Raw genomic sequence first — 57,142 nt, 5'->3', positions numbered from 1 at the left:
TGCGCCCGGTACGGCACCCGCACCGCCCCGACCGGCGCCGCCGCCGACCAGGGGCCGCCCGCCAGCGACACCGGGACCACCCCGGTGCGCACCACCGGACGCCGCGCGAGGTCGGCCAGCACCAGGCGGCAGTCGTCCTCGGTCAGGACGGTGTCCCGCGCCGCGGCCCCGTCGGCACCCGGGTGGACGAGCACCCCGCCGTAGCCCCACCCGTACGGGAACGACTCCTCGGCCACCCGAACCCCGGCCACCCTCCGGGCGACCAGCGGCAGCACCAGCCGGCGTCCGTCGGGCCGCACGTAGAGCCGGCTCGCGTCGACCTGTCCGGTGCGGGCGCACAGGCAGTCCAGCCACTCCGGGGTCTGGGTGGCCACGGCGTGCGGGTCGGCGGCCAGCGCCGCCCGCCAGGCGTCGCGCGGGGCGGGGCTCACGACCCGGACACCCGCGGCGGCGACGGTGGTCTCGGCGGGGCTCATGCGGGGACTCCCTCCTGCGCGGCGGACGCCGGGACGGTGATCGGGTCGGTGGCGGGGTCGGTGGCGGGGTCGGGACGTCCTGCACCGCGGCGGGCGAGCAGGCCCCGGACGCGCGCGAGGTCGGCGGCGGGCACCGCGCCCAGACGCACGGCGAGCACCACGTACACGGCCAGGCCCAGGGCGATCAGCGCGAGGTCCGGGCCGCCACCGATCACGGCCGCGACCGCGAGCAGGCCGGCCAGCGGCGCGACCGCGGCGCTCCACGCGAGCACGACACGGGCCGGGACACGGCCGACACGGTGGTGGCGGACGTAGACCGACGCGAGCACGGCGGCACCCACCCACGCACCGACCGCGAAGCCGGCGGCCGCGCCCGTCGCCCCCAGCCGCGGGACGAGGACGGCCATCGTCGCCACCTCGGCCAGCGCCGCGAGCGGCAGGCGGGCGGCGGCCCGCCCGGCGAAGCCGCGGGCGAAGAGCGCCTTGAGGAGCATGTCCCCGGCGATCAGCCCGAGCGTGCCGAGGGCGATGACGCGGGCCGGGGTGCCCGCCGCGGCGTACTCGGCGGGGAACAGCCGCCCGAGCAGCGCGTCCGGGGTGACGACGAGGACGAGCAGGGCGGGCACGAGTGCCAGCGGGACCCAGCGGAAGGCGGTGACGACCCAGCCGTGCGCCTCCTGCGCGCTGCGGGCGCGGGCGACGAAGGGGAACACGCCCTCGGAGAGCGCGCTGCCCGCGAGGTACGGGGCCTTGGCCAGCAGCGCGGCGACCTGGTAGGTGCCGACGGCGGCGAACGTGACGCCGTGGCCGTGGCCCAGCGCGCCGAGCAGCAGCACGTCGAGGGTGCTGATCAGGCCGAACGCGGTGGTGCCGGCGGCCATCGGGGCGGCGTCGGCGAACGATCGCCAGCCGGCGATCGCGCCGCGCAGCCGCGGCAGGCGGTCGCGCAGCGTCCACCAGGCCCAGGCGGCGGCGACGGCGGCGCTGAGCAGCAGCGCCCACCCGACACCGAGCGCGCCGGCCCCGACCAGCGCCACGACACCCACGGCGACGACGACCTTGGCGACGACCTCCGCGACACGGGTGACGCCGACGGCGGTGAAGCGGCGGGTGCCCTGGAGGCCGCCGACGAGCACCTGGCCGAGCGCGAGCAGCACGACGGTGCCGGCGATCAGCAGCGTCAGCCCGGGGCCGACACCGGGCAGGATCGCGCCGGTCGTGAGCTGGACCGCCGCGAACCCGCCGCCGAGGGCCGCCCCGAGCCCCACGTTGCCGGCCAGCGCGGCCCGGAACTGCGCGTCGGCGCCCGGCTCGCCGTCCGCCTCGGCCCGCGCCACCGCGCGCGCCAGCGCCCACGGGAAGCCGGCGGCGAGCACCGAGGTGGCCAGCAGGAGCACGGTGAGCACCACGCTCACGACCCCGAACTCCGACGCCGGCAGCAGCCACGCCAGGGCGAGCCCGAAGCCGTAGTTGAGCGGGGCGGTCAGGACGATGCCGATCATCAGGACGGCGGTCCCGGCGGCGGCGGACTGGTGTCCTCGCAGTGCTCGCATCGTGGCTCGCCCTCTCTCGTCGATGGCGAGACCAGCGTCGCGTCCCCGCGACGCGGTGGTGAGGGAGCGCGCCCCCGCGAGCAGGGGGGTTGTCCCTACTCCCGTCACCGCCCGGGCTCCGTGCCGGCGATGACACGCGCGTAGGCGTCGACGTCGATGCCCGAGTCGGGGTGGAAGAGGTCGTCGGCGAAGGCCAGGTAGAAGGCCTCGACGCCGCAGTCGCGGGCGTACCGGGCGGCGTGGACCATCTGGTCGGCCTCGCTGTCGGAGAACACCGATCCGCCGGTGTTCGGCGCGTCGGGCGGGCCGGGGTTCTCGGCGACCACGCCGAGCCCCGCCTCCCGGGCCAACGCGATGGTCCAGCGCTGCGCGGCCCCGCGGTCGCGGCCCTCGGCGGCCAGCGACTCCGGGGTGTCGCCCGGGCGGCAGGTCTCCTGGCCGGGTTCCGCGGCCCGCGCGCGGGTGGCGGTGTCGTCGTCCAGCCCGGTGTAGCCGACGAGGACCCGCGACGGCGGCTCGAAGGCCCGCGACCGGGCGTCGAGCTCGGCGAGGACCGCGAACTGGCGGGTGTAGTCCAGACCCCGACCCAGCGCGCCGTCGGGGTCGCCGGTGCCGTCGAGGCGGGCGGCGACGGCGTCGTCCCGGTCCCGCGGCAGCACACCCCGGCCGGCCAGCGGGACGTGCAGGTCGCCGGTGTAGCCCGCGGAGCGCAGCGTCCCGGCGAGCCAGACGACGCTGTCGATCAACGAGGCGGTGTACCAGTCGTACCAGCCGACGACCTGCTCCGGCGTGACCGGCGAGCCCTCCCACGTCGGCACGGCCGGCCGCCAGCCGGGCAGCGGGGTCGGGGAGACGCCGTCGGCGAGACCGGGGCCGCCCTGCGCGGCGACGTCGAAGGCCCAGAACGAGGGATCGTCACCGCCCGGCTCCGGGCCCGGGTAGCCCAGTTCCCCGGCGATGCGCACGGCCGCGACGTCGTCCAGGCCGACCTCGGACGCGACGGCGCGGACGTACGCGGCGGCCGCATCGCGGGCCGCGGCGCTGAAGACGAGGTTGGCGTCCCGGCGTGAGCTCGTGGCGCCGAACTGGTCGACGAACGCCGCGGCAGGCAGGTCCAGCACCCACCGCGGCGTGTTCTGCAGCCCCAGCCCGAGCACCACGCGCATCCCTGCGTCCGCGCACGTGGCGATGCGCTGGCGCACGCCGGCCAGGTAGCCGCGGTCCACGACACCGGGCGCGGGCGCCGCGTCGGCCCACTGTGCCTCGGTCATCACGGTCGTGACCCCGGCGCGGCGCAGCGCGGCGACCCGATCGGGCGCGCAGTCCGCGGCGAGCACCCCGAACGCGGGGCCGGCCGCGGCGGTCGTCGTGCCGACCACGTCCCCGGCGCGGCCGGTCGTCACGAGCACGATCGCCGTCACCACGAGGGCGACGACGGTCGCGACGGCACCAGCGGCCCACCACGCGCCCCGCCGATCAGCCACTGTCGGACACCGCCGGGACGTCCTGCCCCGACGCGACCGCGGCGTCGAGGGTGCCCGGGTCGAGCTGCCAGACCACGGTGTCGCCGTTGGTCGGGCCCTGGGTGACGAACACCGGCGTGGCGTTCTGCTCGAGCCACGTGAGGATCTCGGGGGCCGCGTCGCCGTAGCCCTGCTGCAGCGGACGCTGGGAGGTCAGGACGTACTGCGCGCCGTTGTCGCGCATCTCGGTCAGGGTGGGCCAGTCGCCCCACCCGGGACGTGGGAGGAAGGCGAGCTGGGCCACCGGGCCGGTCATCGCGACGCGGGCGTCGGCCGGCAGCGCGGTCTCCATCCACGCCCGCGCCTGCGGGAACCCGTCGTCGACGGTCAGGCGGGCGGAGACACCGAGCACCAGCGTTGCCGCGATGAAGACGCTCGCCGCGATGCCCAGCGGCCGACGCAGCGCCGGGCGACGGTCGCCCAGCTCGGCGATGGCGGTGGCCGAGACGATCACCGAGACGACGACCGTGTAGTAGCCGAACTGCTCCTCCAGCGCGCCGGCCGACGCCGCGTAGACCCCGAACAGCCCCGTCGAGACGCCGACCAGGCCCATGAGGCGACGTCCGGTGGCCTTCGCGAACACCGTGCCGAGGCCGGCGAACAGGCACAGGCCCAGCAGGACGTAGCTCGTCCCGAAACGTGAGAGCTCGGCGATCAGGCGGTCCAGGAGGCTGACGTTCGTCGCGTGGAAGCCGGAGATCTGGTCGATGCCGAGCATGCGGCGCACGCCGCTGAGCTTCTGGAACGTGAAGTCGCCCAGCCGCCCGTTCAGCGCGACCACGACGACGAACACGGCGTAGGGCAGGACCGCGCCGAGGGAGATGCGCCCGACCTGCGCGGCCGACAACGTGCGTCGCCAGAAGATCGCGAGCACCAGCGGGACCAGGATCTGGAAGACCGTCATGTCCTTGGTGACCAGGGCCAGACCGAAGACGACCCCGACGCCGACCTCGCGCAGGTGCCGGCTCTGCTCGCTGCCGGGGTTGGTGAGCACCCCGAAGAGCAGCAGCCAGGCGCCGAGCGTCCACATCGTCGCGGGGGTCTCGAGCATGACCCGGCTGTCGCTGCGCAGCACGAACGGATCGAAGGCGAGCACGGCCGCGCCGCCGAGAGCGATCGGCAGCGGGACGACCTTGCGCAGCAGCCGGAACGCGAGCATCACGGTGATCGCGCCGAGGATCGCGGTGAGCCAGCGCAGGCCGTAGACGAGATCCATGGTCGGTAGGTCGCCGAGGCCGAAGAGCGTGATGAAGCCGGCGTCGAGCAGGAACGAGCCGATCGGATGGAGGAAGAAGGGGCTGCCGTCGAAGGTCGGCAGGTTGCCCTGGGCGACCGAGTTCCCGATCTCGGCGTAGAGCAGCTCGTCGACGAACAGGTCGTTGGCCCGGTGCAGCCCGATCAGCCGCAGGAGCAGGGCGACCAGCCCGATCGCGGCCGTCAGCGGCCAGGAGCGCCCGTAGGTCAGCCAGCCGAGACGCTCGCGGGCGGCCAGCGGCACGAGCATCGTGCCGCTCTCCAGCGGCGCCGGGCCGCGGGCGACCGTGCGGGTGACGGCGTCGGGGAGGAGCTTGCGGAGCTTGCCGGCGCCCCTGGCCTTCCCGGCCTTCCCGGCCTTCTCGGGCTTCCCTCCGCGCCGCGGCCCGAGCGGCGGGGGCGGGGCGCCGGGACGGGCCGGCGGGACGGGTGGGACCCGGGACCCCGGCGGCGCGACCGGACCCTGCGAGCCGGGTGCGCCGGCGGGGCGGGTGCCGGGGTGCGCGGAGGGGCCGGCCGGCGGAGGGATGCCCGGACCACGACGTGCGGGGCCGGGGACGTCGCCCGTCGGCCGGCCGGGGCGGTACTCGGGCACGCCGCCTCCTCCCCCACCGTCGCGGGACCTGTGGCCCACCGTGATCAGGCGCAGGTCGATCTCGCGGCTCATCACCCTAGCGGCCGCACCTTGGTCACGGACAGTCCTCATGTGTTCCCGCCCCTGCTCGCCGCGTGCTGACGAGGACGACCCTCTCGTTCGCCGGGCAGTGATCCGAGGGGGTGCGCCCGCCGCCGGGGTGGGGCAGACCCCCGGGTCAGCGCACCAGGCGGTTGCGGAGGGCGACGAGCCGCTCGCGCGTGGGACCGGACAGCCGGGCGACGGCCGCCGCGCGCAGGTCGGCGACCCGCGCCGTCGCCGCGCGCTGCACGGTGCCGACGCCGGGGGTGGGATAGGCGCGCAGGCGGACCTGCTCGCGGATGCCGGTGGCGAAGTCGGCCTTGTACGACTCGTTCTCGCCCAGCAGGTCGAGCTCGGCGACCTCGGGCTCCGCGAACGCGTGCTCGACCAGGTGCTGGGTGAGCAGCACCCCGGGCCCGAGCTTGGCGTGGGCGTCGTCCATGCCGAGCTTGAGGAAGTGCAGGGTGCGGCCCTGCTGCAGGCAGTAGCCGAAGGCGATCGCCGTACCGTCGACGCGCAGGAACGCCAGCCGCAGCACGCCGACCTCGGCGGCCCACCGCGCGCCCGCGGTGTAGAACGCGACGCGCGCCGGGCTCGAGAGGATCGCCGAGCCGGCGGCGAGCTTCCACTCCCGCGCCTCGAGCGCCAGGCCCTCCCGCAGCCGTTCCTCGAGGACGCCGTCGCCGCCGTCGCACACCTCGAACGTGACCTCGCCGGCGTCGCGCAGGCGATTGCGCAGTCGCTTGAGCCCGTGGCGGCGGTTCCTCGAAAGACGCTGGAGGAAGTCGGCCGGATCGCCGACGGTCGCGACGTAGGGCGACGAGCACCGGTGGGTCTCGAGCACCGGGACGCGCCCGCGCCCGGCGGCGTCCCGGAGCGCGGCGGTGAGCGGGTCGTCGGCGAGTACGGCGTCGAGATCGACCACGGAGCGGCGCGCGAGCAGATGCTCGGCGAGCTCCCCGGCGGCGTCGGCGTCGGCGAGGACGGGCGCGATGAGCGCGGTCTCGGAGTTCACGGGCGTGTGCACGCCCAGCGGAGCGGTGACGACGGGCAGGACGCCCGCCAGCTCGCCGTCGCGGTGCACCGTCAGCGCCCGCAGCGCCGACGCCTTCCCGAACGCCCCGGCCCAGGCGCGCAACCACCCCGGCCGCGCGAACACCGGCGCTCCGGTGGCCAACGCGAGCCGATCCCACGCGGCCACCAGGCCCTCGTCCAGCGCCCGCACCTCCGCCATGCTCACGCATCGTAGCCACAATCAGCCTCAGACGGGCCAGCGATGTTGTCAGCGGTGGGCCATCGCTGACGCCCAGTGTCCGTAATGCCACACGCTCGCGCGTGGACGCGGCAACTCGTCCACAACGTGCGCACCGAGAGTCAGCGTCGGGCACGTTGTCCACAGATGCCTCGAAGAGCACCTCGCGGCTGAGCGGCACGCGCGACTCTCAAATGCATGCGACGAGGGCAGTGGGCGAAGGAACGCGAGCGGCTGTGGGCTGCGAGTCACGAAGGCGTCATCTCCATCGACGACCTCGTGGCCCTCGGCGTTCCCGAGCGGACCGCCTACCGGCGCACCCAGGAGGACGGCCCGTGGACCCTGCTCGCGCCCGCCACCTTCCTGTTGTCCAACGGCGAGCCGACACGGCGCCAGCTCGAGATCGCGGCTCTCGTCTACGCGGGCGACGGCGCCGTGCTCACCGGTTGGGGTGGCGCCCGGCACTACGGCCTGCGGCGCGGCGCGGTCCCGGAGTCCGTGCACGTCCTCATCAGCTGGGACCGGAGCGTGCTGAGCACGCCCACCATCACCGTCGAGCGCACCCGGCGCCTCCCGCGCGCGATCGTCCGCGACGGCCTGGCCGTCGCACCACTCGTGCGGTGCCTGACCGACGGCGCCCGCCGGACGAAGGACCTGACCGAGATCGCGGCGGTGTTCGCGGAGGCCGTCCAGAAGCGCCAGGTCCTCGCGGAAGCGCTGCGCACCGAACTCGACTGCGGCTCCCGCAAGGGGACCGCGGCGCCGCGACGGGTGCTCATCGCCGTCGAGGCGGGCGTGTGGTCCGCCGCGGAGTACGAGACCCGCGAGTTCTGGCTGTCTTGGGACGACCTGCCCGAGATCGAATGGAACACCACCATCTACGACGAGGACGGTCTCTTCCTCGCCGTCGCGGACGGGCTGGTCCGCGAGGTCGGCCTCGTCTTGCAGGTCGACTCCGTGGAGCACCACTTCGCGACACCCGAGCAGGTGCAGCAGACCCTCGAGTATCACCGGCGTCTCCGGGCCGCCGGTCTGCACGTGCTCGGCATACGCCCTGCCCAACGACGCGACGACCCCGGGGGCCTGCACACCGACATCCTCGACGCCCTGGACGTGGCCCGGCTCCTGCCGCCCCCGCGCGTGCGCTACGAGGCGCGCACCGCGTAGACGCGCGCACCTCGAGATCGACGCGAGCGTGTGGCGTTACGGACGCTCAGTGTCTGCGATGGCCCACCGCTGACACGACACGCCGCAGCCGACACGCCGAAGCCCCGGTCCCTCGCGGGCGAGGGGCCGGGGCTCCGGGGCGTGCGGGGTCGTGCGGACGGGGACTACTCCGCCGTGGCGACCTCGGGGGTGTCGGGCACCGGGGTCGGCTTGGCCTCACCGCGGAAGGTGAAGGTCGCCGACTCCGGGGCCGGCTTGGTGACCCCGTTGTCGTCGGTCTCGGGCGTCCAGCCCTCGACGTCCACCAGCACGATCTGGCCGGACTCGATCTCCCCGAACAGGATCTTCTCGGAGAGCTGGTCCTCGATCTCGCGCTGGATGGTGCGGCGCAGCGGCCGGGCGCCGAGCACCGGGTCGAAGCCGCGCTGGGCGAGCAGCTTCTTGGCGTTGTCGGTCAGCTCGATCGACATGTCCTTGTTCTGCAGCTGCTTCTCGGTGCGGCTGATCATCAGGTCGACCATCTGAACGATCTCGGCCTCGGTCAGCTGGTGGAACACGATGATGTCGTCGATGCGGTTGAGGAACTCGGGGCGGAAGTGCTTCTTGAGCTCGTCCGTCACCTTGTTCTTCATGCGCTCGTAGTTCGAGCCCGAGTCCTGCCCGGACTGGAACCCGAGGCCGACCGCCTTCGAGATGTCCTGCGTACCGAGGTTCGACGTGAACACGATGACCGTGTTCTTGAAGTCGACGATGCGGCCCTGGCCGTCGGTCAGGCGACCGTCCTCGAGCACCTGCAGCAGCGTGTTGTAGACCTCGGAGTGGGCCTTCTCGATCTCGTCGAAGAGGACCACCGAGAACGGCTTGCGGCGCACCTTCTCGGTGAGCTGGCCGCCCTCCTCGTAGCCGACGTACCCGGGGGGCGCGCCGAAGAGTCGCGAGGCGGTGTAGCGGTCGTGGAACTCGCCCATGTCGATCTGGACGAGCGCGTCGTCGTCGCCGAAGAGGAACTCCGCGAGCGCCTTGGTGAGCTCGGTCTTCCCGACACCCGAGGGGCCGGCGAAGATGAACGAGCCCGACGGACGCTTCGGGTCCTTGAGGCCGGCGCGGGTGCGCCGCATGGACTGCGACACGGCCTTGACCGCGTCCTCCTGCCCGATGATGCGCTTGTGGAGCTCGTCCTCCATGCGCAGCAGCCGGGTGGTCTCCTCCTCGGTGAGCTTGAACACCGGGATGCCGGTCCAGTTGGCCAGCACCTCGGCGATCTGCTCGTCGTCGACCTCCGCGACGACGTCGAGGTCGCCGGACTTCCACTGCTTCTCGCGCTCGGACTTCTGCCCGATGAGGTTCTTCTCCTCATCGCGCAGGCGCGCCGCCTTCTCGAAGTCCTGCGCGTCGATCGCGGACTCCTTCTCCCGGCGGACGTCGGCGATCTTCTCGTCGAACTCGCGCAGGTCCGGCGGCGCGGTCATGCGGCGGATGCGCATGCGGGCGCCGGCCTCGTCGATGAGGTCGATGGCCTTGTCCGGCAGGAACCGGTCGTTGATGTAGCGGTCGGCCAGGGTGGCCGCCGCGACCAGCGCTGGGTCGGTGATCGAGACGCGGTGGTGCGCCTCGTAGCGGTCGCGCAGCCCCTTGAGGATCTCGATGGAGTGGGCCACCGAGGGCTCGCCGACCTGGATCGGCTGGAAGCGGCGCTCGAGCGCGGCGTCCTTCTCGACGTGCTTGCGGTACTCGTCGAGCGTGGTCGCGCCGATGGTCTGCAGCTCGCCGCGGGCCAGCATCGGCTTGAGGATCGACGCGGCGTCGATCGCGCCCTCGGCGGCACCCGCGCCGACGAGCGTGTGGAGCTCGTCGATGAACAGGATGATGTCGCCGCGGGTGCGGATCTCCTTGAGCACCTTCTTGAGGCGCTCCTCGAAGTCACCGCGGTAGCGCGAGCCCGCCACGAGCGACCCGAGGTCGAGGGTGTAGAGCTGCTTGTCCTTCAGCGTCTCGGGGACCTCGCCCTTGACGATGGCCTGCCCGAGGCCCTCGACGACGGCGGTCTTGCCGACGCCGGGCTCGCCGATGAGGACCGGGTTGTTCTTGGTCCTGCGGGACAGGACCTGCATGACCCGCTCGATCTCCTTCTCCCGGCCGATGACCGGGTCCAGCTTGCCCTCGCGGGCCGACTGGGTGAGGTTGCGACCGAACTGGTCGAGCACCAGGGAGGACGACGGGGTGCCCTCGCCGCGCTGGCTGCCGGACTCCGCGGGCTCCTTGCCCTGGTAGCCCGAGAGCAGCTGCAGCACCTGCTGGCGCACACGGTTGAGGTCCGCGCCCAGCTTGACGAGCACCTGGGCGGCGACGCCCTCGCCCTCGCGGATGAGCCCGAGCAGGATGTGCTCGGTGCCGATGTAGTTGTGCCCGAGCTGCAGCGCCTCGCGCAGCGACAGCTCCAGAACCTTCTTGGCGCGCGGGGTGAACGGGATGTGGCCGCTCGGCGCCTGCTGGCCCTGGCCGATGATCTCCTCGACCTGCTGGCGCACGCCCTCGAGGGCGATGCCCAGGGACTCCAGCGCCTTGGCGGCGACGCCCTCGCCCTCGTGGATCAGTCCGAGCAGGATGTGCTCGGTACCGATGTAGTTGTGGTTGAGCATCCTGGCCTCTTCCTGGGCCAGGACGACCACCCGCCTCGCGCGGTCGGTGAACCTCTCGAACATTCGTCACTCCTGACTGCTGCGCCGGCGGTCCTCCACCGAGTGTCCCCGAGGGAACGCGCCCGGTGGCCCCTTGGCTGGTGCCCGATGACGGATCGGGACCCCCACGGTGCCCGAACTGCCAGTGCACCGTAAGGCCATCCTAGTCGTCGCGCGTGACGTCACGGGACGGCGACGGTTCCACCACCGTGACGGCGGACACGCCCGCCGACATCCCGGACCGGGCGGCCCGGGGTCATGCCGGGTGCAACGACGCGCGGCGCCGACCTCATCCCGCCCGCGTGTTCGCGCCGGGCGAACCACCCGCCCGGGGTCAGGGCGCCGGTGGGTAGCCCATCACGTCGAGGATCAGCGGCGACTCGTTCGTCCGCGGACCGGCCCCGGCCCGGTCGATCTGGAACGGCACCGGCCCCTCCGACCCCTGCACGATCGACTCGTCGGAGGTCACCCGGCCCTCGACGGTGAAGGTGTCGAACTCGAAGGGCAGGCCGTTGGCGGCCAGCGGGTCGGTCCGGTCCATGACGTGGAAGTGCAGGTGCGGTGCGCTGGTGTTGCCGGAGTTGCCCAGTTTCCCGAGCACCTGCCCGCGGCGCAGCTGCTGGCCCACGGCGAGGTTCCGCGGGTTCCCGGGCTGCAGGTGGGCGTAGAAGGCGTAGCGCCCGCCGCCGATGTCCTTCACGACGTGGTTGCCGCCGTACTCGGCGAGCGAGAGCCCGCTCGGGTTCGCCCCGGGCGGCTGCATCGGCAGGTCGTCGACGAGGCCGACCACCGGCCCGTCGGCGACGGCCAGGACGTCCGCGCCGACGTACGGGTAGCTGGCCAGGTCCGTCGGCGGGCCCGTCATCATCCGGTCGGACGCGTCGACCCGGACGTAGTCGATCGCGAACCGCTCCGGCGCCCACAGCCGGCCGTCGATGGGACTGACCGCGCCGCGGTGCGCCCCCCAGCCGGCAGCAGCTGTCGCCGTCGACCCAGCCGTGCCCGGCGAGGGGTGGCGAGATGCGTGCCGGCGGTGTGCGGTCCACCGCCGTCGCGGCCACCGGCTCGCTGAGCGTGGCCGGGACGAGGGGCGGGCTCGGCTGGGCGAACTGCACGTCGAGGCGGTGCTCGAGGCGCGCGGGGACGGGGTCGGTCGGCGCGAGGGACACGTCCACCCAGATCAGGCCGCCCTGTCCCGCCTGGAGCGCACGGTCGCCCGGGTCGCCCCCGAACGGCTTGATCCAGGAGGCGAGGGCGTCGCCCTCCAGCCGCAGCAGCGACCGGCCGTCACCAAGGACCTCGACGGCATCGACCGTCGCCGGCGAGGACAGGATGTTGGTCACCTGCAGCTCGTAGGCCAGGTGCACCCGCCCGTCGGTCGCGGGGAGGGGACCGGCGGTGCGAGCACGGACGCCGCGACCGGGTGAACACCGACACTCCGCCGGAGACGGCGTCCGAGGCGGACGGGCCGCCGAACGGCCCCTCGACGGACCCGCTGCCGGCGGACGGGCTCGGGCTCGGGCTCGGCGGCGCGGACCCGGCGCCGGGACCACCGCAGGCCGTCAGGACCGCCACCACCGCGAGCAGGGCGCCGACGACCGCGGCCCGCCCACCTTCTCCCACGCGCACTGCGCCTCCCCGTGCTCGAGCACGGCCCGCAGATGTCGGAGTTCCGACCGGACCGTCGACGGCGGACGCTAGGGCGCGATGATCGACGCGCTGTCATCGCGACGACAGCACTGCTCCGCCGGACGGGTGAAGACGCAGCGAGTCGAAGGACCAGCAGGGGGTGGCGGCATGACGACGACGGTGTCGGCTCCGGACGCACGAGCCGAGCAGGTCCTCCGGGCCTGCCCCCAGCTGCGCGACCTCGGCGCCGGGTCGCTCCGGGCGCTCGCCGGGGCGTCCGCGGTCCGGCACTACACCGCCGGCGAACCCGTCTTCCTCGAGGGCGGCCCGGGCGACGCCATGTTCGTCCTGCGCCAGGGCGCCGTCGTCGCGCGCATCAGCTCGGCGGCGGGCGACGTCATCGACCTCGGGGTCGCCGCGGAAGGGCACGCGTTCGGCTACTTCGAGGTCCTGCAGCCCGGCCCGCGCACCGAGGACGCGGTGGCCGTGCGGGACTCGACCGTCGTCGTCGTCCCGGCCGCGGCGGCCCTCCGGGCGCTGCGCACCAGCCCCGAGACCCTCCTGGCGCTCGCGCGCGACCTCGTCCGGATCGTCAGCCTCCAGAACCGCGCCCGCAGCGGCCTGCGCCGCCCCGTCGACCGGCGCGTCGCCGCCCTCCTGCTCGAGCTCGCCGACGGCCGCGACGTCGTCGACTTCGGCGGGCCGCAGAGCCTGCTCGCGCAGCGCCTCGGCATCGCCCGCCAGAGCCTCAACACCGCCCTGCGCGGCCTCGCCGACCGCGGCCTGCTCACCGTCCACGCGGGCGGGCGCGGCGCGGCGCTCGAGCGCGCCGCGCTGGCCGCCCACGCGACCGGACCCTAGTGCGCCTTGTGGTAGGCCTCGGAGACCTCGCTGGGGATGCGGCCACGCTCGGAGACCGTCATGCCCTGCTTGCGCGCCCACTCGCGGATGGCCTGGTTCTGCTCGCGGTCGACCGCCGCGCGCCCGCCGCCGCTGCGCCGCGAGGACGTCGACGACGACGCGGGCGTCGAGGGCCGCCGCCGCCCGCCGCTGCGGCGGGCGTGGGCGACGTAGTCGGCGAGCGCCTCGCGCAGCCGTGACGCGTTGGCCTCCGAGAGGTCGATCTCGTACGTGGCGCCGTCGAGCCCGAACTCGACCGTCTCGTCGGCCTCGGACGAGTCCAGGTCGTCGACGAGCGACACCACGACTTTCTGCGCCATCGCGCGACCTCCGAGCATTCGAAAGGGGGGAAAGTGGCCGGAGACTATTTCCACCCGGTGCTCTTTGTCGAGTGATGCGCGCCGCCCGACGCGGTGGAGTGAATTGCGTGTCAGTCGGGGACCGCGCGTGAGTCGGGAACGACCACGGCGAACATGTCGGCGAGCGCCGCGAGGCTCGCGCTCTGCAGCGTGGCCGCCGGAACCGTGCCGTCGGGGCCCGGCAACGCGCGGGTCGCGGTCGCCCGGGCCACCACGGTCGGCGCGAAACCGGCGTTGAACGCGCCGCGTGCGGTGGAGTTCACGCACATGTGCGTCATGAACCCGGCGATGACGAGATTCTGCGCGGATCGCGACCGCAGGTGCTCCTCCAGGTCCGTCCCCACGAACGAGTTCGGGAAGTTCTTGACGATCCGGTGCTCGCCCTCCCGCGGCGCGACGCGGTCGACGATCGCACCGATGTCGGCGCGCACGTCGTAGGGCGTGCCCTCGCCCGCGTCGTGCTGCACGTGAACGATCGGGATGCCCGCGCTGCGCGCGCGGTCGAGCAGCGCGGCCGCCTCGTCGATGGCGGGCTCGACGTCCTCGAGGGCCATCACGCCGCGGGTGTAGGTGTTCTGCAGGTCGATCATCACGAGCGCGGACTCGCGCAGGCCCGCGGGCGTCGCGGGCATACCGGTCAGCTCGCGCAGGGTCGTGGACGGGCTGCTGGACGGCCTGGTCATCGTCGGCTCCTCGCCGGGGTGGACGGGTGGTGGACGTGCGAGGGGCGCCCCCGCTGCGTCGTGCGCAGCCGGGGCGCCCCTCGATCCTGCTCGGTGACCGGCTACAGGTCACCCAGCTCGCGCATCTCGTCGTCGGTGAACAGCCGCGAGCGGATGATGAAGCGGACGCCCTCGGGCGCCTCCACCGAGAACCCGCTGCCACGCCCCTTCACGACGTCGACGGTGAGGTGCGTGTGTTTCCAGTACTCGTACTGCGAGGCGGACATGTGGAAGCCGATCGGTGTCTCCAGGCCCTCCACGGAGAGGTCGCCGAGGTGCACGTCGGCGCCCCCGAGCTTGAAGTCCCCGTCCGGGTAGCACATCGGGGCGCTGCCGTCGCAGCACCCGCCGGACTGGTGGAACATCAGGGGACCGTGCAGCTCGGTGAGCCTCACCAGGAGCTCGGCGGCCTGCGGGCTCAGGGCGACGCGCGACGTCCCCGGGCCCGGCACCTCGGGCACCTGCTCGGTGACGTCGGTGCCGGCGCTGATCTCGGTCACGGTGCCTCCGGCGTTCGACGGGCGGATCAGAAGAAGCCCATCGCGTTCGGCGAGTAGCTGACCAGCATGTTCTTGGTCTGCTGGTAGTGGTCGAGCATCATCTTGTGGTTCTCGCGGCCGATGCCCGACTGCTTGTACCCGCCGAAGGCGGCGTGCGCGGGGTACTGGTGGTAGTTGTTCACCCACACCCGGCCGGCCTGGATGTCGCGGCCCGCGCGGTAGGCGGTGTTCGTGTCGCGCGACCAGACGCCCGCGCCCAGCCCGTAGAGCGTGTCGTTGGCGATCGCCATGGCGTCGGTGTAGTCGGAGAACCGCGTCACCGACAGCACCGGGCCGAAGATCTCCTCCTGGAAGATGCGCATGGAGTTCTGGCCCTCGAACACGGTGGGCTGGACGTAGTACCCGCCCGAGAGCTCACCACCGAGGTCGGCGCGCTCGCCGCCGGTGAGGACCTTGGCGCCCTCCTGGCGACCGACGTCGATGTAGGACAGGATCTTCTCGAGCTGGTCGTTCGAGGCCTGCGCCCCCATCATCGTCTCGGTGTCGAGCGGATGGCCCATCGTGACCTGCTCGGCGCGCTTGACCCCCTGCTGCACGAAGTCGTCGTAGATCCCGCCCTGCACGAGCGCGCGCGACGGGCAGGTGCAGACCTCGCCCTGGTTGAGCGCGAACATCGCGAAGCCCTCGAGGGCCTTGTCGGCGAACGCGTCCTGCTGGGCGAACACGTCGTCGAAGAAGATGTTCGGGCTCTTGCCGCCGAGCTCGAGCGTCACCGGGATGAGGTTCTCCGACGCGTACTGCATGATCAGGCGGCCGGTCGTGGTCTCGCCCGTGAAGGCGATCTTCTTGATGCGGTTCGACGAGGCCAGGGGCTTGCCCGCCTCGACGCCGAAGCCGTTGACGACGTTGACCACGCCGGCGGGCAGCAGGTCGGCGATCGTCTCGAGCAGCACGTGGATCGAGGCCGGCGTCTGCTCGGCGGGCTTGAGGACCACGGCGTTGCCCGCGGCCAGCGCCGGGGCGAGCTTCCAGACCGCCATGAGGATGGGGAAGTTCCACGGGATGATCTGGCCGACCACGCCCAGCGGCTCGTGGAAGTGGTAGGCGACCGTGTCCTCGTCGATCTGGGACAGGCTGCCCTCCTGCGCGCGGATCGCGCCCGCGAAGTAGCGCAGGTGGTCGATCGCGAGCGGGATGTCGGCGGCCAGCGTCTCGCGGCAGGCCTTGCCGTTCTCCCAGCTCTCCGCGATCGCGATCTTCTCGAGGTTCGCCTCGATGCGGTCGGCCATCCGGTTCAGGACGCCGGCGCGCTCGGCGACCGACGTCCGGCCCCAGGCGGCGGCCGCGCCCTCGGCGGCGTCCAGGGCCTTCTCGACGTCCTCGGCCGTGCCGCGCGCGACCTCGGTGAACGTCCGCCCCGTCACCGGGGTCGGGTTCTCGAAGTACCGACCCTTCGCCGGGGCGACGTACTCGCCGCCGATGAAGTGGTCGTACCGGGGCTTGAAGGAGACGACGCTGTCCGTCTCGCCCGGCGCCGCGTACTTGGCCATCTGGGTTCCTCCCCGTGCTGGGTGCGAGTGATCACGGACACTAGGGAGCGAGGGGTTGCACGGGCGTTGCAACGCACCCGCGTCGTTCCACCCCGCATTGCACCCGCACTCGCGGGTTCGATGTAGGGTTGCCTAACCCGCTGGGATGCAGCAAGCTCGTCCGTGGGGACCACGGCGTCCCCGCGACCGTGCTGGGGGCGCCGATGCCGGGCAGCGAGGGGCCGACCGCGCCCGCGGACCCGCTCGAGCGAGCCCGCTACCTCGAGCGCATCCGCGAGGCCGTCCTGTCGGGCTCCGCGAGCCCGGCCGCTCCCCGCGACGTCGTCTCGGCGTCCTGGCGGCGCTCGCTGGACGCCCGCGTCGACCCCGACCACGGCCGGCCCTGGCAGGTGTTCGGCACCGAGGAGCTCGACGCCGTGCGCGGAAGCCATCTGCTGGCCCCGGTGCTGCCGATGCTGCGGCGCACGCTCCTCGACGTGGCCGACGAGGCCGTGCACATGATGATCGTGACCGACGCGCGCGGGCACATCCTGTGGCGCGAGGGGCACGCCGACGTCCTGCGCCGCGCCGACGCGGTCGCGCTGGTCGAGGGCACGCGCTGGAGCGAGGACTCCATCGGTACCAACGCGATGGGCACCGCGCTGGCCTCCGGGCGGGCGGTGCAGATCCACTCCGCCGAGCACCTCGTGAAGCTCTACCACGCCTGGACCTGCGCGGCGGCCCCGATCCACGACCCCGACAGCGGCGACGTCGTCGCGGCCGTCGACCTCACCGGGCCGCTGCGCACCTTCCACCCGAGCACGCTGGCACTGGTCCGCGCGGCCGCGGAGCTGGCCGAGGTCGCGCTCCGCGGCCGCCTCGTCGAGCACGACGAGCGCCTGCGCGCCCGCAACCAGCCCCACCTCGACGGGCTGCACGGCGCGCCCGGCGCCCTGCTCAGCCCGCGCGGCCGCGTCCTGTCCACCACCGACACCGGCTCCTGGCCGGAGCGGGTGACCATCCCCGAGCAGGGCGACCGGGTCGACCTCGGCGAGCACGGCGAGGGCGTGCTCGAGCCGCTCGTCGAGGGCTGGCTGCTGCGCCCGGTACGGCGTACCTCGGCGCGCCCCTCACTCGCCCTGGCGTTCCTCGGCGCCGAGCGCCCCGTCGCGCGCCTCGACGGCCGCCCGGTGCGCCTGTCCCTGCGCCACGCCGAGCTGCTGGCGCTGCTGGCGCTGCACCCCGACGGCCTCACCGCCGAGCGGCTCGCGTACGCGCTCTACGGCGACGCCGGCAACCCCGTGACCGTCCGCTCCGAGGTGCACCGCCTGCGCGCCGCCCTCGGACCGACCCACATCAGCACCCAGCCCTACCGGTTGCGCGCCCGCGTCGACGCCGACTTCCTCGACGTCCGCGCCGCGCTGCGCGCCGGGCGCCTCCCCGCCCCCGCGGTCCTGCGCCGCGGGGCCCTGCTGCCCACCTCCGACGCACCCGCGGTACGCGAGGAACGCGACCACCTCGAGGCCGCGGTACGCAGTGCGGTGCTGCGCCGCGGGGACGCCGAGGCGGTGTGGGCGCTGGCGCGCACCGAGGCCGGCGCCGCCGACCCGGAGCTCGCCGCGCGCCTGCGCCGGCTGCTGCCCGTCGCCGACCCCCGCCGCGACGAGCTCGGGGTCTGACGCGCGTCAGGCCCGGGCGGAGCGGCGGGTGGCGCGATCGTCGCGCCGGGCACGCCAGCGGCGGTGCACCGAGCGCAGGCCGAGCAGGGTCAGGTCCGGCACGTGCTCGGTGACCGTGGCGCACTCGCCGACCACCACGGGCGCCAGCCCGCCGGAGGCGACGACCGCGACCGGCTCCCGGCCCTCGGGGTCGCGCGCCGCGATCTCGCGTCCCACGCGGGCGACGAGCCCGTCGACCTGGGCCGCCGCGCCGAGGACGAGCCCGGCCTGCATGCTCTCGACGGTGTTGCGCCCGAGCACCGAGCGGGGCACGACGAGCTCGACGGGCCGCAGCGCCGCGGCCCGCACGGCGAGCGCCTCGGCGGACACGGCGACGCCGGCGGCGATCGCGCCGCCCAGGAACTCCCCGCGCGCCGACACCGCGTCCACGGTCGTGGAGGTGCCGAAGACGACGACCACGCACGGTCCCCCGTGCCGCTCGTACGCGGCGAGGGCCTGGACGACGCGGTCGGCGCCCACCTCCTTGGGGTTGTCCACGAGCAGCGGGACGCCGGTCCGCACCCCGGGCTCGACGAGCAGGTGGTCCAGGCCCGCGAAGTGCCGGGTGACCATTCCGCGCAGCTCGCGCATCACCGCCGGGACCGTCGACAGTGCGGCCACCGCGCCGACGTCCGCGGTGCGGGCCCCGAGCAGCCCGCGCACGAGCAGGGCCATCTCGTCCCCGGTCGCGCGGGGTTCTGTCCGCAGCCGCGCGTCCCACACCGCGGGCCCGCCCCCGTCGTCGGGGTAGAGGGCCAGCGCGGTCTGGGTGTTGCCGACGTCGATGCAGAGCAGCACGGTGACCTCAGCGCGTCCCGGAGTGCACCGTGCGCACCCTCAGTGGTCCGTGGAGAGCAGCGCGTCGAGGCGTCGGGCGTCGGTCGTCTCGGCGGAGTCGCGCCGCGGCCGGTCGGCCGGCGGCTCGGCGCCCCAGCCCCCGACGGTCGTCATCGCCGGGCCCGCGGCGGCCGCGTTGCGGGTCGCCGAGGCGGGGGGACGGGCCTCGGTGCCCGGCCGCAGGAGCGAGGTGGTCGGCGCGGCGTCCGGGACGCGGGCCGGATCGGCGCCGCGGTCGAGCACGCGGTTCGCCTCGTCGACGAACACGACCCGCGGCTGGTAGGTGCGCGCCTCGGCGTCGTCCATCACGCCGTAGGAGATGAGGATGACGAGGTCGCCCGGCGAGACCAGGTGCGCCGCGGCGCCGTTGATCCCGATGACACCCGAGCCGGCCGGGCCGGTGATGACGTAGGTCTCGAGGCGGGCGCCGTTGGTGACGTCGACGATCGCCACCTGCTCGCCGGGCAGCAGGTCGGCGGCCCGCATGAGGTCCTCGTCGACGGTCACCGAGCCCACGTAGTGCAGGTCGGCGTCGGTCACCGTCGCACGGTGGATCTTGGACTTCAGCATGGTGCGCTGCACGTCAGACTCTCCTCACGAGGGACACGGCGGCGTTGTCGATCAGGCGGGTGGCGCCGGCGCGGGCGGCGATGAGCAGGCGGGCGGGTCCGATCTGGGGGGTGGGCCCCAGGTCCTCGTCGCGCAGCTCGACGTAGTCGGGCTCCAGGCGGGGCTCGGCGGACAGCACGGAGCGGGCCGCGTCGAGCACGGCGGCCGCGCCCTGCTCGCCGGCGTGCTGGCCGGCCGAGAGCGCCGCGGAGATGGCCACCGCGGCGGCGCGCTCCTCCTCGGAGAGGTAGGCGTTGCGGCTCGACAGGGCCAGACCGTCGACCTCGCGCACGGTGGGCACCCCGACGACGTGCACGTCGGTGTCCAGGTCCCGCACCATCCGCCTGATCAGCGTGAGCTGCTGGTAGTCCTTCTCGCCGAAGAACGCGACGTCGGGCACGGTGATCGCGAAGAGCTTGGCGACCACCGTGAGCACGCCCGCGAAGTGCCCCGGGCGCACGGCGCCCTCGAGCTCGTCGCCCAGCGGCCCGGGCTGGATCGACGTCGCGAAGCCGTCGGGGTACATCGCGTCGACGTCGGGGGCGAAGACGAGCTCGACGCCCTCCTCGCGGCACATCTCGAGGTCGGCCTCGAACGCGCGGGGGTAGCGCTCGAAGTCCTCGCCGGGCCCGAACTGGCGCGGGTTGACGAAGACCGAGACGACGGTGGTGGCGCCGGGGACGCCGCGGGCCCGGCGCAGGAGCTCGCGATGACCCTCGTGCAGGGCGCCCATGGTGGGCACCAGGTTGACGCGCCGGCCGCCGCCGCGCAGGGCGCGGGTGACTCGGCGCAGCGCCGTGGGGTCGCGGTGCACGGTCAGCCGGCCGGCGTCGTACTGCGGGCGCGTGCGGCCCACGAGGTGGTGGGTGCGCAGGCTGGACGGTCGGGTCACGGGCGGGGCCTCTCGGCGAGGGCGGTCGCCACGTCGTCCGCGGCGGCCGGGGCGAGCAGGCCGCCGGCGCGGGCGCGCTCGGCGGTGCGCCGGGCCAGGGCCCGGTAGAGGGGGGCCGCGTCGGGGGCACGGTCGTCCAGGTGGTGCAGGTGGGTCGCCACGGTGCCGGCGTCGCCGCGGACCACGGGACCGGTCAGCGCCCGGTCGCCGTGGCGCAGCGCGTTGTCCAGCGCCGCGGACAACAGCGGGGCGAGCACCCGCTCGGCGGGCTCGATGCCGGCGCCGCGCAGCAGGTCGGCGGCCTCCCGCACGAGCGTGACCAGGTGGTTGGCGCCGTGGGCGAGCGCGGCGTGGTACAGCGGGCGGGCGTCCTCGGGGATGCGCACGGGCTCGGCGCCCATCTCGACCACCAGCGCCTCGCCCACGAGCCAGGCCGCCTCGGCGTCCTCCCTCGGCCCCTCGGGCCCGGTGACACCCACGCACGCACCGGTCAGCCGCGTGACGTCCTCGGCGCGCCCGGTGATCGTCATGGCCGGGTGCAGGGCGATCGGGAGGACGTCGTGCTCGGCGGCCGGGGCGAGCACGCCGACCCCGGCCGCACCGCAGGTGTGCACCACGATCTGGCCGGGCCGCAGGCAGTCCGACGCGGCGAGCCCGCGGACCAGGCCGGGGAGCACGTCGTCCGGCACGGCGAGCAGCGCGAGGTCGGCGCGACGGACGACCTCGTCGGGCGGGAGGATCTCCGCGCCGGGCAGCAGGGCCTCGGCGCGGGCACGCGAGGCGCGGGAGACCGCGGAGGCGGCGACGACGGTGTGCCCGGCGTTCGCGAGCGCGGCGCCCAGCACCGCGCCGACCCGCCCGGCGGAGACCACGCCGACGGCGAGCCGCGAGCCCTCACGAGGAGTCGGGGTCGGAGCGGCGGGCTGCTCCCACCGCCCGACGCCCCCGTCGGCGTCGGTGCCCACGCGCCACCTCACTCGTTCGGCTCGTTCCCGTCCCGCTCCCGCGGGTACCGGACGATCACTGCACACCACGGTAACCGCCCGTTGCGCCCCCGGTGGCGGCGGTGAGCGGGTTCACGCGGTACGGCGGCGACCCGGCGTGGCGCGGGGTGGTCGCAGCGAGGGCGCCCCTGGCTGCGTACGACGCAGCGGGGGCGTCCCTCGCTCCCACGGGTCACGCGGTTGCGGCGCGGGGGTGGTCGCAGCGAGGGCGTCCCTGGCTGCGTACGACGCAGCGGGGGCGTCCCTCGCTCCCACGGGCCGGTCACCCGCCGTGGCGCGGCGGCGCGGGCGGGCCGGGGTGGGGCGCGGCGCCGGGCCACGACGGCGGCGGGCCGCCGGCGCCGGGCGGCCCGGCGGGACCCTGCACCCCGGGGGCGTTCACCGCGGCGAGGCGGGTGCGCACCACGGCGTCGAGGAGCTCGGCGTGCCAGTCGGCGCGGGGCGGCAGGGCCCCGCGCTCGGCGCGGGCGCGCAGGAAGGCGAGCTCGGTGACGGCGTGCTGATAGTCCTCGACGGCCCGGGCGGCGGCGGGTCCGGCGCGTCGCGCCACCGCGGCCCGCCACTTCCGCCGGCCGGTGAGGCTCGAGAGCAGCGCGACCTCGCTCGGCGCGATCCAGCCCGCCGCGGCGAAGCCGGGCATCTGGCGGGCGAGCACGTCGCGCTCGCGACGGCGCTGCCACACCACGAGACCGATCATCCCGGCGAAGAGCGGCACCATGATCAGGATGTAGACGCCGAAGAACCCGGCGCCGAGCTGCGTCGAGGAGTTCCACAGCGCGTGGAGGACGACGGCGAGCACGTAACCACCCAGCACGGCGAGGGTGCCGACGACGCGCGAGCGGGCGCCGGCGGCGATGCCGACCCCGATGCCGATCATCGCCGTGAACAGCGGATGCGCGAACGGGGAGAGCACGCCGCGCAGCACGAACGTCGCGACCACGGCCGTCGCGGGCGCGCCCTCGGCCTCGGTGAAGGCCCGGCCGAAGTAGATGATGTTCTCGGTGAAGGCGAAGCCCGCCGCGGTGATGCCGGCGTAGACGACGCCGTCGACGACGCCGTCGAACTCGCGGCGCCGCACGAGCAGCAGGCCGACGACGAACGCGCCCTTGACGAACTCCTCGACCAGCGGCGCCGAGATCACCGCGCCGACCAGGTCGCCCTGGCCGCGGCCGAGCAGCAGCTCCGCGGCGATGACCGCGCTGGAGTTGATGACCACCGCGACCAGCGCCGACAGGCCCGCGCCCCACAGGAACGCCGCGAGCAGCAGGCGCGGCGGCTCGGGCTCGAACCGGTCGATCCACAGGAAGGCGGCCACCACCGGCGCGACGGGCAGCAGCGCGAGGACCACGCCGACCACGACGCCGACGACGCCGATCTCGGTGCTCGCCAGGCCCAGGGTCAGCAGCCCGCACAGGCCGAGCACCGAGAGGCCGACCAGGGGCCAGACGAAGGTCCGGCGCTGCTGCGGCGCCAGGCGGACCGGAGGGGCGATCACCCTGCCGGAGGGTAACGACCTCCGCCGACGCGGGCGCGGGTTCGTGGCCGGTCGCTCAGGGCTCGCGGCGGCGGCGCCCGCCGGTGCCGCCCACGGCCGCGTGGGCGGCGAGGAGCTCGGCGACGGTGCGGCCGCCGCTCGTCGTGGACTCGCCCGGTCGGCGGTCGGACGGGCCGCCCGGGGTTCCGCGGCGGGCCCGGCGCTCGTCGGGGCCCGCCTCGCCGGGGTCCGCGCCCTGCTCGACGGTGTCGTAGCCCGCCGAGCGCACGTACTGGTCGACGAACGAGCCGGCGGCGAGCACCGACGGGTCCACGCGGGCCGTCGGCGCCTCCGGCTCGGGCGGCGGGGCCGGGCGCAACGGCCGGACGGGGCCCCCGTCGCCGGCACGCGGAGCGGGCGCCCCGGGCACGGCGGGTCGCAGCGGCGAGGGCGGGGGCACCGGCGCGGGCACGGGCCCGCGCGGCAGGGGTCCGGAGTCGCGGGGCCCGGAGTCGCGGGGCCCGGAGTCGCGGGACCCGGAGTCGCCGACGACCCGCAGCCGGGGACCGCGCGGACGTGGCGGACCGGGCACCGCCGGCACGGCCGGGACGCCCACCGACTGCAGGGTCACGGCGTCGGCGTGGGAGCGCTCGCGGGCGAGCTCGTCGCGCAACGACGCGGCCTCCTCGCGCGCCGACTCCGCGGCCAGCTCCGCCTCCTCGCGGGCCCCGACCTCGCGGGCGAGGCGCCGGTCGTGGTCGCGCTGGAGCCCCGCGACCCGCTCGTCGGCCGCCTCCTGTGCCGCGGCGAGCTCGGCGGCGAGGTCGGCGACCTCCGCCTCGGCCCGCGCCGCCGCCGACTCGGCGCGGGCCTGGCGCGCGAGCACGAACGCTGCGAGGAGCGAGGCCCAGAGCGCGCCCACCACCGCGAGGCGCAGCCACCGCGCGTCCTCGGCGAGGACCACCGCCGACGCGGCGAGCACCGCGAGCACGAGCGCCGCGAGGAGCAGCGCCGTGCGACGGCGATCGGGGCCGGCGCGTCCGCGCAGCTCCCCGTCCGGGGTGCTCACCGGGCGAGGATAGCGAGGGCGCCGAGGCCTCCCGGGTCCCCCCGTCGGGGTACGGCGTACGGCTCTCGGGTGACGACTCTCAGGGTCGCTGACCCGGTCCCGCGGGCCCTCGCCGGCCGCTGCGGTCCGGGTCGTCGCCGTGGTCGTCGGGTGTGCGCAGGCAGTGCTCGAGCCACAGTCCGGCGCCGACGAGCACGGCTGCCCCGACGACGCCGACCACGGCGCTGGCGGTGTCCGCCCCGGCGGCGTCCACCTGGTCGCGCAGTGGCAGCACGTACGCGAGGACGCCCAGCCACGCGCCGCCCACCAGCGCCCCGGCCAGCGACGACGCCTTGGCCAGCGCCACCGCCCGGGCCGCGGCGAGCGCGTCGACCGGCCGCGCCCCCGGCCGCCGCCGGATACGGGCGCGCAGCACCGCGGCGAGCACGATCTCGGCGACGCCGAGCACCAGCGGGGTCAACCCGGCGAGCAGGGGCAGCGGCGGCAGGTCCCCGTAGGCCGCCTGCAGCAGCACGTTGACCGCCAGCCCCGCCGCAACGGCGGTGACGAGCAGCAGCGACGGGCTCGTGCGGGTCCTCACCGCCGACCCTCCAGCTCCGTCGCGTCCCGCCGCACGCCGTCGCGCTCCTCGGTGGGCAGCGCCGCGAGCAGGTCGGCGGCGCGGCCACGGCCGGGGATCCGCGCCTCGGGGTCGACGTCCAACCACGGCACCAGCACGAACGCGCGCTCGTGGGCTCGCGGGTGGGGCAGCGTGAGCACCGGGTCGTCGCTGGTGTGGCCGTCGATGTCGATCACGTCGACGTCGAGGGTCCGCGGCCCCCAGCGCACGTCGCGGGTGCGCCCCTCACGGCTCTCGGCGGCGCGGGCCCGGGCGAGCCAGTCGCGCGGGCGCGAGGCCGGATCCTCGACGACGACCACGGCGTTGAGGAACTCGTCCTGCTCGACCCCGCCCCACGGCGCCGTGGCGTACACGGGCGAGACGGCGACGACGCGCGCGCCCGCGGCGCGCAGCGAGGCCAGGGCGCCGCGCAGGTGGGCCGCGCGGTCGCCGATGTTGGAGCCCAGCGAGAGCACCGCGCGGCTCACGGGCGCTCCCGCCGCACCACGACGGCGACGTCGTCGAACGGCACGGTGATCGGTGCCTGGGGCTTGTGCAGCGTGACCTCGACGGCCGCGACCCGCGCGTCGGCGAGCACCCGGTCGGCGACCTCCGCGGCCACCGCCTCGATCAACCGCCGCGGCGGCCCGGCGACGACCGCCGCCGCGGTCTCGGCCAGCGCCCCGTAGTCGACGGTGTCGGCGAGGTCGTCCGAGGCGCCCGCCGCGGCGAGGTCGACCTCGAGCACCAGGTCGAGGACGAAGTCCTGGCCGTCGCGGCGCTCGTGGTCGAACACGCCGTGATGGCCGCGCACCCTCAGGCCGCGCAGCGCGATGCCGTCCCTGGTCGCCCTCACGGCTCGATCTCCGCCGGCGAGGTGCCCCATGACCAGGCCGCGGCGACCGCGACCGCGTCCAGCGACGGGCCGACCTCGTGCACGCGCACGCCCCACGCCCCCTGCGCGGCGGCGAGCGCCGACACGGCGGCGGTCGCGATCTCCCGACCGTCGGGCGGGCGGGGCGTGCCGTCGTCGTCGGCGAGCAGCGCGCCGAGGAACCGCTTGCGCGACGCCCCGATGAGCACCGGGAAGCCGAGCCCGGTGAACACCGAGAGCTTGCGCAGCAGCTGCCAGTTGTGCGATGCCGTCTTGGCGAAGCCGAGCCCGGGATCGAGGACGAGCAGGGACGGGTCGACGCCCGCGAGCACCGCGCGGTCCACCTGCTCGACCATCTCGGCCCGCACCTCGCCGACGACGTCCTCGTACGAGGCGAGCTCGGTCATCCGGTCGCTCGGCCCGCGCCAGTGCATGATCACCCATGGGACGCCGGTCTCGGCCACGGTCGGCGCCATCCGCGGGTCGGCGAGTCCCCCCGACACGTCGTTGATCATCGTCGCCCCGGCCTCGACCGCGGTCGCGGCCACCGCCGCCCGCGTGGTGTCGACGCTGACCCGCACCCCGGACGCCACGAGCTCGCGGACCACGGGGACGACGCGGGCCGTCTCGGTCTCGGCGTCGATGCGCTGCGCCCCCGGCCGGGTCGACTCGCCGCCGACGTCGACGAGGTCCGCACCCCGCCGGTGCAGCTCGACGCCGTGGGCGACGGCGTGGTCGCGGTCGAGCCAGCGCCCGCCGTCCGAGAACGAGTCGGGCGTCACGTTGAGCACGCCCATGACGACGCACCGCCCCGGATCGGGCAGCGCGTGGGGACGGGCCGGGGGCATCACTCAGCCGCCCCGGATCAGGCCGAGCGCCTCGGCACGGGTGCTCGCCGACGTCTTCATGATCCCGCGCACCGCCGAGGTCGTGGTCCGGGCACCGGGCTTGCGTACCCCGCGGGCGGACATGCACTGGTGCTCGGCGTCGATCACGACCAGCACGCCCCGGGCGCCCAGGCGCTCGTCGAGCGCGTCGGCGACCTGGCGCGTCAGCCGCTCCTGGACCTGGGGGCGCCGGGCGTAGAGGTCGACGAGGCGCGCCAGCTTGCTCAGCCCGGTGACCCGCCCGTCGTGGGCCGGGATGTAGGCGACGTGCGCCTGCCCGTGGAAGGGCAGCAGGTGGTGCTCGCACATCGAGAAGACGGGGATGTCGCGGACGAGCACCAGCTCGTCGTGGTCCTCGTCGAACGTCCGCTCGAGCACGGCCGCCGGGTCGCTGCGCAGCCCGGCGAACAGCTCCTGGTAGGCGCGCGCCACCCGGGCCGGCGTCTCCCGCAGGCCCTCGCGGTCCGGGTCCTCCCCGATCGCCAGCAGCAGCTCGCGCACGGCGGCCTCGGCGCGCGGGGCGTCGAACCCGGTCCACTCCGGCGCGACCGCAGTGCCCACCGGACCGCCGGCGCCGTCGTCGGTGGGCGACACGCCGTCGCCGTTCGGGGTCAGGCCGCGTCCGGCACCCGGTGCGGCCGCCGCCGTCGGCGTGCTCCCCCTATCGGCGTGCTGCCCCGAATCGGCGTGCTGCCCCGAATCGGCGTGCTGCCCTGAATCGGCGTGCTCCTCGGGACGCTGCGCGTCCCGCTCCAGGTCCCGGCTGGTCGTCACGTCTCCCTCGCGGTGTCCCTCGACCCGACCGGCGGTGTTCGCCGGCCCTGCCTCAGCCCTGACCGCGCGGGGTGTCGCGTCCCTCGGCGCCGCCGTCGGAACCGTCGTGGCCCCAGCTCGGGGAGCTGGTGTGCCGACCCTCCGACCGGCCGTCCCAGGTGCGGCCATCCGGCTCACCGTACGGGTTCGGCGTGCTCTCGCCCGGCGAGCGTGACGAGCCGGACGGTGCGCCGTGGGCGCCGCCGTACGGGCCGGACTGCGGGCCGTAGGGACCCGACTGGCCGGACTGGCCGCCCGAGCGACCGGCACCGCCGGGGTTCCAGGTGGTGCCGTGCGGGACGGTCGCGGGCGTCCACCCGGGGGGCGCGCCGTAGTTGGGGGCCACCGACGACGGCTTGTCGCCCGCCTCCGCGCCGCGGCGGCCGTTGCCCGTGCGGTAGACGTCCGGGATGCCCGAGGCAGGCAGGCCGGCCGGCGGGGTCGGCGTCGCGCCCCCGTCATGGCCCTCCCCGGGAGCACCGTCACGGCCGCCCTCGTACCCGCCCTCGTACCCGCGGTCGTGGCCGTTGCCCGCCGCGTGGTTGCCGTAGGCGCCGTTGCTGCCGTGCGCGACGTGGCCGTTGCCCGCGACCGAGCCGACCGCGGTGCGCTCGTCGCGCTCGGTCCGCTCGGGGCGCTCCCCGGGCGGCGGCCAGGGCTCGCCACGCTCGGTGGCCAGCTCACGACGGGTCTTGATCGGGGGGCGGTCCGACGGCACGCGCTCGCCGAAGTCGTTGAACGCGGTGATCCGCGGCCGCTTGGTGACCGACGCGAAGATCCGCTCGAGGTCGCGGCGCTGCAGCGTCTCGTGCTCGATGAGCTCGCCGGTCAGCGCGTCGAGCGCGTCGCGGTGGGTGTTGAGGATGTCCCACGCCTCGGTGTGCGCCGCCTCGATGAGCTTGCGCACCTCCTCGTCGATCTCGTGGGCCACCTCGAGCGAATAGTCGGCCTGCCGCCCCGCGGTGCGGCCGAGGAAGGGCTCGCCCTGCTCCTGGCCGTACTTCACCGCGCCGAGCCTCGCACTCATGCCGTACTCGGTGACCATCGCACGGGCGATCTTCGTGGCCTGCTCGATGTCGGAGGACGCGCCCGTGGTCGGCTCGTGGAACACGAGCTCCTCGGCCGAGCGTCCGCCCATCGCGAACACCAGGCGCGCGATCATCTCCGAGCGGGTCATGAGCTCCTTGTCGTCGTCGGGGACGACGAGGGCGTGCCCACCGGTGCGCCCGCGCGGCAGGATCGTGACCTTGTAGACCGGCTCGATGTCGGGCATCGCCCAGGCGGCCAGCGCGTGGCCCGCCTCGTGGTAGGCCGCGACCTTCTTCTCCTGCTCGGAGATGATGCGGCTCTTGCGCGCCGGGCCGCCGATGACGCGGTCGACCGACTCCTCCAGCGAGGCGCCGGTGATCTGCGTCTGGCCCAGCCGGGCGGTGAGCAGCGCGGCCTCGTTGATCACGTTGGCGAGGTCGGCGCCGGAGAAACCGACGGTGCGCTTGGCCAGCCCGTCGAGGTCGGCGTCGGGCGCCAGCGGCTTGCCCGCCGAGTGCACCTGCAGGATCGCGCGGCGGCCGGCGAGGTCGGGCGCGGCGACAGGAATCTGGCGGTCGAAGCGGCCGGGGCGCAGCAGCGCGGGGTCGAGGATGTCGGGTCGGTTGGTCGCGGCGATGAGGATGATCCCGCCCCGCGAGTCGAACCCGTCCATCTCGACCAGCAGCTGGTTCAGCGTCTGCTCGCGCTCGTCGTGGCCGCCGCCCATGCCGGCGCCGCGGTGGCGGCCGACGGCGTCGATCTCGTCGACGAACACGATGCACGGGGCGTTCTGCTTGGCCTGCTCGAACAGGTCGCGCACGCGGGAGGCACCGACGCCGACGAACATCTCGACGAAGTCCGAGCCGGAGATGGTGTAGAAGGGCACGCCCGCCTCGCCGGCCACCGCGCGCGCCAGCAGCGTCTTGCCCGTGCCGGGCGGGCCGTAGAGGAGCACGCCCTTGGGGATCTTGGCGCCGAGCTGCTGATAGCGGCCCGGGTTCTGGAGGAAGTCCTTGATCTCGTAGAGCTCCTCCACCGCCTCGTTCGCGCCCGCGACGTCGGAGAAGGTGGTCTTCGGCATGTCCTTGGTGAGCTGCTTGGCCTTGGACTTGCCGAAGGACAGGACGCGGTTGCCCCCGCCCTGGGAGTTCATCATCCAGAACAGCAGCAGGAGCACCAGACCCAGCGGGATCAGGTAAATCAACATCTGGGTGAGGATCGAGTCCTGCGTCACCCGGGTGTCGAAGCCCGACGGCGCCGGGTTCTCCCGCACCAGGGCGAACACCTGGTCGGTCGCCGCGGCCGGGTACTGCGCGTAGATCTGGTTGGTCGTCGTCGGCTGCGCGCCGTCGGCGCCGGGCACCTGTACCGGGTTGGTGAGGGTCAGGCGGAGCCGCTGCTCCTTGTCCTCGATCGTGATCTCGGACGCGTTGCGCGCCTCGACCTGCTGCAGGGCGAGCGACGTCGGGGCCTCGGTGTACCCGCGGGTGTCGCTGAGCAGCGACGACACGCCCAGGTAGACGAGGAAGAACACCACGATCCAGATGAGTGGATTGCGGAGAAGGCGCTTGCGGTCCATGCGGTTGCGGCCTCCAGGCGGCCCTCGACCCTCCCCGGGTGGACCCTGCGGTCGGTCGTGATCGGAATGTCTCGGCTCGGGACTCGCACACGCGGACGTCCGCGGGGCCCTGATCTGCTCAAGCGTACCCCCCGGTCACGACACCGGACCGGGCGCGCGAACCGGGCGCGCGCGTCAGCGCCGGCGGCGCGCCGTCCCGAACAGGCCGCGGGAGATCTCGCGGCCCGCCGACCGGAGGAACGAGCGCACCATCGGGTTCGCCATGGCCTTCTCGAAGAAGCCCGGGCCCTCGTCCTCGGTTGGCGGCGGCGCCTGCGGCGGGGCCTCATGGGGCGCCTGCTGCGGCGGCACGGGCTCGGCCGGCGGCGTGCCCGGCGCACTCGTCGCCCCCGTCCGCGCCGACAACCGCTCGTACGCCGACTCGCGGTCGATCCCCTGCCCGTACCGCCCCCACAGCGGCGAGGCCCGCGCCGCCTCGGTGACCGCCGGCTCGCCGATCGCGGCCATCAGCGAGCGCGGGGCGCGCAGCCGCGTCCAGGCCACGGGCGTCGGGGCGCCACGCTCGGAGAGCACGGTGACGATGGCCTCGCCGGTGCCGAGCGTGGTCAGCGACTCCTCGATGTCGTAGACCTCGCTGCGCGGGTAGGTGCGCGCGGTGCGCGTCAGCGCCTTCTGGTCGTCCGGAGTGAACGCCCGTAGCGCGTGCTGCACCCGCGCGCCGAGCTGGCTGAGCACGTCGTTCGGGACGTCCGTGGGCTGCTGGGTGCAGAAGAAGACGCCGACGCCCTTGGACCGGATGAGCTTGACGGTCTGCTCGATGCGGTCCAGGAACGCCTTCGAGGCGTCGGTGAAGAGCAGGTGGGCCTCGTCGAAGAAGAAGACGAGCTCGGGCTTCCCGATGTCGCCGACCTCGGGGAGGTCCTCGAACAGCTCGGCGAGCAGCCACATGAGGAACGTCGAGTAGAGCGTCGGGTCGGCCTGCTGGTCGGCCAGCTCGAGCAGCGTCACGCGCCCGCGCCCGTCGGGCTTGACGACGAGCAGGTCGGCGGGGTCGAACTCGGGCTCGCCGAAGAACTGCTCGCCGCCGCGGGCCTCGAGGTTGACCAACGCCCGCAGGATCACCCCGGCCGTCGCCGCCGAGACCCCGCCGATCCCCTTGAGCTCGGCCTTGCCCTCGTCGGAGAGCAGGTGCGCGATGACCGAGCGCAGGTCCTTGGTGTCGAGCAGCGCCAGGCCCTGCTGGTCGGCCCAGTGGAAGATCAGCCCGAGCGTCGACTCCTGCGTGGCGTTCAGCCCGAGCACCTTGGCCAGCAGGATCGGCCCGAACGCGGTGATCGTCGCCCGGACGGGCACGCCGATCCCCGGTCCCAGGGACAGGAACTGCACGGGGTACGCCGTCGGGGCCCAGTCGTCGCCGGTCTCGGCGGCTCGTTCCGCGACGCGGTCGCTCGGCTCACCGGGGCGCGCGAGGCCGGAGAGGTCTCCCTTGATGTCGGCGAGCAGCACTGGGATCCCGTTGGCGGAGCACTGCTCGGCCATCGCCTGCAGCGTCTTGGTCTTGCCGGTGCCCGTCGCGCCGGCGACGAGGCCGTGGCGGTTGAGCGTCGCGAACGGCAGGCGAACGCGGGCGGTGGGGTCGGCGACGCCGTCGACCACGACGGTCCCCAGCTCGATCGCCCCCGCCTCCGTCGCGTACCCGGCGGCGATCGCGGCAGCAGCACCCTGGTCGGCCACGCGCCGAAGGCTAGCGGGCGCGGGACGGCCTCGCCCCGACGAGCGAGGGTCACCCCCGCTGCGTGCCACGCACCCAGGGCGTCCCTCGCTCCGGCAGCCCCGCGCGACCCCGCGCAGCGAGGGTCACCCCCCCTGCGTGCCACGCACCCAGGGCGTCCCTCGCTCCGGCACCCCGGCGGTCAGGGGCCGGGCACGTCGACGCGCACCGCGGTGATCGCGCCGTCGGCGCCGCGCTCGGCGTGCACGGTCACCTGCTGGCCGACGCGCAGGCCCGCGGGGCCCTCGGGGCGCGGCACGGCGACGCTGGTGCCCGCCGTGGTCCGCAGCGGCGTGAGCGTGCCGTCGGCGGCGCGGACCGTGACGATCGGGTAGCCGCCGCCCGTCGGCTGGACGGACTCGACGACGCCCAGGAGGTCGGGCACCGAGCCGGGCCCCGTGTCCGGTGCCGTCGCCCGGCCGACGAGGGCGCCGACCGCCAGGCACACCACCGCGCCGAGCAGCAGCAGGAGCAGCCGCGTCGAGCGCGCGAGGCCGGGGCGGCGGAGCCGGTCGGCCAGGTTCCCGTCGTCCACGGGGCGGTCGAGCACCGCGGCCGCCCGGTCCTGCTCGGCGGTCCGCGGCTCCGGGGGTCCCGGGGCCGACCGCTGCGGCATCGGGCTCGAGCGGCGCGCCGCGGGCGGGGGCACCGGGAAACGTTCGGTGACGGCCGCGTCCTCGGACGTCGGCGACTCGTCCGGTGTCTCGGGCGACGCGTCGGAGGTGCCCGCGTCCGGGTCCACGGAGGGCCCGGCGGCGGTGGTCGTGTCGCTGGTCGTGTCGCTGGTCGTGTCGGTGGTCGTGCGGGCGTCGGCCGGCTCCGGCTCGGACGGCTGGCTCACGGCTCCTCCTCCAGGCTCACGGGATCACTCCCGGCGCAGGGCGTCGATGGGGCGCAGGCGGGCCGCGCGGCGGGCGGGGTAGGCGCCGAAGAAGATGCCGATGGCCGCCGAGACCCCGACGGCGGCGACGACGGCCGGGGGCAGGACGACGGGCTGGAACTCGCCGAGCGGGACGAGGGTCCCGGCGTAGCCGAGCGCGACGCCCAGCACCCCGCCGACGAGGCTCAGGATGATCGACTCGACGAGGAACTGGCCGAGGATCGCCGAGGGCGGCGCCCCGAGCGCCTTGCGGATGCCGATCTCACGGGTCCGCTCGGTGACCGAGACCAGCATGATGTTCGTGATCCCGATCCCGCCCACCACCAGCGAGATGGCCGCGATGGCGGCGAGCAGCAGCGTGAACGCCGACAGCGTCTGGTCGAGCACGTCGGCGAGCTGGCGGGCGCTGATGACCTGGTAGTCGCGCTCCTCCGGGGTGTCGACGCCGTGGCGGCGGTCGAGGATCGAGTTGATCTCGCTCTCGGCGGCGGCCTGCGCCTCGGTGGAGCGCGCCTGCACGACGATCCGGTCGAGGTCGCCGAACCCCGTGAGCGAGCCCTGCACCGCGGTCAGGGGCGCGAGGACGTTCTCGTCGGGGTTCGACAGCCCCTGCCCCTCGCCGGCGGGCGCCAGCGTCCCGATTACCCGGAACGGCACGCCGCGGACGAGCACGTCGCGGTCCAGCGGGTCGGAGCCCACGCCGAACAGGTCGTCGGCCACGGTCCGGCCCAGCAGCACGACCTTGCGTCCGGCCGCGACGTCGGCGTCGGTGTACGCCCGCCCCGTACCGAGCTGCACGTTCGCGCCCGCGAAGTACGTCGGGGTGCTGGCGACGACCGTCGCGTCCGAGCTCGCGCGCCCCGCGTCGACCGGCGCCGGCAGCGTCACCACCGGCGACACCGACGCGACGTCCGGGGCGCCCTGCGGGTCGGCGAGGGCCCGGGCGTCGGCCGCTGTCAGCGGCCGGCCGTCGGTGCCGGCGCTCGCCGGGGGCTGGCGGGGGATGATCGTGATGCTGTTCGCGCCCAGGCCCGCGATCTGGCCCTGGATGTACTGCGACGCCCCGTTGCCCAGCGCGGTCAGCAGGATGACCGCCGCGATGCCGATGATGATCCCGAGCATCGTCAGCAACGACCGCAGCCGGTTCGCGATCAGGCCGCGGACGGCGAAGCGGACGACCTCGACGACGCTCACCGGCCGGTCACCTCGCCGCCACCCGCCGCGGGCCGACCTCCGTCAGGCGCCCGTCGGTGACGACGACGACCCGCTCCGCCCGCGCCGCGACCTCGTCGTCGTGGGTGATGAGCACGATCGTGCGGCCCGCGGCGTGCAGGCGGTCGAAGAGCCCGAGGACGTCGGCGGTGCTTGCCGAGTCGAGGTTGCCGGTGGGCTCGTCGGCGAGCAGCAGCGCCGGGCTCGTGACGAGCGCGCGCGCCACGGCCACGCGCTGCTGCTGGCCGCCGGAGAGCTGGTTGGGGCGGTGGTCGGCACGCCCGGAGAGGCCCACCAGCTCCAGCGCCGCCAGCGCCCGTTCACGGCGCACCCGCCGCCCGACCCCCGCGTAGACCAGCGGCAGCTCGACGTTGGCCAGCGCGCTGGTGCGCGGGATGAGGTTGAACGCCTGGAACACGAACCCGATCTGGCGGTTGCGCAGCACCGCCTGCTGGCGCTCGTCCAGGTACGCGACGTCGAGGCCCTCGAGCAGGTACCGCCCGGACGTCGGCGCGTCGAGGCAGCCCAGGACGTTCAGCAGCGTCGACTTCCCCGAGCCCGACTGCCCGATGACCGCGACGTACTCCCCCCGCCGCACCGTGAGGTCGACGTCGCGCAGCGCGTGCACGGCCGTCTCGCCGGTGCCGTAGACCTTGGAGAGCCCGCGGACGTCGAGGACGTGCGGGACGTCGGCGATCGTCATCCGCCGCCGGACCCTCCGGCCCCTCCGGACCCACCGCCCTCGAGGTTCGGCGGCGGACCCTGGCCGGGGCCGAACACGTTGGCGGTGTTCGGGTCCGGCAGGACGACGAGCTCGCCGGGCGCGAGGCCGGAGCGGATCTCGGTCAGCGTGTCCGAGGACAGGCCGAGCGCGACCGTCCGGTCCTGGGGCACGCCATCGGGCCCGAGGACGCGCACCGTCCCCGCCGTCGCGCCCTCGCCGCCGATCGGGGTGACGGCCACCGAGGGCAGGAACGAGACGTTCGGCGACTGCGCCACGGTCACCGCGACGCTCGCCGACATCCCCGGGCGCAGGTTCGGCGGCGGCCCGCTCAGGGTGACGACGGTGCCGTACTGCACCGAGGTGCCGGAGCCGGGCAGCAGGTCCACCGCGGTCACGGTGCCCGGCAGCGCCTGCCCGGGCAGGGCGTTGACGGTCACCTCGACGGGCTGGCCGACCTGGAGCCGGCCCACGTCCAGCTCGGGGACGTCGGCGCGGATCTGGAGGGCCGTCAGGTCGAGGATCGTCATGACCGCGGGCGCCGTCGGGCCGCCGGTGACGCCCCCGGCCGCACCGCCCGCGCCGGGCGCACCGGCGGCGCCGGCCGCGGCGGACGCGGCGGCCCCGGCCGCACCCGCCCCGCCCGCGGCGGTGCCGTCGGGCAGCGTGCCGCCGGTGGGGTTGCCCGACGACGTCGAGCTCGTGACGGTGCCGCCCGCGGGCACGAGCTGGCCGGGGCCCGCGTCGAGGCTGACCACGGTGCCGTCCTGCGGGGACGCGAGCTCGAGGTCCTCCGTGGCCTGCTCGGCCTGGATCACCGCGGCCTCGGCCTGCGCCAGCGAGGCCTCGGCCTGGGCGACGGCGGTCTCGGGCGAGCTCGCGGCACCCGCACCACCCGCCGCCCCGGTCCCGCCGGCCACGCCCGTGCCCGTGCCCGCGGCGGCGCCGGTACCCGTCCCCGTACCGCCCGCGCCCCCGCCACCGGGAGGAGCCGGCGTGCTGCTCGCCGCGGCCTTCGGCGCCCGCGCGGAGAAGCCGTGGACACCGACGAGGGGGGCGTCCCGCCGAGCGGGCTGGTGATCCTGTCGCGTGTCCCCGGTCGCCGGCTGAGTCGTCGTGGGCGGCGGGCACGTCCCGCACGGAGGCGGCGCGCACGTCGGGCAGGGCGTCGTGCCCGTCGATGCGGCAGTCCCCTGTCCCTGTCCGCCCGGTGCCCCGCCGGCACCGGTTCCCGCCGCCGGGGGTGCCGCCGGCTGGGTGGGCGCCGGGGTGGCCGTGGCCGGCGGGTCGTCGCGCGCCTCGCGCGCGTCCTCGAGCTGCTCGCGGGCGGCGTCGCGCTGGGCCCGGGCGGCGTCGAGGTTGGCGTCGGCGTACTCCGCGTCGAGGGTGGCGACGACGTCCCCGGCCTCGACCCGGTCGCCGACCGCGACCAGGACCTCGTCGATGCGTCCGCCCGCAGCGAAGTTCAGCGTGGAGCTGCGCGCGCTGGTGACCGCGCCGGAGGCGGTGACCGTCTCGGCGACGGTGCCGCGCCCGACGGGGGTGGTGCGCAGGCCGTCGTCGCCGCCACGGCTCGAGGTCAGCGCCACGACGGCACCGCCGGCGGCGAGCAGCACCACCAGCACGATGAGCCCGTTGACGAGCCACACAGAGCGACGCGCACCCGCCATGTGGCGGACGGTAGCCCCACCTCACCCGATCGCCGCGCCCGGGGGCGTGCCGGGTGAGTGATCGTTCAGTGATCGGCGCGCGTCAGGCGTAGACGTGTGGGTCGAGCGTGCCGATGTAGGGCAGGTCGCGGTAGCGCTCGGCGTAGTCCAGCCCGAACCCGACGACGAACTCGTTGGGGATGTCGAACCCGACGTAGGCCACGTCGACGTCGAGCTTGGCCGCCTCCGGCTTGCGCAGGAGGGTGACGACCTGGAGCGAGGCCGGCCCGCGCGACTCCAGGTTCTTGCGCAGCCAGGACAGGGTCAGCCCCGAGTCGATGATGTCCTCGACGATCAGCACGTGGCGTCCGGAGATGTCGCGGTCGAGGTCCTTGAGGATGCGGACGACGCCCGAGGACGACGTCGACGACCCGTAGGAGCTCACGGCCATGAACTCCAGCTGCGTCGGCATCGGCAGGCGGCGCGCGAGGTCCGTCATGAACATCACGGCGCCCTTGAGCACGCCGACGAGGACGAGGTCGGACTCGTGCTCGCCGTGGTCGGCGCCGATCTGCTCGGCGAGATCGGCGATCTTGCCCTGGATCTGCTCCTCGGTGATCAGCACGGACGCGATGTCGCCGTCGTACACCGTTGGCCGACTCCTCACGGGGTCTCGGGCGTGGGGGGTGGTGGAGCCGGTGCCTCCCGGTGCACCGACCCCGCTGCGCCGCGCGCGCGAACCGGGGCGGCGAGCACACGCAGCCTGCCATGCGCCCGGACCACCTCCAACCCGCCGGGCAGTGGGGGTGCTCCCTGCCCGCGCCACGCGGCCACGAGGCCGTCGACCGCACGGACATGGGCGTCGGTGAGCTCGGCCACCCCGGCGTCGGCCAGCCACACGCGCAGCACACGGCGCCGGACGGCGGACGGGTCGGCCCGCAGGCTCGCGGCGTCGAGCGACCCGTCGGCGTCGACCAGCGCGCCGCGCCTGGCGTCGGCCCAGGTCGCGAGCGCCGCGTCGTCGTCGGCGAGCTGCGCGGCGGTGCGGGCCAGGGCCGGCGCGACCCCGCCGGCGAGGATCTCCTCGAGCCGCGGCAGCACCTCGTGGCGCAGCCGCACGCGGGTGTAGCGGGGGTCGTCGTTGTGGGGGTCGTCCCAGACCTCGAGGCCCGCGGCCCCGCAGGCGGCGCGGGTGGTCGTCCGCCGCACGCCGAGCAGGGGCCGGCACCACGGCGGGTCCCACACGGCCATGCCCGCGAGCGAGCGCGCCCCCGACCCGCGCGCCAGGCCCAGCAGCACGGTCTCGGCCTGGTCGTCGAGCGTGTGCCCGAGGAGCACCGGCGCCCCGCCGTGGGTCGAGCCGTGGGCCCGCGACGCGGCCCGCAGCGCCGCGTACCGCGCGGAGCGTGCCGCCGCCTCCGGCCCGCCCGCGGTCCCGACGTCCACGGGCACGACCTCGGCCGACGCGCCCAGCTCGCGCAGCAGCGCCGCCGTCCGCGCGGCCTGCGCCCCCGAGCCGTCCTGCAGCCCGTGGTCGACGACCACCCCGTGCACCCGCCCGGGCACGACGTGCACGGCGGCCGCCGCCAGCGCCACGGAGTCGGCGCCGCCGGAGCAGGCGACGAGCAGCCGGCGCGGTGACACGAACGCGCCGTTCGTGCGCGTAGGAGCAGCGAACGGCGCGTTCGTCGCGTCAGTGCGGGCGCCGGGGTGGGCGGCCAGGGCCTCGCGCACCGCCCGGCGGACCGCGGCGACCGGCTCGGGCACGCGCACGACGGACCTCAGCCGTGGACGCGGGCGACCCAGGCGCGCGGGTCCGTGATCTCCGCGCGCCGGGGCAGGGTGTCCGGCGAGGTCCAGACGGCGTTGAGACCGGACAGGCCCACCGTGTCGACGACCCGGTCGACGAACACGCGTCCCTGCTCGTACTGCCGAATCTTGGCGTCGACGCCGAGCAGCGTGCGCAGGAGCCGGTCGACGAGGCTCCCGCCGCGGCGACGCTGGGTGAAGCGGGCGCGGATCTTGGCCACCGACGGCACGACCTCGGGGCCGACGGCGTCCATGACGTGCTCGGCGTGGCCCTCGAGCAGCGTGGTCAGCGCGAGCAGCCGGTCGAGCACGGCGCGCTGCTCGGGGCCCTGGAACGCCTCGATGAGCGCCAGGCCGTCGCGCGGTGGGTCGCGGCGCACGGCGCGCAGGACCTCGGGGAGGCGGTCGACGGCGCCCGAGGCGGTGCGGTCGAACCCGCCCGCGAACGTGGCGACCTCGGCGCGGAAGTGGCCGCGCAGCCAGTCGACCGCGGTGAACTGCAGCCGGTGGGTGGCCTCGTGGAGGCAGACCCACAGCGCGAAGTCCTCCGCGTCGACGCGCAGGGCCTGCTGGGCGGCGACGACGTTGGGGGCGACGAGCAGCAGGCGACCGGAGCGGTCGGTGCTGTCCGGGGGGCCGCCGAACGGGTCGTACTGCCCGAGGACGCGGCTGCCGAGGAACGCCAGCAGCGTGCCCATCTGCAGCCCCGCCGCCGAACGGGTCACGCGCCCCAGCGCGTCGCCGACGAGCCCGTCGGGCGCCCGCGGCCCGGGCACGTCGTCGAGCAGCGCGGCGATGCCGTCCACGGCCGAGCGGATCCACCCCGGCCGGTCGACGACGACGGCCTCGGGCACCGGCAGTCCGGCGCCGAGGCCGGTGAGCGCCCGCACGTGCTCCTCCCCCACCCGGGCCCCCTCGCGCAGCCGGGCGACCTCAGCGGCAGCCTGCTCGGGCGTGACCGCGGGACCGGCGGGCACGAGGCGGGCGCCGGTGGCGGCGGCCAGGGCGAAGTCGACGGGCAGCCCCGTGCCGCGCGGGACGGAGGTGAGGTCAGCGGCCACGACCCCACCGTACGTCGGCCGTTCGGGTCGGGCGCCGCTCCGCTCCGTGCCGGCCCGCGCGGCTCAGCGGCACCCGCAGGCGTGCAGCGCGGCCGCGAGCGCGTCGAGGCGGGGTCGGGCGGTCCCCGGGTCGATGCCGTTGCTCATGAAGGAGAACGCGAGCACCCGGCCGTCCGCGGTCTCGACGACGCCGGCGAGGGCGTTGGCCGCGGTGAGGGTGCCGGTCTTGGCGCGGACCCAGCCGCGTCCGTCGGCCGCGGGGGTGCCCGGGGTGTAGCGGTCGGCCAGAGTGCCGCCCCCACCCGCCACCGGCAGCCCGTCGAGCAGCGGGCGCAGCGCCGCGGTGCGCGGGTCGGCGCCGGACGGGGCGGCCGCGGGCGCCAGCACGCCCGAGAGCGCGGTGGCCGGGACGCGGTCGTTCACCGAGAGCCCGCTGGTGTCGGCGAGCGTCACACCGGTCGTGTCGATGCCCGCCTCGCCGAGCACGCGGGTCACCGCGCGGGCCGCGCCGTCGAACGTGGTGGGTTCGCCGACCGCGCGGGCGACCTCGCGGCCCAGGGCCTCGGCCAGCACGTTGTCGGAGTTCTGCAGGGCGGTGCGCACGAGCTCGGTGACCGGCGGCGAGACGACCTGCCCGAGCACCGGGGCGCCCGGCGGCGCGGTGCCGACGGTCGCGATGGGCGCGGCACCGCCGCGGGCCAGCCGGGCGCCCAGCTCGCGGGCGGCGTCGGTGGCGGGGGTGGCGGTGCGCGGGACGTCGAGCACCGTCGGGTCGCTGCGCCCGCCGTCGAGCATCACCGGGACGATCGGCGCGACGAAGCCGGCGGCGACGTCGGTGGGGTCCCAGCCGGGCGCGACGCCGTTGCCCCCGCCGTTCACGTAGTACGAGACGTCGACGTAGACCCGGCGCACGGCGGGCTGGCCGGCGCGGGCGGCGCTCACCGCCGCCACCAGGTCGTCGAGGCGGGCGGCGTCGGGGTAGACGGTCGCCCGTCCGGCGGGCAGCGACGACAGCGTCGGGTCGCCGCCGCCGACCAGCACCACGGAGTCGGGCGTGGGCCCGGCGACGACCGTGGTGGTCCAGCGCATGGTCGGATCGAGGCGCAGCAGCGCGGCCGCGCCGGTCAGCAGCTTGGTCACCGACGCGGGCACCTGGGGCTCGTTCGGCCGCCGGCTCCACAGCGTCTGCCCGGTCGCGGGGTCGACGACCGAGCCGGTGACGTCGCCCAGTGCGGCGACACGGGCGTCGAGCGCGGCGGCGAGGCCGGACGTGGTGGGGGCGGGCGCGTCGGGGCTCACCGCGGCCAGGCGTGGGCGGGGCGTGGCGGGCTCGGGCGGGTCGGCCGCCTCGCCGCCGACCAGCGCCACGGGCAGCCCGACCGAGCGGGCGAGCGAGGGCGCGGAGAGGGCGGTGCCGACCCCGAGGCCGCCCAGCAGGACGACCGTCACCACGACGGCGAGCAGTCGCCGGCCCCAGCGGTGAACGGCGGACGACCCCCCGGGGTCTGCGCGGTGACCGTGGCCGCTCACGCGCCCGCACCCCTCCTCAACCTGCCGTTCACCTCCCCCGGACGGGGGCCGGGTGTGCCGGGTCACCCCGGCCGGTGCCCCACACTAGAGGCCGGGCGGGGACCCCCGGCGAGGCGAGTCGCGCGGCGGGGGCCGGGCCCGTGCACCGTCGCGCGGGCCCACGACAGCCGACGAGCGAGTACAGGGAGCGGTGAGCGGGCCGTGGAGTTCGACGTACTGATCGAGATCCCCAAGGGGGTCCGCAACAAGTACGAGATGGATCACGAGACCAACCGGCTGCGGCTCGACCGCACCCTGTTCACGGCCACGCAGTACCCGGCCGACTACGGCTACATCGAGCACACGCTGGGCCAGGACGGCGACCCGCTGGACGCCCTCGTGCTCGTCCAGGAGCCGACGTTCCCGGGCTGCGTCGTCGCGGCGCGCGCGATCGGCATGTTCCGCATGACCGACGAGGCGGGCGGGGACGACAAGGTGCTCTGCGTGCCTGCGGGCGACCCGCGGCAGGAGCACCTGCGCGACATCCACCACCTCTCGGAGTACGACCGTCTCGAGATCCAGCACTTCTTCGAGGTCTACAAGGACCTCGAGCCCGGCAAGAGCGTCGAGGGTGCCTCGTGGGTGGGGCGCTCGGACGCCGAGCTCGAGATCAAGGCGTCGTTCGAGCGCGCCCGCGACGCCGGGCACTGAGCGACCGACGCGGGCGGTCGGGACGGGGTCCCCGCCCCGACCCCCGGGTCAGAGAGCGCTGCGGCTGAGGTCGGTGGTGTCGTACGCCGCCGGCTCGGACGCCTCGTGCCGGCCCGCCGGGGCGGGCCGCGGCGGGGTGACGGTCACGGTGACGTCCAGCGGGACCGCCCCGTCGACGACGACCTCCTCGCTGACCGGGGCGAAGCCGCTCGCGGTGAGCATGTGCCGGCCCGGCGCCAGGTCCCGGAACCGGAACCGGCCGTCGGCCCCGGTCACCGTCGAGGCGACGACGCCGCCGTCACGGTCGACGAGCACCACCAGCGACTCCGGCACCGGCGCCCCACCTCCCGCGCGGACGACGCCGGCGAGCTCGTGGCGCGCGGGCGGCACCACGACGTCGTGGCGGGCCCCCTCGTCGCCGACCTCGACGCGGCCGGCGGCCGGCGCCCGGCCCGGGGCCAGCACGGTGACGGTGTAGACGCCGGCCTCGGTCTCGCCGCCCTCCCACGCGCCCGCCGCGTCGCTGTGGCGCACGGCGACCACCCCGCCGGTCGGGTCGGTGACGGTGACCGTGGCCCCCGCGACGGGCGTGCCGTCGGGCTCGCTCACCCGGCCGCCGAGGGCGGCGACGCGGGCGAGCGCGACGTCGCGGCGCACCGGCCGGCCGTCGACGGCGACGAGCTCGGCGAACGGGCGGCGCCGCGGCGAGCTCGCGACCAGCACGTAGGTGCCCGCGCCCGGGGCGGTGAGGGCGTAGCCGCCCTGCGCGTCGACGCCCACCCGCTGCAGCGGCGCGCCGTCGAGACCGTGCAGCGAGACCGTCACGTCGTCCTGCGGTGACACGTCGCTGTGGCCGGCGCCGGTGACGCGCCCGTGGACGGCGGGGCCGTGGTGGCCGTTCGGACCGTGCCCGTTCCGGATCGTCGTGTCAGCCGTGGACGGCGGGCCCCAGCCGGGCGGCGACGCGGTTCCGCGGGGCTGCTCCGGTGCGGGACCCGCGGCCGCGCCCGCCGCCACCGGCGGGGTGGTGGCCGGGGTGTCGAGCGCCGTCGCCTCGGCCGTACCCGCCTGCTCGGCGTCGCGGGCCTGGATACCGGACTGGGTGCGCAGCGGGACCTCGCGCAGGAACAGCACCAGCACGAACCCGACCGCGATGACGCAGCCGGCGATGAGGAACACGAGGTCCATCGCGTTCGAGAAGCCGACGAGGAACGGTTCGGACAGCCGCGGGTCCATCCGCTGGAGCACCGAGGAGTCCTGCGCGACCTGCGCGGCGCCGGCGACGGGGTCGAGCGCGACCCGGTTGGCCGGGTTCGCGAGCGCCGCGGGGTCGGCCACGGCGGCCTGGAACGCCGGCGTCGGGGCGATGGAGGCGAAGGCGTCGCGGATGCGGTCGCCGACGGTGGAGAAGAGCACCGAGAGGAAGACCGCGACGCCGAGCGTGCCGCCCATCTGCCGGAAGAAGGTCGCCGAGGCCGTCGCGACGCCCATGTCCCTGGCGGGCACCGCGTTCTGCACCGCGAGCACCAGGGTCTGCATGCAGTTCCCCAGCCCGAGGCCGAAGACCACCATGAGCAGCGCGATCTCCCAGTAGGGGGTGTCGGCGTGGAGGCGGAAGTGGAACAGCAGCATGCCTGCGGTCATGAGGAACAGACCGATCACCGGGAAGATCTTGTAGCGTCCGGTGCGGCTCGTGAGCTGGCCGGAGACGATCGACGCGACCATGATCCCGCCGACCAGCGGGATCATCTGCAGGCCGGCCTCCGTGGGGTCGGAGCCGGTGACGATCTGCAGGTACTGCGGGACGATCGCGATGCCGCCGAACATCCCGACCCCGGTGATGACGGCGATGATCGAGGTCAGGCTGAACACCCCGTTGCGGAACAGTCGCAGCGGCAGCAGCGCGTCGTCGCCGTAGGCGCGCTCGGCGAGCAGGAACGTCACGAGCCCGATTGCGCCGACGGCATAGCAGACGACGGCCGACGCGGAGCCCCAGCCCCACTCGCGGCCCTGCTCGGCGACGATCAGCAGCGGCACGAGGGCGACGGCCAGAGCGGCGGCACCGGGGAAGTCGAGCCGGTGCTCGCGGCGGGTGTGCGGCAGGCGCAGCACGCGCGCGACGACCAGGAACGCGACGATCCCGATCGGCACGTTGACCAGGAACACCCAGCGCCAGCCGGTGATCCCGAGGATCGTGTCCTGCCCGGCGAGGAACCCGCCGACGACCGGGCCGATGACGCTCGAGGTGCCGAAGACCGCGAGGAAGAAGCCCTGGTACCGGGCGCGCTCGCGGGGCGGGACGATGTCGCCGATGATCGTCAGGGCCAGCGACATGAGACCGCCGGCGCCGAGGCCCTGCACCGCGCGGAACATGGCGAGCTCGTACATTGACGTCGAGATCGTGCAGAGCACCGAGCCGAGGACGAACAGCCCGATCGCGGTGAGGAAGAACGGCCGACGACCGTAGAGGTCGGAGAGCTTGCCGTAGAGCGGCGTCGTGATCGTCGCCGTGATCAGGTACGCCGTCGTCGCCCAGGCCTGCATGTTCAGGCCCTGCAGGTCGTCGGCGATCGTGCGGATCGACGTGGAGACGATGTTCTGGTCGAGCGCGGCCAGGAACATGCCGAGCATCAGCCCGGAGAGGATCACGAGGATCTGGCGGTGGGTGAAGCCGGTGCTCGCCGCGTCGGTGGCGGGGTCCGTCGCCGGGGCGGTGGCGGCCGTGGGGGTGCTCATGAGGCCTCCGGGGCCAGGACGGGAGGCGGAGCGGGCGCGTGGTGGCGCTCGATGTCGGTGGCCAGTCGCTCGAGGAGCTCGGCGAGCCGGCAGCGGTCGGCCTCGTCCCAGTGCGCGGTCAGGGCGCCGATCTCGCGGTTGCGGCGGTCGCGGTTGGCCTGGAAGACGCGCAGGCCCTCGGCGGTGGGCGCGAGCAGGGTGGCGCGCCCGTCCTCGGGGTCGGGTCGGCGCTCGACGAGCCCGGCGCGGACCAGCCCCGCGACCTGGCGGCTCACCGTCGAGGGGTCGGAGTGCACCGACTCGGCGAGCGCGTTCGAGCGGCGCGGGCCGTCGAGGACGAGGCGGGCGAGCAGCACGTAGGCCGCGCGCTCGACGCCGTCCGGGGCGTCCGCGCCGGCCTTCGCCCGCTCGACCGCCCGCATGAGGCGGATCATCTGGTGCCCGAGACGGTCCGAGACCAGCCAGCGGTCGTCCACCCCCGGCGGCGCCGGGAGCCCTGAGGAGTCCATTGCATGCTCCGTACAATCGGTTGCTGCGTACAAGCATACTTTGCGCTCCGCGCTCGTGCGCGCTTGCCCGTGCCAGGGCACGGGCGAGCGCGCACACCTGCACGATGAGCACCCATGAGCAGCGAGCGGGTCCGCTACGAGCGCGACGGCCACGTCGCGACGATCACCTACGACCGCCCCGAGAAGCTCAACGCCATCGACGGGGCGATGCGCACCGGGCTGAACGAGGCGTTCGACCGCTTCCGCGCCGACGACGAGGCCTGGGTCGGCATCGTGACCGGCGAGGGGCGGGCGTTCTGCGTCGGTGCCGACCCGGGCGGCGAGGGCAACCCGGCCGGCGACTTCCCCGGCTCGTTCTGGGAGCGCCCGACGGTCAACTCGTTCGAGAGCGGCTGGGAGATCTACAAGCCCGTGATCGCGGCGGTGAACGGGCACTGCCTGGGCTACGGGCTGACGCTCGTGACCTGGTGCGACCTCGTGATCGCCAGCGAGCGGGCGACGTTCGGCTTCCCCGAGGTGCGCCTGGGCATCCCGACCATCGTCGGCGCCCTCCGTCTGCCCCAGCGGATCGGCTGGCAGCCGGCGATGGAGCTGCTGCTGACCGGCGAGCGCGTCGACGCGCAGCGGGCGCGGGACATGGGGCTGGTGTCCCGCGTGGTGCCGCACGACGACCTGCTCTCCGAGGCCCGCGCGCTCGCCGACCGCCTGCTGGCCGGCGCGCCCCTGGCGCAGCGCGCGATCAAGGAGATGGCGCGCCGGGGCCCGTACCTGGGCGAGACCGACGCCATCCGCTTCGGCGAGACCATGCGCCGCGTCGCGGGGGCCACCGAGGACGCGGCGGAGGGCATGGCGGCGGCTCGCGAGAGGCGCGAGCCCCGCTGGCAGGGGAAGTAGAGGTGCGCGTCAGCGCACCCGCTCGAACACCGCCGCCAGGCCCTGGCCGCCGCCGATGCACATGGTCTCCAGGCCGTAGCGGGCCTCGCGGCGGTCCATCTCGCGCAGCATCGTCGCCAGGATCCGCACGCCCGTGGCACCGACCGGATGACCCAGCGAGATGCCCGAGCCGTTGGGGTTCACGCGCTCGTCGGTGACGAGGTCGATGCCCCACTCGCGCCCGACGCCCAGCGCCTGGGCGGCGAAGGCCTCGTTGAGCTCGATCACGTCCAGGTCCGACAACGTCAGCCCCGCCCGGCCCAGCGCCTGCTCGGTCGCCGGCACCGGACCGATCCCCATCACCTCCGGGCCCACACCGGCCAGCCCCCACGACACCAGCCGCGCCAGCGGCCGCAGCCCCAGCTCGGCGGCCTTCTCCGGCGTCGTCACGACGCACACCGCGGCGCCGTCGTTCTGCCCCGACGCGTTGCCCGCCGTGACGGTCGCCGCGTCGTCCTGCTTGCCCACGATCGGGCGCAGCTTCGCCAGCGACTCCAGCGTCGCGTCCGGCCGGATGTGCTCGTCGGCGTCGACGACCGTGTCCGACTTGCGCCCCGGCACCGTCACCGGCACCAGCTCGTCGGCGAAGCGCCCGTCCTTGACCGCCGCGGTCGCCTTCTCGTGCGACCGGACCGCCAGGCGGTCCTGCTCCTCGCGACCGATGTCGTAGCGCTTCCGCACGTTCTCGGCGGTCTCGATCATCCCGCCCCACACCGGGTGGTTCACCCCGCCCGCGTGGACCCGGCCCTCGGCCAGCGCGTCCTTCATCTGGAAGCCGCCCGCCTTGGTGCCCCAGCGCGGCGCCTGGCTGTAGTAGGTCGCCCCGGACATCGACTCCGCGCCGCCGGCGAGCACCAGCGACGCACCGCCGGTCTGCACCGCCATCGCCGCGTAGAGCACCGCCTGCAGCCCCGAGCCGCAGCGGCGGTCCACCTGGATGCCCGGCACCGTCACCTCCAGGCCGGCGTCCAGCGCCGCCACCCGCCCGATCGCCGGGGCGTCCATCGTCGGGTAGCAGTGCCCGAACGCGACGTCGTCGACCTGGTCGGCGGTGATCCCCGTCCGCGACACCAGCTCCCGGATCACCGTCGCCGCCAGCTCCTGGGCCGCCACGTCGCGCAGCCCGCCCCCGAAGCCCCCCACCGGGGTCCGCAGGGGCTCACAGATCACCGCATCGGCCACGGCCGACCTCCTCCAGGGACGAGCTAGTGCAGGTAGCGCAGGATGACCTCGGCGACGCACGCCGGCTTGGGCCAGCCCTCTATCTCCACGGTCCCCGCGATGGTGGCCTGCACGCCGTTCGGGACGTCGATGACGTCCGCCAGACGGCAGTGACCTCGCACACGGCTGCCCACCGGCACGGGCGACGGGAAGCGCACCTTGTTCAGACCGTAGTTCACCGTCATCGACACCCCCTTCACCTCGAAGGTGTCCCAGCCGAACCTCGGCATGAGGGCGACGGTGAGGAAGCCGTGGGCCACGGTGCGCCCGAACGGCCCGGCGGCGGCGCGCTCGGGGTCGACGTGGATCCACTGGTGGTCGTCGGTGGCGTCGGCGAACGTGTCGACGCGGTGCTGGTCGACGGTGACCCACGGGCTGGTGCCCAGGTCCTCGCCCACCGCGCCGCGCAGCTCCTCGACGTCGGCGAACACTCGCATGGGCGCGCTCCTAGAGGTCGCTAGAGGTCAGCAGCGAGTTCCTTGGCCTGCCCGACCAGCGACACCCGCTCGGCGGGTGTGCCGGCCAGCGGCGTGACGTTGATCGTGGTGACGCCCGCGTCCGCGAACGCCTGCAGGCGCTCCGCGACGTAGGCCCGCGGCCCGATCAGCGACATCGCCTTCACGAGCTCGTCGGGCACCGCCGCGGCGGCCTCGTCCTTCTTGCCGTCGAGGTAGAGGTCCTGGATGGTCGCGGCCTCGGACTCGTAGCCGTAGCGCTGGGCGAGCTCGTTGTAGAAGTTCTTGCCCTTCGCGCCCATGCCGCCGACGTAGAGGGCGACGAACGGGCGCATCCCGTCGAGCATCTGCCGGGCCGTGTCGGCGTCCTCGGTGATGCACAGCGACGCCTGCAGGTAGATCTGCAGGTCGCCCAGCGACGGGTCACGCTTCGCCTTGCCCTGCTCCAGCGAGGAGCCCCACACCTCCTGCGCCCGCTCCGGCACGAAGAAGATCGGCAGCCAGCCCTCGGCGATCTCGGCGGTCATCGCCACGTTCTTGGGGCCGATGGCGGCGAGCACGATCGGGATGCGGTCGCGGACCGGGTGATTGATGATCTTGAGCGGCTTGCCGAGCCCCGTGCCCTGGTCGGGCGGCAGCGGCACGGTGTAGTGCTTGCCGGGGTACTGGACCTTCTCGCGGCGCCACACCTGGCGGCAGATGTCGACGATCTCGCGTGTGCGCCCGAGCGGCGCGTCGTAGCGCACGCCGTGGAAGCCCTCGATGACCTGCGGGCCCGACGCCCCGATGCCCAGCGTGAAGCGGCCGTTCGACACGTAGTCCAGGCCCGCGGCGGTCATCGCCGTGAGCGAGGGCGTCCGCGTGTAGATCTGCAGGATGCCCGAGGCGATCTCGACGGTGCTCGTGCGCGCGGCGATGTACCCGAGCTGGCTGACCGCGTCGAAGCTGTAGGCCTCCGGCACGAAGACGATGTCGAGGCCCGCGGCCTCGTGCTCGGCCAGCTCGGCCACCGTCTCCTCGAAGCCGCCGCTGTAGTTCAGGCCCATCCCGATGCGCACGCGCGCAGCCTGTCACGATCGCGTTGATCACGGCAGTGCGGCGGCGAGGAGACGGGTGTGTTCACGACGACGGTGACGGTGCGCGGCTACGAGACCGACGCCAACGGGCACGTCAACCACGCCGTGTACCACCAGTACGCCGAGCACGGCCGCACCGAGCTGTTCCGGGCCACGGGCATCGACGTGCCGCACATGACCGCCGCCGGCATCGGCCCGGTGATCCTCGAGTCCACGGTGCGCTTCCTCGCCGAGCTGCGCGTCGGTGACCAGGTCGAGGTGCGCCTGGACGTGCGCTTCGGCGAGGGGAAGACGTTCCGCATGGACGCCGAGCTGCGCCGCGACGACATCGTGGCCGCGACGATCACCGGCACCATGGGGCTGCTCGACCACGCCACCCGGCGCCTCGTCGCCGACCCCCGCGGCCGGCTGCTCGCCCTCGGGGACGCCGGGCGGATCGCTCAGGTGCTCGACGAGGCGGGGGCCGACGCCGGGCTGGACGACGGGGAGAAGTGACCGGGCCAGTCGGCGTAGCGGATCCGCGGGGTCGCGCGCACCTCGCCCAGCGTCGACCATTCGTTGCCCCCGAGGCGTGCGAGCGGCGCGAGGCGCCGCACGTCGGGGCGGCCGTCGACGAGGACGGCGTCGTCGATCGCGGCGTGCAGGACCCGGCCGAGCACGATCGCGGAGTTGCCCAGGCGCACCACCTGCTCGAGCCGGCACTCCAGCGCGACCGGCGACTCGGCGACCCGCGGGGTGGCGACGCGCAGGGACGGCTCGCGGGTCAGCCCGGTCGCGTCGATCTCGCTCTCGCCGGGCGGGAAGTCGGTCGCGGTGGCGTTGACGTGCTCGAGCAGCGGTTCGGGCGTCAGGCACACGGTGAACTCGCCGGACGTCTCGGCGTTGCGCAGCGAGTCCTTCTCGCCGACCGAGGTGAACTGCACGATCGGCGGGTCGGTGCACGCGACGGTGAAGAACGAGTGCGGCGCGAGGTTGTCGACGCCGTCGGCCGAGCGCGTCACCACCCAGGCGATCGGTCGCGGGACGATCACCGAGGTGAGCAGCTTGTAGAAGCCGCCGGCGCCCACGGTGTCGGGGTCGAAGTCGGTGCGCACGCTGCTCAGTTACCCGGCAGCAGACCGCTCGGCACCAGCTCGGGGCGCTCCGAGGTGGTGGTCACGCTGGTCTCGGGCGCCTCCGAGGTGGTGCTCGCAGGGGCCTCCGTGGTCGTCGTCGCGTCGTCGGCGGGCTCGCTCCCGGTGGTCTCGGGCGCCGAGCTGGACGTCGTGGGCCCGGTGCCGAACACCGATCCGACGCTGGTCCCCGAGTCGCCGCCGGACAGGGGCGAGCCCTTGAGGCGCTCGATGCCCGTGATCGCCAGCATCGCGATGAGGAAGATCAGCAGTGCGGTCGCGGCGAGCAGCCCGTAGCGCCGCCACGGCCTGGGACGCCGGCGGTCGGGGTCGTCCGGGTCCCCGGGCCCGCCCGGCCCGCCCGGGGTGCCGTGGAACGCCGTGGCGTCGTCGTCGGCGGTCAGGACGCGGGTGCCGGGAGCGACCGCGCGGGTCGGGTCGTCGCCGCCGGCCGCGGCCGAGACGCGGGTGGCGTCGTCACCCCCGATGACCACGGTCGGCTGCTCGGACGGGTCGGCGCCGGGTGGTCCTCCGGTCGGCGAGACGGTGGTGCGGTCGTCGCGCGACGCCACCATCGCCTGGCGCCCGCGCATCCGGGTGCGGACGTGGTGACGCGTGCGCTCGATCGAGCGCTGGTAGAACGCGTCGCCGACCGTGGTGATGATCGCGACGATCCCGGCGCCGATGACGGTGCCGCCCGCGCCGCCGAGGAACGATCCCGCGCCCGCCGCGGTCACGGCGGCGGCCGCCTGCCCGCTGACCTTGGCCATCGACAGCCCGGCCTCCGACCCACCGCCGTCCGACCCACCGCCGTCCGATCCGCCGCCGTGCGATCCGCGCCGCGTCGCCGGCGCGTCGCCGGCCGCGACGTCGGTACGCCGGGTCGGGGCCTCGGCGGGCACGTCGTCGGGGGCGGGACGGGCCGGGACGGCCGAGCCGGCCGGGCGCCCACCCGGCGCCGGCCCCGGGGGCGGGCCCGGCGGTCCGGGCCGGCCCGCGCCCGGCAGCGGGCCGTGGCCCGGTCCCTGCGGCGGTCCCGCGGGCGGGCCCTGGAGCGCGCGGCCGGGCCGGTCGGCGTGCGGAGCGGGTCGGACGGCGCCGGGCGCCTGCGCTCCGGGTCCCGGCCACGCGGGACCCTGCGGCCCGGGCCGGCCGGGCGGACCCGGCGGGCCCGGCCGTCCCGGCGACCCGGCCTCGTGGGCCGGCGCGTCGGCCGGTCCCGCGGCGTGACGGCCGGCGCCGCGCGAGGTGTCGGGGCCGGGCTCGTCCGCGTCCACGCCGGGGGCGGCGTGGCGCCCGCGGCCCGGTCCGGGCGTGCCCGGGCTTCCGGACTGCTCGCTCATCCCTGCCCCCGCTGACGTCGACGACCGGGGGCCAAGCCTGCCCCACCCCCACCGCGGCCCGTTCCGGGGGCCCGGGACACGCCGACGCCGAGCGCGACGATCAGTCGCCGGACCGCCGGTGCCGCCCGCCGGTGCCGCGCAGCATCACGGGGCGCGCCGGGCGCTCCTCGGCGCCCGCGGGGACGTCCTCGCGGAACGCACGCCTCGCGAAGTCACGGTCGCCACGGCCGAGCGCCCGGCGGACTTCCTCGTAGATCGGCGTCTGCGTCATGCGGGCACCCTACGACTCCTCCCCGACCCTCCCCCGGGCACCACGACGGCTCTTCGCGCACGTTTCCCACCCGCGCTGACCTGGGCACACGACCCGACGACCGCCCGCCGGGAGGATCTCCACGAGACATGATCACAGACCCGGCCCCGAGGTCCACCCGGTCGGATCAACCGGCCCCGGAGGGCCCTCACCCCGCGTCGCCGACCCCGGGAGCACCGTGCCCACCCAGCCGGCCGAGTTGACCGTCCACTCGTCGCAGCCCTACAACGCCGAGCCACCGCGCACGGCGCTCGCGGACCTCGACCTCACGCCCGTCGCGCTCTTCTACCACCGCAACCACGCGCCCGAGACGCCGCGGATCGACCCCGCGACGTGGACGCTGCGGGTGGACGGACGGGTGGAGCGGCCGGCCACGTTCTCCCTCGGCGCGCTGCGCGAGCGCTTCGACGAGCACGACCAGGTCGTGACGCTGCAGTGCGCCGGCAACCGCCGCGCCGGGCTGGCCGAGGTGGCCGAGCTGCCGGGCGAGACCCCGTGGGGGCCGGGCGCCGTCGGCACCGCGCGGTGGGCGGGCGTGCGCCTCGCCGACGTGCTGCGCGACGTCGGCGTCGACCCGGCGGCGACCGACGTCGAGCTCGTCGGCGCCGACGTCAGCGAGGAGCCGGGCGCGCCGGAGCCGTACGCGGTGTCGGTGCCGCTCGACAAGGCCCTGGCTCCGGAGGTCCTGCTCGCCTGGTCGATGAACGACGCGCCACTGGCGGAGGCCCACGGTGCGCCGGTGCGCGTCGTCGTCCCCGGCTGGATCGGGGCCCGCAGCGTCAAGTGGCTCGAGCGCATCACCGTGCGCGACGCGCCCTCGACCGGCCACTTCCAGGCGGTCGCCTACCGGCTCCTGCCCGCCGGGGCCTCCCCAGCGCCGGGCCGTGGCGTGGCGCTGGGCCCGCTCGCGGTGAACGCCGACGTGCTGGCTCCCGACGACGGCGCCGAGGTCCCCGCCGGCCCCACACGCGTCACGGGATACGCGCTCGCCGGCGGCGACCGCACGGTCGTGCGCGTCGACGTCTCCACCGACGGCGGCGCGACGTGGACCCAGGCCGACCTCGACCCGCAGGCCGGGCGCTGGAGCTGGCGGTTCTGGCAGGTCGAGCTCGACCTGCCGGTCGGCACCAGCCGCGTCCACGCCCGGGCGTGGGACTCCGCGGCCGGCGTCCAGCCCGCCGATCCCGCGGAGCTGTGGAACCCCAAGGGGTACGTCAACACCTCGTGGGCGCACGTGACGCTGCACGCGTTCGGGGCCGCCGACGGGTGAGGCGATGCGCACCGGGCACCCGACCGGGTCCGCATCGAGGTGTGACCGCAGGAGGTAGTCCCATGAGCGCCGGCGAGCGCCGTCCGCGGCGCCTGTCCATCGGGGTGATGGTCGGTGCGCTGCTGGCGGCCGTCCTGATCCTGGCCCTGGTCCTGGCCTGGCTCGCCCAGGGCACGGCGGCCCCCACGAGCCCGCAGACCGACGGATCCCTCGGATCGCTGATCGTCCTCGTGCCCGCTCTCCTCTAGCTCCCGCCCGCTGCGCGGCGCGGCGCGGGTGCGGTGGCCACCGCCTCGCGCCGCTCGGGGGTGGGACCGGAGCGGATGAGCGTCACCAGGCCCACCACGGCCACCACGCCGCTGACCACTGCCAACGTGGCGCCCGAGGCGCCCATCGCGAAGCGCTCCCCCAGCACGGCGATGCCGATGGCGACCGCGGCGACCTGGTCGACGGTGATCTGGGTGGACAGCCCGGCGTCGAGCCCGCCGTCACGGTAGGCGGTCTGCAGCAGCAGGATCGAGGCCACGGGCAGCACGACGATGGCCCCGACCACCGCGGCGATCAACCACGGCGAGCGTCCGTCCTGGACGAGCCGGAACCCCACGCGCACCAGGCCCGAGGTCGCCCCGGCGCACAGGCCGGAGACGGCGGCCCGGATGACCGCGCGCGGGACGCCGGGCGCGCGCCCGCTCGCCGCCGCCACCCCGGCGGCGACCAGCAGGACCACGCCGATCGCGCCGAGCACGAGCCCGGCGTCCGGCCGGTTCGGACTGGGCTCGTGCTCGGCGAGCCCGAACAGCCCCGCCAGCCCGACGACGAGCACGACGGCGCCGACCCATTCCCCGCGGTGGATGCGGCGCCGCTCGAACCAGGCGTCGAGGGGCAGCGCGAGGACCAGCGCGGACACGCCGATCGGCTGGACCAGCGTGATCGAGCCGAAGGCCAGCGCGCCGACGTGGATGATCGCGCCGACCACCATCGCCGCCACGCCGCCCCACCACCACGGGCGGCGCAGCAGGGAGTTGAAGAAGGGCACGCCGCTGCGGTCGGGACCCTCGGCGGTCCGCCCGGTCTCACGGCGCTGCAGGGCGGCCGAGAGGGCGTAGGCCAGCGCGGAGCAGCAGGCGAGGGCGACCGCGATCGTCGAGTCCGGGGTCACCTGGTGCGCTCTCCGGGGCGTGGCACTGCGGGGGTCTACCCGGCGCTCAGCGCACGAACGCGCTGTGGCCGGTGATCCTCTTGCCGACGATCAGGGCGTTCATCTCCCGCGTGCCCTCGAACGAGTACAGCGCCTCGGCGTCGGCGAAGTAACGCGCGACCCCGTTGGCGAGCACCACGCCGTTGCCGCCGACGAGCTGCCGGGCCCACGCGACCGTCTCCCGCATGCGGCTGGCGCAGTACTCCTTCGCCAGGGCCGAGTGTGCGTCCGAGCCCCGCCCCGCGTCGAGGAGCTGGGCGTTGCGCACGGCCATGCCCAGCGAGGCCGTGACGTTGCCCAGCATCTGCACCAGCAGTTCCTGCATGAGCTGGAAGCCGGCGATGGGCCGCCCGAACTGCTCGCGCTGCTGGGCGTAGGACAGGGCGAGCTCGTAGGCCGCCATCTGCGTGCCCACCGCGCCCCACGAGGCGTTGGCCCGCGTGCGCTGCAGGACCCCGCCCGCGTCGGCGAACGTGCCCGATCCGCCCGAGAGGCGGTGGTCGTCGGGCACCCGTACGCCGCGCAGGGCGATGTCGGCGTTCTGGACGATCCGCAGGGCCGTCTTGCCCTCGATCTTCGTGATCGTCATGCCCGGGGTGCCGGACGGGACGACGAAGCCCCGGACGTCGTTCGTGTCCGCGTCCCGGGCCCAGATGACGATCAGGTCGGCGAACGTCGCGTTGCCGATCCAGCGCTTGTCGCCCTCGAGCACCCACTCGGCGTCGGGACCGGAGCCGTCGCGGCGCGCCGTCGTCTCCATCCCGCCCGCGACGTCGGAGCCGCCGTGCGGCTCGGTGAGGCCGAACGCGCCGATCGTCTCCATCCGGGCCATCGAGGGCAGCCACCGCTCCCGCTGCTCCGGGGTGCCGCCGGCGTGGATCGAGCCCATCGCGAGGCCCGTGTGGACGCCGAAGAAGCTGTTGACCGACGGGTCGACCCGCGCGATCTCGGCGTGCATGAAGCCGAGGAAGAGCCGGCGGGCGGGCTCGTCGCGGCCCTCGCCCAACCCGTAGGGCAGGCCGGCGAGGTCGAGCGCGGCGAAGCCCTTGACGAGGTCCGGCGGGAACTCCGCCCGCTCCCAGGCACCCTCGACCAGCGGCGCGACGTCCTCGGCGAGGTAGGACCGCAGGCGCCGCAGCGTCGCCGTCTCCTCGTCGGTGAGCAGATCGCCGTAGTCGTAGAAGTCGGCCGCCGCCGCGCGGTCCGGGGCGAGGTCGAGCACGGGCCGCGGGAGGGCGGGGGCGTCGGACGGGGCGTCGGCCATGCCTCCAGCGTGGCCCGGTGTCGCGGGCGGCGCCAGGTGATCACCGCCGGGCCGCGCCGTAAGGATGCTTGTACTATCCAAGCAATCGGGCCGCGGGGCGAGACGAGAGGTGACGTCGGTGGACGGACAGGAACCGATCATGATCTTCGGTCGGGTGACGCGCGGCGCCGGGGCCCCGGTGCCCGGCGCGGCACTCACGCTGTGCGACCTCGCCGGCGACCAGCTCGGCCGCGCCGCCGCCGACGAGGGCGGGCACTATCAGCTCGTGCCCCCGACGGGCGGGACCTACCTCGTCATCTGCTCCTCGTCGACCCACCAGCCGCAGGCCTCGCTGGTCGCCGTCGCCGACCGGCCGCTGCGCCACGACGTCGGCCTCGCGGGCGGCGGCGCCACGCTCGGCGGGACGGTCGGCGTGCGCCTCGGCAGCGGCACCAACGGCGACGAGGCCGGCGCGGTCAGCGGGCAGGGCGACGTGGTCCTCACCCTCACCGACGTGCGCGGCACCGTCGTCGCCGTCACGCGCTCCGACGCCGACGGCGCCTACCGTTTCGCCGACCTGACCGAGGGCACCTACACGCTCACCGCCGCGACGACCCACCTCGCGCCCGTGGCCGAGACCGTCCGCCTGCCCGCCGAGGGCCACGTGGCCCACGACGTCGCGCTGGCCACCCGCACCCGGCTCACGGGCACGGTGCGCTCTGCGGGCGCGGGGCGGCCGGTGGCCGAGGCGCTGGCCACGCTGGTCGGCGAGGACGGCCACGTCGTCGGCTCGCGCGTGACCGGCGACGACGGCGCCTTCCGCTTCGACGACGTCGCTCACGGCGTCTACACCATCACCGCGAGCGGCTACGCGCCGGTCGCCTCGGAGATCGAGATCGGGCCGGGGCACCCGTCGGAGGTCGTGCTGAACCTGGTCCCGCCGAGCGTCGACGGGCACGGCGCGCCGTGGCCGGGCTCCGACCACGCGGGGTCCAACGGTGCCGGCCAGCACGTCCACCAAAGAGGGAGCGAGGACGTCACCGGGGCCGGCGACCGGACCGCCGGCGAGCGCGGGTGACGGCCGGGCAGCACAGGGGCGCGGGCCCCGGAGCGCCCGGGGCGCAGGCTGGGTGCGTGGCGTCGCGGTGACCAGCGACGGCTGGCCGGTGCCGTTCGCCGTGGTCACGGTGGTCGACGCGGTCGGCACGCAGATCGGCCGGGCGTCGTCGGCGGGGACGGGGCCTTCCTCGTCGACGGCCTGCCCGAGGGACCCGCGACGGTGATCGCCTCCGCCGTCGGGCACACGCCCGCCGCGCGCCCCGTGGCCGGCCCCGGCGACCTCGGCCGTGTCGTGCTCACGCGCTCGGGAGCACTGAGCCTGCCCGCACCCGGGCGCTGGGACATCGACCCCGTGCACTCGCGCATCGCCGCCTCGGCGTTCCACCTCGGGATCACCAAGGCCGACGGGCGCCTGCGGCGCTTCACCGGGACGATCGAGATGGGCACCGACCTCGCGAGCACCGAGGTCCGCGCCGCCGTCGAGCCGGCGAGTGTCGACACCGATGACGACGTCCGCGACCAGCACCTGCGCTCCGCCGACTTCCTCGACGTGGCCGCCCATCCCCACATCGCGTTCGCCTCGACGCGGATCACCGCCCGCAGCGCCGACCGGTGGACGATGACCGGCGACCTCGTGCTCAAGGGCGTGCGGAACACCGTCGACCTCGACGTCGTCCACCACGGCGCCGGCCCCGACCTGTGGGGCGGCGAGCGCGCGGGCTTCAGCGCGACCACCCAGCTCTCGCGCGACGACTTCGACATCCGCTGGAACCAGTCGGTGATCGCCGGCATCCTCGCCGTCGGCCGCACCCTGCGCATCGAGATCGACATCGAGGCCGTGCGCGCGAGCTGACGGCGGGCTCGCCCCGTCCGCCGGCCCCGCCGTGACCGCGCGCACGCCGGTCGGTCCACGGCGAGGTGGGATGCTGGATCCCCGTGACGCCACTGACCGCCGACGCCGTGCGCCGGTCGATGATCAACTGTTCGAAGGGCGACGCGAAGCGCATGACCGTCGTCGACGGCGTCGTGGGCGCCGACCTGGACGAGGTCGAGTTCGTCGGCTGGCACGACCCGCGCATGCCCCGGCGCGCCTACGTCGTCGGCCTGCACGAGGGCGCGGTGACCGGTGTGCTCCTGCGCCCGGCCGCGCGCGCCGGAACGCGACGGACGGCGATGTGCGCGCTCTGCCGCACCACCCACACCGACGGCGAGGTCTCGCTCTACACCGCGCCGCGCGCCGGCGCCGCCGGACGCGAGGGCAACAGCGTCGGCACCTACATCTGCGACGACCTCGCGTGCCCGACGACGACGCGCCTCGAGCGGGCGCCGAGCCCGCAGGTCATGCCCGACCTGAGCCACCCGGTGGACGAGCGCGTCGCCGGGCTGCGGGTGCGCCTCGACACCTTCCTCGCCTCCGTGCGCGGGCGCGCCGACGCGAGCTAGGAGCCGCCCGCCCGCTGCGGCACGAGCACGGGCAGGGCGCGCAGGGCCAGGTCGACGAGCACCGGCTGCGCCTGGTCGAAGGGCACCGGGCGGTCGGGCGTCAGCGTGAAGCTGGCGGTGACGCGGCCGTAGACCACGACGAGCACGGGCCCCTCGGGGTCGGGGTAGTAGATCGCCTCGGCGGCGCCGAACGGCACCGGCTGGGCGGGCACGCCGGAGTACGCCTGGGCGTCACGGTTGACCTGCGACTGCGCGGCCGCGGCGGCGGGATCGGTGTAGCCGCTGGTCAGCACCTTGAGCAGCAGCGTGT

The 57,142-nt window shown here is 75.2% G+C and carries 54 protein-coding genes (2 of these 54 running past the window's edge); 11 read left to right on the top strand and 43 right to left on the bottom strand.

The window, feature by feature from the left end:
* From C8D89_RS05540 to C8D89_RS05520, 5 genes are all read right to left on the bottom strand, one after another.
* A protein-coding gene (locus C8D89_RS05540; protein ID WP_116707096.1) for a GNAT family N-acetyltransferase crosses the window boundary here: on the bottom strand, positions 1-476 show its 5' end (the start). The gene continues 661 nt to the left of window position 1, outside the view; the window shows 476 of its 1,137 coding nt (coding positions 1-476); it begins with the start codon at positions 474-476; the stop codon falls past the left edge of the window.
* Positions 473-2,029 carry an oligosaccharide flippase family protein gene (locus C8D89_RS05535; protein ID WP_116707095.1) on the bottom strand — a complete coding sequence of 519 codons (1,557 nt, stop codon included), beginning with the start codon at positions 2,027-2,029 and terminating at the stop codon, positions 473-475. Before C8D89_RS05535 ends, C8D89_RS05540 begins: the two co-directional genes overlap by 4 nt.
* A gap of 104 nt (positions 2,030-2,133) precedes the next feature.
* Positions 2,134-3,513 carry a hypothetical protein gene (locus tag C8D89_RS05530; protein ID WP_116707094.1) on the bottom strand — a complete coding sequence of 460 codons (1,380 nt, stop codon included), beginning with the start codon at positions 3,511-3,513 and terminating at the stop codon, positions 2,134-2,136.
* A complete protein-coding gene (locus tag C8D89_RS05525; RefSeq protein ID WP_116707093.1) occupies positions 3,506-5,473 on the bottom strand; it encodes an ArnT family glycosyltransferase in 1,968 nt (655 codons plus the stop codon). The genes C8D89_RS05530 and C8D89_RS05525 overlap by 8 nt, the downstream gene beginning before the upstream one ends.
* 145 nt (positions 5,474-5,618) lie before the next feature.
* Positions 5,619-6,716: a GNAT family N-acetyltransferase gene (locus C8D89_RS05520; RefSeq protein ID WP_116707092.1), complete on the bottom strand. Its 1,098-nt coding sequence runs from the start codon at positions 6,714-6,716 to the stop codon at positions 5,619-5,621.
* A 216-nt stretch (positions 6,717-6,932) separates the two neighbouring features.
* Between C8D89_RS05520 and C8D89_RS05515 the strand changes: the two genes are divergently transcribed.
* Entirely contained in the window at positions 6,933-7,901 is a 969-nt protein-coding gene (locus C8D89_RS05515; protein WP_165825567.1) for a hypothetical protein, read from the top strand.
* 164 nt (positions 7,902-8,065) lie between these two features.
* On the opposite strand, the gene C8D89_RS05510 is transcribed toward C8D89_RS05515, so the two are convergent.
* Entirely contained in the window at positions 8,066-10,603 is a 2,538-nt protein-coding gene (locus C8D89_RS05510; RefSeq protein WP_116707091.1) for an ATP-dependent Clp protease ATP-binding subunit, read from the bottom strand.
* Positions 10,604-10,913: 310 nt separating this feature from the next.
* Positions 10,914-11,444 carry a M23 family metallopeptidase gene (locus C8D89_RS05505; protein ID WP_165825566.1) on the bottom strand — a complete coding sequence of 177 codons (531 nt, stop codon included), beginning with the start codon at positions 11,442-11,444 and terminating at the stop codon, positions 10,914-10,916.
* Between the two features lie 932 nt (positions 11,445-12,376).
* Between C8D89_RS05505 and C8D89_RS05495 the strand changes: the two genes are divergently transcribed.
* Positions 12,377-13,069 (top strand): Crp/Fnr family transcriptional regulator, encoded by a 693-nt coding sequence (locus C8D89_RS05495; RefSeq protein WP_165825565.1) that lies wholly within the window; start codon positions 12,377-12,379, stop codon positions 13,067-13,069.
* Here the strand turns inward: C8D89_RS05495 and C8D89_RS05490 are convergent.
* The 4 genes from C8D89_RS05490 to exaC all read right to left on the bottom strand — a co-directional run bounded on the left by C8D89_RS05490 (position 13,066) and on the right by exaC (position 16,239).
* Entirely contained in the window at positions 13,066-13,428 is a 363-nt protein-coding gene (locus C8D89_RS05490; RefSeq protein ID WP_116707087.1) for a histone-like nucleoid-structuring protein Lsr2, read from the bottom strand. The two genes, C8D89_RS05495 and C8D89_RS05490, sit on opposite strands and share 4 nt — an antisense overlap.
* 110 nt (positions 13,429-13,538) lie before the next feature.
* On the bottom strand, positions 13,539-14,150 hold the full coding sequence (locus C8D89_RS05485) for a cysteine hydrolase family protein (protein ID WP_116707086.1): 612 nt from the start codon (positions 14,148-14,150) through the stop codon (positions 13,539-13,541).
* 101 nt (positions 14,151-14,251) lie between these two features.
* Entirely contained in the window at positions 14,252-14,680 is a 429-nt protein-coding gene (locus tag C8D89_RS05480) for a DUF779 domain-containing protein (RefSeq protein ID WP_116707354.1), read from the bottom strand.
* A gap of 35 nt (positions 14,681-14,715) precedes the next feature.
* Positions 14,716-16,239 (bottom strand): acetaldehyde dehydrogenase ExaC, encoded by a 1,524-nt coding sequence (exaC, locus tag C8D89_RS05475; protein ID WP_116707085.1) that lies wholly within the window; start codon positions 16,237-16,239, stop codon positions 14,716-14,718.
* Between the two features lie 128 nt (positions 16,240-16,367).
* Here exaC and C8D89_RS05470 point away from each other — a divergent pair, with 128 nt between their 5' ends.
* Positions 16,368-17,897 (top strand): GAF domain-containing protein, encoded by a 1,530-nt coding sequence (locus tag C8D89_RS05470; protein WP_341477303.1) that lies wholly within the window; start codon positions 16,368-16,370, stop codon positions 17,895-17,897.
* Between the two features lie 6 nt (positions 17,898-17,903).
* Here C8D89_RS05470 and C8D89_RS05465 read toward each other — a convergent pair whose 3' ends face one another.
* From C8D89_RS05465 to dacB, 21 genes are all read right to left on the bottom strand, one after another.
* On the bottom strand, positions 17,904-18,734 hold the full coding sequence (locus C8D89_RS05465; RefSeq protein WP_116707084.1) for a type III pantothenate kinase: 831 nt from the start codon (positions 18,732-18,734) through the stop codon (positions 17,904-17,906).
* A 39-nt stretch (positions 18,735-18,773) separates the two neighbouring features.
* Entirely contained in the window at positions 18,774-19,355 is a 582-nt protein-coding gene (gene panD, locus C8D89_RS05460; protein ID WP_116707083.1) for an aspartate 1-decarboxylase, read from the bottom strand.
* A 1-nt stretch (position 19,356) separates the two neighbouring features.
* Positions 19,357-20,274: a pantoate--beta-alanine ligase gene (gene panC / locus C8D89_RS05455; RefSeq protein WP_116707082.1), complete on the bottom strand. Its 918-nt coding sequence runs from the start codon at positions 20,272-20,274 to the stop codon at positions 19,357-19,359.
* Positions 20,271-21,239, bottom strand: a complete 969-nt coding sequence (locus C8D89_RS05450; RefSeq protein WP_116707081.1) for a Rossmann-like and DUF2520 domain-containing protein — start codon at positions 21,237-21,239, stop codon at positions 20,271-20,273. Before C8D89_RS05450 ends, panC begins: the two co-directional genes overlap by 4 nt.
* 301 nt (positions 21,240-21,540) lie before the next feature.
* Positions 21,541-22,773, bottom strand: coding sequence for a PrsW family intramembrane metalloprotease (locus C8D89_RS05445; RefSeq protein ID WP_116707080.1), 1,233 nt, complete (start codon positions 22,771-22,773; stop codon positions 21,541-21,543).
* A 55-nt stretch (positions 22,774-22,828) separates the two neighbouring features.
* Positions 22,829-23,821: a hypothetical protein gene (locus tag C8D89_RS05440; protein ID WP_116707079.1), complete on the bottom strand. Its 993-nt coding sequence runs from the start codon at positions 23,819-23,821 to the stop codon at positions 22,829-22,831.
* 79 nt (positions 23,822-23,900) lie between these two features.
* A complete protein-coding gene (locus tag C8D89_RS05435) occupies positions 23,901-24,401 on the bottom strand; it encodes a DUF3180 domain-containing protein (protein WP_116707078.1) in 501 nt (166 codons plus the stop codon).
* Positions 24,398-24,907, bottom strand: coding sequence for a 2-amino-4-hydroxy-6-hydroxymethyldihydropteridine diphosphokinase (gene folK / locus C8D89_RS05430; protein WP_116707077.1), 510 nt, complete (start codon positions 24,905-24,907; stop codon positions 24,398-24,400). The genes C8D89_RS05435 and folK overlap by 4 nt, the downstream gene beginning before the upstream one ends.
* Positions 24,904-25,275, bottom strand: coding sequence for a dihydroneopterin aldolase (folB, locus tag C8D89_RS05425; protein ID WP_243417875.1), 372 nt, complete (start codon positions 25,273-25,275; stop codon positions 24,904-24,906). Before folB ends, folK begins: the two co-directional genes overlap by 4 nt.
* Positions 25,272-26,090: a dihydropteroate synthase gene (folP, locus tag C8D89_RS05420; protein WP_243417874.1), complete on the bottom strand. Its 819-nt coding sequence runs from the start codon at positions 26,088-26,090 to the stop codon at positions 25,272-25,274. Before folP ends, folB begins: the two co-directional genes overlap by 4 nt.
* Positions 26,091-26,144: 54 nt before the next feature.
* Positions 26,145-26,774, bottom strand: coding sequence for a GTP cyclohydrolase I FolE (gene folE, locus C8D89_RS05415; protein WP_116707351.1), 630 nt, complete (start codon positions 26,772-26,774; stop codon positions 26,145-26,147).
* 232 nt (positions 26,775-27,006) lie between these two features.
* Positions 27,007-29,601 (bottom strand): ATP-dependent zinc metalloprotease FtsH, encoded by a 2,595-nt coding sequence (ftsH, locus tag C8D89_RS05405; protein WP_116707075.1) that lies wholly within the window; start codon positions 29,599-29,601, stop codon positions 27,007-27,009.
* A 174-nt stretch (positions 29,602-29,775) separates the two neighbouring features.
* Complete coding sequence (locus C8D89_RS05400) at positions 29,776-31,335, bottom strand: helicase HerA-like domain-containing protein (protein WP_116707074.1); 1,560 nt, start codon at positions 31,333-31,335, stop codon at positions 29,776-29,778.
* 179 nt (positions 31,336-31,514) lie between these two features.
* Positions 31,515-32,213 carry a hypothetical protein gene (locus C8D89_RS05395; RefSeq protein ID WP_116707073.1) on the bottom strand — a complete coding sequence of 233 codons (699 nt, stop codon included), beginning with the start codon at positions 32,211-32,213 and terminating at the stop codon, positions 31,515-31,517.
* Between the two features lie 24 nt (positions 32,214-32,237).
* Positions 32,238-33,446 (bottom strand): ABC transporter permease, encoded by a 1,209-nt coding sequence (locus C8D89_RS05390; protein WP_116707072.1) that lies wholly within the window; start codon positions 33,444-33,446, stop codon positions 32,238-32,240.
* Between the two features lie 7 nt (positions 33,447-33,453).
* Positions 33,454-34,167: an ABC transporter ATP-binding protein gene (locus C8D89_RS05385; RefSeq protein ID WP_116707071.1), complete on the bottom strand. Its 714-nt coding sequence runs from the start codon at positions 34,165-34,167 to the stop codon at positions 33,454-33,456.
* Positions 34,164-35,855, bottom strand: coding sequence for an efflux RND transporter periplasmic adaptor subunit (locus tag C8D89_RS05380; protein WP_116707070.1), 1,692 nt, complete (start codon positions 35,853-35,855; stop codon positions 34,164-34,166). The genes C8D89_RS05385 and C8D89_RS05380 overlap by 4 nt, the downstream gene beginning before the upstream one ends.
* 82 nt (positions 35,856-35,937) lie before the next feature.
* Complete coding sequence (gene hpt, locus C8D89_RS05375) at positions 35,938-36,483, bottom strand: hypoxanthine phosphoribosyltransferase (protein WP_116707069.1); 546 nt, start codon at positions 36,481-36,483, stop codon at positions 35,938-35,940.
* Positions 36,484-36,497: 14 nt separating this feature from the next.
* Positions 36,498-37,607 (bottom strand): tRNA lysidine(34) synthetase TilS, encoded by a 1,110-nt coding sequence (gene tilS / locus C8D89_RS05370; protein ID WP_207787075.1) that lies wholly within the window; start codon positions 37,605-37,607, stop codon positions 36,498-36,500.
* An 8-nt stretch (positions 37,608-37,615) separates the two neighbouring features.
* Positions 37,616-38,704 (bottom strand): zinc-dependent metalloprotease, encoded by a 1,089-nt coding sequence (locus C8D89_RS05365; RefSeq protein ID WP_207787074.1) that lies wholly within the window; start codon positions 38,702-38,704, stop codon positions 37,616-37,618.
* A 63-nt stretch (positions 38,705-38,767) separates the two neighbouring features.
* A complete protein-coding gene (gene dacB, locus C8D89_RS05360) occupies positions 38,768-40,234 on the bottom strand; it encodes a D-alanyl-D-alanine carboxypeptidase/D-alanyl-D-alanine endopeptidase (protein WP_165825564.1) in 1,467 nt (488 codons plus the stop codon).
* Positions 40,235-40,435: 201 nt separating this feature from the next.
* Between dacB and C8D89_RS05355 the strand changes: the two genes are divergently transcribed.
* The gene (locus tag C8D89_RS05355; RefSeq protein ID WP_116707067.1) at positions 40,436-40,924 is read left to right on the top strand and encodes an inorganic diphosphatase; all 489 of its coding nucleotides are present in this window, start codon (positions 40,436-40,438) and stop codon (positions 40,922-40,924) included.
* A 48-nt stretch (positions 40,925-40,972) separates the two neighbouring features.
* Here C8D89_RS05355 and C8D89_RS05350 read toward each other — a convergent pair whose 3' ends face one another.
* Together C8D89_RS05350 and C8D89_RS05345 are read right to left on the bottom strand one after the other, a co-directional pair.
* Positions 40,973-43,660 carry an MFS transporter gene (locus tag C8D89_RS05350; RefSeq protein WP_116707066.1) on the bottom strand — a complete coding sequence of 896 codons (2,688 nt, stop codon included), beginning with the start codon at positions 43,658-43,660 and terminating at the stop codon, positions 40,973-40,975.
* Positions 43,657-44,169 (bottom strand): MarR family winged helix-turn-helix transcriptional regulator, encoded by a 513-nt coding sequence (locus C8D89_RS05345; RefSeq protein WP_116707065.1) that lies wholly within the window; start codon positions 44,167-44,169, stop codon positions 43,657-43,659. The genes C8D89_RS05350 and C8D89_RS05345 overlap by 4 nt, the downstream gene beginning before the upstream one ends.
* Before the next feature lie 114 nt (positions 44,170-44,283).
* Between C8D89_RS05345 and C8D89_RS05340 the strand changes: the two genes are divergently transcribed.
* Positions 44,284-45,063 (top strand): enoyl-CoA hydratase/isomerase family protein, encoded by a 780-nt coding sequence (locus C8D89_RS05340; protein ID WP_116707064.1) that lies wholly within the window; start codon positions 44,284-44,286, stop codon positions 45,061-45,063.
* A gap of 9 nt (positions 45,064-45,072) precedes the next feature.
* Here C8D89_RS05340 and C8D89_RS05335 read toward each other — a convergent pair whose 3' ends face one another.
* From C8D89_RS05335 to C8D89_RS05325, 3 genes are read right to left on the bottom strand one after another with little or no spacing between them, the layout of a single operon-like run.
* The gene (locus tag C8D89_RS05335) at positions 45,073-46,284 is read right to left on the bottom strand and encodes an acetyl-CoA C-acetyltransferase (RefSeq protein WP_116707063.1); all 1,212 of its coding nucleotides are present in this window, start codon (positions 46,282-46,284) and stop codon (positions 45,073-45,075) included.
* Between the two features lie 23 nt (positions 46,285-46,307).
* Positions 46,308-46,760 (bottom strand): MaoC family dehydratase, encoded by a 453-nt coding sequence (locus tag C8D89_RS05330; protein WP_116707062.1) that lies wholly within the window; start codon positions 46,758-46,760, stop codon positions 46,308-46,310.
* Between the two features lie 20 nt (positions 46,761-46,780).
* A complete protein-coding gene (locus C8D89_RS05325) occupies positions 46,781-47,836 on the bottom strand; it encodes an LLM class F420-dependent oxidoreductase (RefSeq protein WP_116707061.1) in 1,056 nt (351 codons plus the stop codon).
* Positions 47,837-47,893: 57 nt separating this feature from the next.
* Between C8D89_RS05325 and C8D89_RS05320 the strand changes: the two genes are divergently transcribed.
* On the top strand, positions 47,894-48,349 hold the full coding sequence (locus C8D89_RS05320) for an acyl-CoA thioesterase (protein ID WP_116707060.1): 456 nt from the start codon (positions 47,894-47,896) through the stop codon (positions 48,347-48,349).
* On the opposite strand, the gene C8D89_RS05315 is transcribed toward C8D89_RS05320, so the two are convergent.
* From C8D89_RS05315 to C8D89_RS29055, 3 genes are all read right to left on the bottom strand, one after another.
* Positions 48,295-48,948 carry a flavin reductase family protein gene (locus tag C8D89_RS05315; RefSeq protein WP_116707059.1) on the bottom strand — a complete coding sequence of 218 codons (654 nt, stop codon included), beginning with the start codon at positions 48,946-48,948 and terminating at the stop codon, positions 48,295-48,297. The two genes, C8D89_RS05320 and C8D89_RS05315, sit on opposite strands and share 55 nt — an antisense overlap.
* Positions 48,949-48,953: 5 nt before the next feature.
* Positions 48,954-50,309, bottom strand: coding sequence for a hypothetical protein (locus C8D89_RS29685; RefSeq protein WP_207787073.1), 1,356 nt, complete (start codon positions 50,307-50,309; stop codon positions 48,954-48,956).
* A gap of 100 nt (positions 50,310-50,409) precedes the next feature.
* The gene (locus C8D89_RS29055; RefSeq protein ID WP_165825563.1) at positions 50,410-50,580 is read right to left on the bottom strand and encodes a hypothetical protein; all 171 of its coding nucleotides are present in this window, start codon (positions 50,578-50,580) and stop codon (positions 50,410-50,412) included.
* Positions 50,581-50,797: 217 nt separating this feature from the next.
* On the opposite strand from C8D89_RS29055, the gene C8D89_RS05305 reads away from it, so the two are divergent.
* A complete protein-coding gene (locus C8D89_RS05305; protein WP_243417873.1) occupies positions 50,798-51,889 on the top strand; it encodes a sulfite oxidase in 1,092 nt (363 codons plus the stop codon).
* A gap of 62 nt (positions 51,890-51,951) precedes the next feature.
* On the top strand, positions 51,952-52,137 hold the full coding sequence (locus C8D89_RS05300; RefSeq protein WP_116707058.1) for a hypothetical protein: 186 nt from the start codon (positions 51,952-51,954) through the stop codon (positions 52,135-52,137).
* Here the strand turns inward: C8D89_RS05300 and C8D89_RS05295 are convergent.
* On the bottom strand, positions 52,134-53,048 hold the full coding sequence (locus tag C8D89_RS05295) for a DMT family transporter (RefSeq protein ID WP_116707057.1): 915 nt from the start codon (positions 53,046-53,048) through the stop codon (positions 52,134-52,136). The two genes, C8D89_RS05300 and C8D89_RS05295, sit on opposite strands and share 4 nt — an antisense overlap.
* A 46-nt stretch (positions 53,049-53,094) precedes the next feature.
* The gene (locus C8D89_RS05290; RefSeq protein WP_116707056.1) at positions 53,095-54,351 is read right to left on the bottom strand and encodes an acyl-CoA dehydrogenase family protein; all 1,257 of its coding nucleotides are present in this window, start codon (positions 54,349-54,351) and stop codon (positions 53,095-53,097) included.
* 118 nt (positions 54,352-54,469) lie between these two features.
* On the opposite strand from C8D89_RS05290, the gene C8D89_RS05285 reads away from it, so the two are divergent.
* The 3 genes from C8D89_RS05285 to C8D89_RS05275 all read left to right on the top strand — a co-directional run bounded on the left by C8D89_RS05285 (position 54,470) and on the right by C8D89_RS05275 (position 56,832).
* A complete protein-coding gene (locus C8D89_RS05285; protein ID WP_165825562.1) occupies positions 54,470-55,408 on the top strand; it encodes an MSCRAMM family protein in 939 nt (312 codons plus the stop codon).
* Positions 55,409-55,609: 201 nt separating this feature from the next.
* Positions 55,610-56,242: a YceI family protein gene (locus C8D89_RS05280; protein ID WP_243417872.1), complete on the top strand. Its 633-nt coding sequence runs from the start codon at positions 55,610-55,612 to the stop codon at positions 56,240-56,242.
* An 83-nt stretch (positions 56,243-56,325) separates the two neighbouring features.
* The gene (locus tag C8D89_RS05275; RefSeq protein WP_116707054.1) at positions 56,326-56,832 is read left to right on the top strand and encodes an FBP domain-containing protein; all 507 of its coding nucleotides are present in this window, start codon (positions 56,326-56,328) and stop codon (positions 56,830-56,832) included.
* Here C8D89_RS05275 and C8D89_RS05270 read toward each other — a convergent pair.
* Positions 56,829-57,142, bottom strand: the end of a protein-coding gene (locus C8D89_RS05270) for a hypothetical protein (RefSeq protein WP_116707053.1). 391 nt of this gene lie beyond the right edge of the window; the window shows 314 of its 705 coding nt (coding positions 392-705); its start codon lies beyond the right edge, outside the window; its stop codon occupies positions 56,829-56,831. The two genes, C8D89_RS05275 and C8D89_RS05270, sit on opposite strands and share 4 nt — an antisense overlap.

Source organism: Actinomycetospora cinnamomea, assembly GCF_003096675.1.
Taxonomy (GTDB): Bacteria; Actinomycetota; Actinomycetes; order Mycobacteriales; family Pseudonocardiaceae; genus Actinomycetospora; species Actinomycetospora cinnamomea.
This window is presented reverse-complemented; position numbering and strand designations above follow the sequence as displayed.

Coding starts and splice junctions, on each gene's coding strand:
- C8D89_RS29055 (WP_165825563.1), bottom strand. CDS start 50,580: ATGACGCAGACGCCGATCTACGAGGAAGTCCGCCGGGCGCTCGGCCGT.
- C8D89_RS05490 (WP_116707087.1), bottom strand. CDS start 13,428: ATGGCGCAGAAAGTCGTGGTGTCGCTCGTCGACGACCTGGACTCGTCC.
- C8D89_RS05495 (WP_165825565.1), top strand. CDS start 12,377: ATGACGACGACGGTGTCGGCTCCGGACGCACGAGCCGAGCAGGTCCTC.
- ftsH (WP_116707075.1), bottom strand. CDS start 29,601: ATGGACCGCAAGCGCCTTCTCCGCAATCCACTCATCTGGATCGTGGTG.
- exaC (WP_116707085.1), bottom strand. CDS start 16,239: ATGGCCAAGTACGCGGCGCCGGGCGAGACGGACAGCGTCGTCTCCTTC.
- C8D89_RS05525 (WP_116707093.1), bottom strand. CDS start 5,473: ATGAGCCGCGAGATCGACCTGCGCCTGATCACGGTGGGCCACAGGTCC.
- C8D89_RS05350 (WP_116707066.1), bottom strand. CDS start 43,660: ATGAGCACCCCCACGGCCGCCACCGCCCCGGCGACGGACCCCGCCACC.
- C8D89_RS05300 (WP_116707058.1), top strand. CDS start 51,952: ATGAGCGCCGGCGAGCGCCGTCCGCGGCGCCTGTCCATCGGGGTGATG.
- C8D89_RS05510 (WP_116707091.1), bottom strand. CDS start 10,603: ATGTTCGAGAGGTTCACCGACCGCGCGAGGCGGGTGGTCGTCCTGGCC.
- C8D89_RS05515 (WP_165825567.1), top strand. CDS start 6,933: ATGCGACGAGGGCAGTGGGCGAAGGAACGCGAGCGGCTGTGGGCTGCG.
- C8D89_RS05290 (WP_116707056.1), bottom strand. CDS start 54,351: ATGGCCGACGCCCCGTCCGACGCCCCCGCCCTCCCGCGGCCCGTGCTC.
- folP (WP_243417874.1), bottom strand. CDS start 26,090: ATGGGCGTGCTCAACGTGACGCCCGACTCGTTCTCGGACGGCGGGCGC.
- C8D89_RS05485 (WP_116707086.1), bottom strand. CDS start 14,150: ATGACCAGGCCGTCCAGCAGCCCGTCCACGACCCTGCGCGAGCTGACC.
- C8D89_RS05345 (WP_116707065.1), bottom strand. CDS start 44,169: ATGGACTCCTCAGGGCTCCCGGCGCCGCCGGGGGTGGACGACCGCTGG.
- C8D89_RS05340 (WP_116707064.1), top strand. CDS start 44,284: ATGAGCAGCGAGCGGGTCCGCTACGAGCGCGACGGCCACGTCGCGACG.
- C8D89_RS05330 (WP_116707062.1), bottom strand. CDS start 46,760: ATGCGAGTGTTCGCCGACGTCGAGGAGCTGCGCGGCGCGGTGGGCGAG.
- C8D89_RS05505 (WP_165825566.1), bottom strand. CDS start 11,444: ATGACGGGCCCGCCGACGGACCTGGCCAGCTACCCGTACGTCGGCGCG.
- C8D89_RS05535 (WP_116707095.1), bottom strand. CDS start 2,029: ATGCGAGCACTGCGAGGACACCAGTCCGCCGCCGCCGGGACCGCCGTC.
- C8D89_RS05385 (WP_116707071.1), bottom strand. CDS start 34,167: ATGACGATCGCCGACGTCCCGCACGTCCTCGACGTCCGCGGGCTCTCC.
- C8D89_RS05520 (WP_116707092.1), bottom strand. CDS start 6,716: ATGGCGGAGGTGCGGGCGCTGGACGAGGGCCTGGTGGCCGCGTGGGAT.
- C8D89_RS05380 (WP_116707070.1), bottom strand. CDS start 35,855: ATGGCGGGTGCGCGTCGCTCTGTGTGGCTCGTCAACGGGCTCATCGTG.
- C8D89_RS29685 (WP_207787073.1), bottom strand. CDS start 50,309: ATGAGCGAGCAGTCCGGAAGCCCGGGCACGCCCGGACCGGGCCGCGGG.